The following is a 46462-nucleotide window of genomic DNA, read 5'->3' as shown; positions in this document are numbered from 1 at the left end:
GAGCAAGAGCGGATGTGTTTGACTACATCGAGCGACGCCACAACCCAAGGATGCGGCGAAGGGCGGCCAAGCAGGATCAGAAGGTTGCAGCTCTTTTACAACCGTCCGTGATATCGGGGTAGAACCCAACTCCCACGCAAAGCGCCAGAAATGGCGAAATTCCGAGGATTCAAACGCCACTCTTCGGAACGACGCGACATCCCGCACTCTCAGGCCTCGTTGTTCAGACCTTCCCTAGAGATTCTACATAAATTTTTCTCTTTGCAATAAAGATCCGAATTTTGCATTTACATTTACCTACTATCTCGCTGTTTTTTGCCATTTTTATCACACAGGCTGGTATCGCCAATGCTGATACCGGAGGATTTTCTTCTGCATCTGTATCTGGCGAAACTGCCATTACAGTGACAACACTTGCAGAGCTGCAAACGGCACTCAATGCCAAAAATCACCATATCATCATCCGTGGAAAGATCTACGGCGGCCCCAAATTGACTACCCTGAATTTCTCCAGCACTATTTGGAACAACATAACAATCGAGGGTGCTGCAGGCGGTGGAGCGGCCTTGCAGAATATCCAATTGAAATTTAGCGGCGAGAACTTGCCCGCCGGGATAAACATTCAGAATGTGGTTATCAGAAACATCTCATTCTCTGGCAATATCGGCGACTTGCAAGCCCTGCCTGACCAAGTCAAAGGAACGTCCAACAACACTGGCATCAACTACGTAGGCGTATCATTGCGGCGTATATCCAATGCTTGGATCGACCACTGCGATTTCTATGATATTAGCGATGACCTTTTATCAGTCGGCATGTCATCTAATTACGTCACGCTGTCGTACAATCACTTTTACTTCAGTAACAGCTGGGTCAACATGAATCCGGATCCGGTATGGAACTGGGTCGAAAAAAATTACCATGACCTCGCAAATGAGCGCTTAGCAATCCTTATTGGTCACAACAAGAAAGATTCATATGTATATGGCGGCAATAAGCTGCACGTAACGCTGCACCACAACTGGTTTGGCCCCAATCTTGCCGGGCGCCCCTTACTGCGTGGCTGGGTGCATGCCTATAATAATTACTTTGACAATAGCACATCACCTAACGGTGAGCGAACCGCTGCCGATGGTCGCGGCTATGAAAAGCAGCAGTACAACGCTTTGCAGGTAGGTAGCGGCAGTATTGTTTTTTCCGAATCAAACTATTTCTACAAAACCAACAATAGCAACCAGATTCGACTAGAATCAGACGGTGACATGTACAATTTTTACGAAAAAGAAAACGTTTATGACGCAGTAACGGGCAATTCGGCGATCGGCTCAACCTTCAATAATGCACCAGTCAAATACAGCTACGAGCCTGATGATTCGGCAAGAATCCCCGGAATCGTTCGGTCCTCTGCGGGGCCGCACTAAACACGATTTCTCCAGCATTCACCGCGCACCAGAAAGAGGCGCCTAAAGAATGTTTGAGGGGCCCCATATATTCAAGGCCAGGGAAGGTCTTAACAACTCACCGACCTTTCAATCCTGCTTCTTGTATGTCAATGACTGGCAAAAATGTGAGTAGGGTGCAATTTCTGCAACGCTCTGTCGGTTTTCGCTGCGGCCAGGCAGAGTTACCAGCGGGCCGGCAGCAATTGCCGGCGCACCATCCACAGGTTCGCTAGCTGTGATACAACGTGACCGAAAAACATGTAGGTCGGCCTACATCACGAATGTTTCAAAAATAGCTCGTCCAGCTCTCTTTTCTATGCACGCGATCGATCGACTGCACAGTTCGTCACGGCGGGCATCTGCAGCACGCGGGAGTCCTGCAAAACACTTGTACTACCTTCGGCGCTGCGGTGCTGAATTCGTGCTGGCACCATCGAACTTCTGCAGGGCTCGCCAAGCTTGCATCCCGTTATCGCTGGTCGACACAGCAACGCAGAGACCACGCATGTGGCAGGGCACCGATGTTCGCAGCGCCTCATACAGGTGCATCTCGCTGCGCTCGTTTATCTGGCGCGCCTGTCGCATAACCGGAGAAAGACCTATGCCGTACCATCGCCTTGTTCCCGCCGTCGCGCCACTGCCCCTTGCCCTGCTCGGCCTGTCCACGTTTCACGCCAGCGCGGCGCGACCGCACGGGCAGGATGCACCCGATACCGCGCACAGCATTTCCACCAGCTGGGGGGAGATCCAGCAGCCAGCATTGCCGACCAAGGTATGCGCCACGCTCAAGGCTGCGCTGACCCCGGTGGGTGGTTCAGTGGATATGCTCGACCAGAACCCTGCCCACTCCAAGCGCGATACCGCGCGCCTGCAGGCGGCCATCGACGATTGCCCTGCCGGCAGCGCGGTGCGTCTTGCCCCCGGCGATGCCGGCGAATCCGGCGTGCTCAGTGGGCCGCTGACCATCAAGAGCGGGGTCACGCTATGGATCGACCGCGGCGTCACCTTGTTCGGCTCGCGCAATCCGCAGGACTACGACAACGGCCTGGGCACCTGCGGCACCGCCACCAGCGACAAAGCCAAGTCGTGTCGTCCGCTGATCCATCTCTCCGACACGGCCAACAGCGCCATCGTCGGCGCCGGCAAGATCGACGGCCGTGGCGGCAGCACGCTCACTGCCGGGCCCAATGCCGGCAAGGCCAGCTGGTGGGATCTTGCCTATCTCAACGTCACCAAGGGCTTGAGCCAGCACGTGCCGCGCCTGTTGCAGATCGACGACAGCACCGACGTCACCTTGTACGACATCACCCTGGAGAACTCGCCCAATTTCCATGTCATCAGCGACAACGTGGTGGGCCTGACCGCGTGGGGCATCAAGATTCTGGCGCCCAGCCTGGTCTATTCGCGTCCCGGCTACCGATGCCCGGCAGGCAGCACCCCGGACGTCAATCCGCACGCGACCTGCTTCACGCCGGAGACTGCCAAGAACACCGACGGCTTCGACCCGGGCCAGTCGAAGAATGTGCTGCTGGCTTACTCGTACATCGGCACCGGCGATGACGGTGTGGCGATCAAGGCGCACGCCAACAGCAAGCGCAGTATCGCCTCGGAAAACATGCTGTTCGCCTACAACCAGTTCTACTACACCCATGGCTTTTCGCTGGGCAGCGAAACCGATTCGGGCATGCGCCATATCGCCGTGCGCGGCTTGAGCATTGACGGCTTCAACGCCAACGATGTGCAGCGCGATCCCTACTCGGCCAATGGCCTCCGCATCAAGTCCGACGCCTCCCGCGGCGGCCAGGTCTACGACATCAGCTTCGAGAACATCTGCATGCGCGGGGTTGCGCGGCCACTGGTGTTCGATGCCAACTACGCCAATCCCGCCACCCGCGCCGCGCCGCCGCAGTTCAACGGCATTTCGCTCAGTCACGTGCATTCGCTGGGTTCGACCACCCTGGGTGGCGGCGAACTGAGTTTCTATGGGTATCGCGATGCCGGCACCACCCGGCCAATCACCATCTCGCTGGACAATGTCGTGCTGAAAGGCGGCAAGGTGAGCTTCGCGCAGCCGCATTTCGGCGGGCCCGCGAGCAACCCGGGCGCGACGCACTTCACCTTCAAGGGTGGCCCGGTGAGCTTTTACGATCAGCTGACCGAATCGGTGCCCAACGATGTGCAGCTACAGGGCAAACCCGGCCCGGGCACGCCATTGCAATGCAATGACGCCTTCATTGCCTATCACTCGGTACTGCCGGATTCGCCGATTTGAATCCAACGTGCTGAGCGCTAAGGAAATCACATGCGATGCAACGCTTGCTGCAATCTGCCGGTCGCAGCAAGCCATCGGTCCAAACCCAACAATGCAACGGGTCTGTCCGGCAGCCCGCAGGACACACTAGTGCGCTTGCACGTTGCGGCCATGCGGCCGTATCGCTTGCGCTCAGTCCGCGCCACTGGCAGCACGCCAGCAATGCCAGAGCTGTTGCATCGGCGGTGGGTACGCGGGCTTGCCCGCCAGCTCGCGCTGCAAGCGCAGCCGTGCCAGACGCGACCACACCCGGTGCGGCCGTGCCAAGGCGACTTTGCGCGGCCAGGCCTGCAACAGCTGCGAGCGCCAGGCGGGCGTGGCGATATCGCCCGGCGCTGCGCCGTCGCCGGCCACGCGTTGGCGTGCATCCAGCCATTGCACCGCCACCGCAGTGGCATCGCCAGGCCGCGCCCGTGCGAACAGCACCGCTTCCACCGCAACCACCGCCTCGGCGAACGTGCGCAATGCCCCTAGCGCGTGCTGCAGCGATTGCGGCTGGACGCGTGCGGCCTGCATGGCCGGCAAGGCGTCGGCCAGCTGTGACCACGGCGCACGGACCGGCTCAAGCACGCGCCCCAACGGATGCCGCGAGCGCTGGCTCGACCAGTCACGCAGCTCCTGCTGCCACCACGCCAGCTTGGCATCGGCCGGCAACGGGTCGCCGGCGATATTCATGATGTCTTCCCATTCCTGCAGCAACGCGAACCAGGCAACGGCCAGGCGGCGTTGCGGCTCGGGCACGAACGGTTCGGCAACCGACCATTCCGGCCAGCGGGTTGCCCACTTGTCGAGAAAACTGTCGAGGGCGCTGGATTGGCTCATGGCGGGTCCAGAAAAATACGAAGAAAGATCAGATCTGCGGCCACGTTGCCGGATTCCAAAGCGCCTGCGGCCGCTCGACCAGTACATCGGCCTGCCAGCGCGACGGGTCGTCGTCGTCCAGACGATAGCCCCACAATGCCGCGACCGATGGCATCGCCGCCGCGCGCGCAGCCACGATGTCGCGCTCATCGTCGCCGACATACACGCATTGCGCAGGTGCAACGCCGATGCGTTCTGCGGCGACCACCAGCGGCAACGGATGCGGCTTGCGCTCGGCCAGCGTGTCGCCACCAATCAGCACCGCGCAGCGCTGCTCCCAGCCCACCTGCGGCAGGATCAGGCGCGCCAGATATTCGGGCTTGTTGGTGACGATGCCCCAGACGCAGCCGGCATCCTCCAGCTGCATCAGCATCTGCTCGACACCATCAAACAGCTGCGACTGCGTACCAATCCAGCCCTCGTAGCGCTGCAGGAATTCCGGCACCAGCGCAACGCACGCCACGGCATCGAGCTCGGCAAAGGCCACGCCGAGCATCGCACGCGCACCTTTGGAGACCACCGGACGCAACGAAGCCAACGCAACTGGCGCACGCCCACGCGCATCCAGCATGGCGTTAACCGTCGCGAGCATGTCCGGCGCGCTGTCCAGCAAGGTGCCATCCAGATCGAACAACACCGCACGCGGGAAACCCACAGCATCACCTGTCGTCAATTGCGTATCGCCCGGCACGCCACCGAGATCATCAAGACCCCAACCAACGGCCGTTGCGAATCCCAAATCCCGAATTTCGAACCCCGGCTGCTCACGGTTTCACCGCATACGCCAGGTAATTCACCTCGGTACGCGAAGACAGGCGGGCGCGATTACGCCACGGCTCGTACAGCATGCCGCTGACGTCTTCGAGCTGCAGCCCGGCGTTGCGCAACCATGCCGCAAGCTCGGCCGGCTTGATGAAATCCTTGTAATGATGCGTGCCCTTGGGCAGCAGACGCGCGATGTATTCGGCGCCCACCACCGCCAGCGCGAACGCGGCCGGGGTGCGATTGAGCGTGGACAGGAACAGCTTGCCGCCCGGCTTGAGCAGGCTGGCGCAGGCACGGATGATCGCGGTCGGATCCGGCACGTGTTCGAGCATTTCCATGCAGGTCACCGCATCGAAACTGCCGGCCTGTTCGGCGGCCAGGTCTTCCACCGATTGCACGCGATAGTCGACCTGCACGCCCGATTCCAGGCTGTGCAGACGCGCCACCTTGACCAGTTCCGGCGCCAGATCGATCGCAGTCACCTGCGCGCCCAGGCGCGCCATCGACTCGCTGAGCAAGCCGCCACCGCAGCCGACGTCGAGCACGCGCGCACCGGCAGGTTCCAGCCGCGCGGACACATACTCCAGACGCACAGGATTGAGCGCATGCAGCGGCTTCTGCGGGCCATCGGCATCCCACCAGCGGTTGGCCAGTGCGGCGAATTTATCCAGCTCGCTCTGATGGAAATTGCTGGATTTGGCGTGCGTATTCGAATTCATGCGGGGGGCTCCGTGATGCGGTGACGCGCGCTCAGGCGCGGACGGTGCGGATGCGTTCGCGCCATTGCCGCGCGTTGGCGACCAGGGCGGCGGTATCCATGTCGATGAGCTCGCGCTGCACCAGTTTGGGCTTGCCGGCGATCCACACATCGGTGACCTGATGGCGGCCGGCCGCGTAGATCAACTGCGACAACACATGGTGCAGCGGCTGGGTTTCCAGTGCAGACAGGTCCACGCAGACCAGGTCGGCCTGCTTGCCGACCTCGATCGAACCGATGGTGTCGCCCAAGCCCAAGGCGCGCGCGCCGCCCAGGGTGGCCGCGCGCAAGGTGGTGGCCGCATCCAGCGCGGTCGCATCGTTGGCCACGGCCTTGGCCAGGATCGCGGCGGTCCGGTTCTCGCTGAACATGTCCAGGTCGTTGTTGCTGGCGCAGCCGTCGGTGCCGATGGCCAGATTCACGCCCGCGCGCTGCAGCGCGCATGCCGGGCAAAAACCCGAGGCGAGCTTGAGATTGGATTCGGGGCAATGCACCACGCTGACGCCGCGCTCGGCGCACAGATGGATTTCCGCATCGGTGAGCTGGGTCATGTGCACCGCGATCAGGCGGTCGTTGACCAGGCCCAGGCGATCCAGCCGCGCCAGCGGGCGCTGGCCGTACTGCTTGATCGAATCGGCCACTTCCTGCGCGGTTTCGTGCGTATGCAGATGCACGGGGATGTCGAGCTGGTCGGCCAGCATGCGCACGCGTTCGAAGTTGGCATCGTTGACGGTGTACGGCGCATGCGGGGCGAACGCGGTACTGATCAACGGATCGTCGCGCCATTGGTCGTGCAACTCGCCGGCACGCGCGAAGTATTCGTCGTCCGACGATGCCCATGCAGTCGGGAAATCGATGATCACCGCGCCCACCAGCGCGCGGAAACCGTGCTGCTTGTAGACGGCCGCCTGCACATCGGCGAAGAAGTAGTTTTCGTTGACGCAGGTCGTACCGCCGCGCAGCATTTCGGCAATTGCCAGCGTGGTGCCATCAGCTACGAATTCCGGCCCGATCACCGCCGCTTCCACCGGCCAGATGTGCTGCTGCAACCACACCATCAGCGGCAGGTCGTCGGCGACGCCGCGCAGCAGCGTCATCGGATTATGCGTATGCGCATTGACCAGGCCGGGCATCAACGCAGCATCGGGCCGCGACACGGTTTGCTTGGGCGCAAAACGCGCGCGCGCGTCGGCAATCGGCAGCACGGCAACGATGACGCCGTGACTGACGGCCACCGCGTGGTCTTCCAGCACCACCGCATGCGGTTCGATCGGCACGACATAGCCGGCCTCGATCAGCAGGTCGCAGGGTTCGGGCGGGGCATTGGTCATGAGTGGATCCATTGAAGTTAGTTGCCGAACGGCCAGGAGTCGTCGGAGCGTGACACAGGCACATACCGCGTGCCGTCGTAGCGCAGCAGCTGGCGCTGGCGGTGCGTGCGCTCGATATCCTCTGCATCCTCGACCGTGGTCGAAGTCACCAGGTTGGCAGTGAGTGCGATGCCGGCATGGCCCGCATGGACCGGCGCGTCCATCGACAGGGTGAGCGTGCCGCGCTCGGTCACCACACCCGTCGCGCCCCAGTTGCATGGTTCGCCTTGCACCCGCCGCCACACGGTCAGATCCCGCTGCAGCACCGGGCGCAACCGGCGCTGTTCGCGCACCAGCAAGGTCAATGCGTCGTTGCTGTCGAAATCCGGGCAACTGGGCCCGCGCGCAACGCTGTGCACTACCACGCCAACCGCGCGCACGCCCGGCGCCAGGTCATAGCGTGCGGTGTCCAGGCTCAGACTGTCGGCAGCAAGTTCGAAGCCGGCATCCTCGCCCATGTCCTGCGAGTACAACGCGACGACCTGGGCAGTGCGGGCATCGAGCATGGCAACCCGCAACTCAAGGTTGCGTTCGCCTGCCTCGGTGGTGGCATCGCCGGCGAACGCAATGGCCGCCAGCCGTATCGATGGGTCGTACGGCCACGGCTTGCAGGTCTGTGCCACCGCATGTTCGACCGGCACCGCCCCTGCCGCGCCGGACGCCGCACCAGCTGCAACCGCCGCCACGCTCTGCGCGTCGCAAGCGGTGGCGGTTTGCGCAAGCACCGGGCAGGCGGCCAGCATGCCGCTCAGCCCGGCCAGCAACGCAAAGCGAACGCCCGTCAGGTGGGTACGGACGGCGCACCGGACCTGCGGCGTACGCATGCTAGGCGCCGATTCCGAACACCGGCCGCCCGAGCCTGGGGACTGGGCAGTCGGTTTGTCAGCTGCTCCTAACGCCATCAGGACACTGGCACTGCGTACCGCTCGAGCGGACCGGCGTCCCAGGCGCATCTGGATTACTTGACGCGCGCCGAGTATTCGCCGGAACGGGTGTCGACCTTGATGATTTCGTCCTGGTTGACGAACAGCGGCACGCGCACCACCGCGCCGGTTTCCAGCGTGGCCGGCTTGCCGCCGCCGCCGGAGGTATCGCCGCGCACGCCCGGGTCGGTCTCGGTGATCTTGAGTTCGACGAAGTTCGGCGGCTGCACCCAAATCGGCGTGCCGTTCCACAAGGTCACGATGCAGTCTTCCTCGCCCTTCAGCCACTTGTCGGCGCCGCCCATGCCGGCCTTGTCGGTCTGCACCTGCTCGAAGGTGTCCGGGTCCATGAAGTGCCAGTACTCGCCATCGCTGTAGAGGTAGCGCATGTCGGTATCGACCACGTCGGCCACTTCGACATCGTCGGTCGCCTTCATGGTCATTTCGACCACGCGCCCGGACTTGATGAAGCGGTACTTCATGCGGGTGAAGGCCTGGCCCTTGCCCGGCTTGACGTATTCGGTCTCGGTGATGACCGCCGGCTCGTTGTTGACCAGGATCTTCATGCCGTTCTTGACGTCGTTCATGCCAACAGTGGCCATGGTGCAGCTCCTCGATAAGACCACGACCCGCCACGCGGTGGCAGGTCGGATTAGAATGGGGCGCCCGCCGCAACCGGCGGGCATTTGGTTTTGTGACCGCACATGATAACCGCAGCCCCCCTCGCCTTACAGCCATCCCCGCTCCCCGCCCTGCCGCCTTCGCGCTGGCAACAGCAATGGCGCGACGCCGTGCGCGATCCGCGCGTGCTGCTGCAGCTGCTGGGCCTGGATGCGCAGGCGGCGGCGATCAGCGATGCCGCCGCCGCGCAGTTTCCGCTGCGGGTGCCGCGCGCGTTCGTGGCGCGGATGCGCCATGGCGACCTGCATGACCCGTTGCTGCGCCAGGTGCTGCCGCTGGATGCGGAAATGCAGCCGGCTCCCGGCTTCGGCCTGGATGCGGTCGGCGATGCCGCCGCCAGGACCGCTGCCGGGGTGATCCAGAAATACCGCGGCCGCGCCCTGCTGATCGCCACCGGCAGCTGCGCGGTGCACTGCCGCTACTGCTTCCGCCGCCACTTTCCGTATGCCGAGGAGACCGCTGCGCGCGATGGCTGGCGCGACGCCGTTGCCGCGATCGCCGCCGACCCAAGCATCGAGGAAGTGCTGCTGTCCGGCGGCGACCCGCTCTCGCTGGCCACACCCAAGCTGGCCGAACTCACCGACGCCCTGGCCGCTGTTCCGCACCTCAAACGCCTGCGCATCCACAGCCGCTTGCCGATCGTGCTGCCGGAGCGCGTGGATGCGCCACTGCAGGCCTGGCTGCGCAGCCTGCCGTGGCCGGTGGCGTTCGTCCTGCATGCCAACCATGCCAACGAATTCGACTCCGCGGTAGACGCCGCCGCGCAGGGGCTGCGCGAGACCGGCGCACAATTGCTCAACCAGGCCGTGCTGTTGCGTGGCGTCAACGACAGCGTGGATGCGCTGGCGGCGTTGAGCGAGCGCAGCTTCGCCGCCGGCGTACTGCCCTACTACCTGCATCAGCTCGACCGGGTCGCCGGCGTGGCGCATTTCGAAGTGGACGATGCGCGCGCGCGCGCGCTGCATGCCGAGCTGGCCGCGCGCCTTTCGGGGTATTTGGTGCCGCGATTGGTGCGCGAAATTCCGGGCGATACCGGCAAGCGGCCGTTGTAACCGCCCTTACCTCAGACCAATACAAAGTAGGAGCGCACCCGCGCGCGATGAAACTTTATCGGTAACGCCCAACCGCGCCCAGGTGCGCTCCTACGCTGTTATCGGGCACTGCGCGAAGTCCCCGGCGATGACCGCTGCAACGACCCAGACACGCGCTTCGTAGGAGCGCACCCGGGCGCGATGAAGCTTTACCAGGAAAGCCCGTTGCGCTCAGGCGCGCTCCGACGGCACTCACCCTGCAGCGATCAGCTTGACCATGTCGGCCGGGCTCAACGGCCTGCTGAACCAATAGCCCTGCCCCAGGTCGCAACCGCGCTCGCGCAATAGATTGAACTGCGCTTCCTGCTCGATGCCTTCGGCAACCACGGTGATTCCCAGCGAGTGCGCCATGTTGATGATCGCGGTGGTCAGCGCCAGATCGTCCGGGTCGCGCTGCAGGTCGGCAATGAAACTCTTGTCGATCTTGACCCCGTCCACCGGCACCTGACGCAAATGGCTCAAGCCGGAGAAGCCGGTACCGAAATCGTCCAGCCACACCTTCACGCCGGTGCGATGGAGTTGATCGAGCAGGCTGGCAGCCATCATCTCGTCGCCGATCACGGCGGTCTCGGTCAGCTCCAGATGCAGGCGAGCGGCAGGCAGCCCCGACTCGGCCAGGCACCCGGCCACGGTGTCGATCAGCGCACCGCTGCGCAGTTGCCGCGGCGAAACGTTGACCGACACGAACAGGCCCTCGCCCACCACTGGCCACTGCGCCGCCTCCAGGCAGGCCGCGCGCAGTACCTTGGGGCCGATCACCTCGATCAGGCCGCTCTGCTCGGCAATATCGATAAAGGTGGACGGCGCAATCGTTCCCAGCGCCGGATGCTGCCAGCGCAGCAGCACCTCCACCCCCACCAGCACCCGGTCGCTGGTGCGGTAGATCGGCTGGTAGACCAGACGCAGCTCGTCGCGTTCCCAGGCCCCGCGCAATTCGTGCTCCATGTGCACGCGGCGCTCCACCGCGTGATCGGCGGCGCGGCTATAGAAGCGATGGCAGTTCTTGCCGGCCACCTTGGCCTGGTACATGGCGATGTCGCCATTCTTCAGCAGCGCGGTGGCATCGCGCGCGTCATCGGGGAACAGCGTGATACCGATCGAGGTCCCCAGGAACACTTCGCGGCCCTGCACGTTCAACGGCCGGCTCAGTTCGTGCACCAGCCGGTCGGCCAGTTGCGCCGCCAGCAGGCTGACATCGCCGCTTTGCAGCAGGATCACGAACTCATCCCCGCCGAAGCGCGCCAGAATCGCATCGTCGCCGCCCAGCGCGGCAACTGCGCGGCTGATGCGGCTGGCGAACTGCAGCAAGGCTTCGTCGCCGGCCTCATGGCCAAGCGTGTCGTTGACGCGTTTGAAGTCGTCGATATCGGCGAACAGCAAGGCCAGCTTGCTGTCGGTGCTGCGCGCGGTGTGGAGCAGATGATCCAGACCCTCGCGAAAGCCTAGCCGGTTGGTCAGCCCGGTCAACGCGTCGGTGTAGGCCATATGCCGCACTTCGCGGTCGTGCCGGGCGATGCTTTCGCTCATGCGCCCGAACGCGGAAATCAGCTCGCCGATCTCGTCGTTGCGCGGATGCGGCGGCAGTTGCACCGCGTAGTCGCCCCGTTCGATCTGCTTTGCCGCCGCCGCCAGCAACCGAATCGGCGCCACCAGCGTGCGCTGCACGTAGATGGCCAGCAACACGCCCAGCCCGACCAGCGCGGCCAGCAGGACCAGCAACCAGCCCAGATCGCGCTTGCCGATGGCGTTGAGGTTCTGCACCAGGGTGAGATTGGCGCCGGATTCGATCTTGCGCACCCGCTCGCGCGACATGCCCACGCGCACCCCACCGATGCGCTGGTCGCCGATCTTGATCGGCACCGTCACATCCAGCACCTCCGGCGAGGACTGCAACACCATCGCCTGCGCCGCCAGCGCCTTGGCGGCGAGCGGATCGGTCATGGCCTGCCCGTAACGCTGCAGGGACGGCGTGCCGTCATGCACCAGCCGGCCATGGCGGTCGAACACCAGTACGTAGCTCACCACCTGCTGGCGCGAGGCATTGCGCACCAGCGCCCCCACCGCGCCCAGATCCGAGTAATACAAGGGGTTGGCCAATCCGGAAGCCAGTTCGGTCGCCAGCGTTTCGCCGCGCGTGCGCAGGCTACGATCGAACAGCTCGTGCAGGATTTGCGCACTCAAGCCGCGCACTTCGCGCTGCATCGCGCTTTGTCGCTGCAGCAGCGAAGCCAGAATCGCACCGACCAGCAGCAGCGTCAGCGCCATCACCAAGAGAAAGCGTGCCTGCAAGCCGAAGCGCACCTGAGTCATTCCACGTGATCCCTGACGCGTTGCACGCCCGCGCTCAACTCCTGCAGACGTCGGCGGCTAGTGGGATCCAGCGGACGGAACCCGGTGGTATCGAAAAAGCGCTTCAGCGCCGGGCCCGCCTTGGGGTCGGAGGCAGCCTGCAGCAACACCACCCGCAGACGCTGCTCCACGGCCGGGTCCATTCCTGCGCGCACCATTTCCACCGCGCGCGGCACTGGCGCAGTGCGGTGCACGATGCGGAAGTCGCGCTTGAACACCGGTGGCATGTGGCGTTCGTCGTCCCAATCGACGTTGCTGAGCGCGCCCACGTCGATCAGGTGTTTGTGCACGAACGCGGCCACGTTCAATTTCGACCCCACCATCAGATAGCCGGCCGATCCGCGCGCCGGGGTGTCGTCGGCCGACAGCAGCACATCGCACGCGATGCCGTTGCGCAGCAGTTCGAGCATCGGTAGCAGGTAGCCGCTGGTGGACGAGGCGTTCTGCAATGCCAGGGTGTGGCCGCGCAACTGCGACAGCGAATGGATCGGGCTGTCGCGGCGCACGAAGAACAGCGTGTGGAAGTCGCGCAGCCCGCCACGCTCGGTCATGAGCAAGGGGTGCGCGCTGCCGCGCTGTTCCAGCAGCATCGCCGCACCGGTCGTCTCGCTGACCCAATCGACCCGCCCACGCCGCAGATAGCTGGACATCTGGCGCGCATCGGGCGCCATCAGGATTTCGCCGCGGCGGATCCCGACCTCGCGCATGCGCGGCACCACGTAATCCAGCAGGGGCTTGAGCTGCTCGTAATGGCTGGCGGGATCATCGCTGATCCGTCCAAGCACCAGGACCGAGGAAGGCGCTGCCGCAGCCGTCACGGCCAAGCCCGCCCCGGCAATCAGCCAGCAGGCAATCAGACACCATCGTAGACCGCGCAAAACGGACACTCCCCTAGAGCCGCGGACAGCCTAGCCGAATCTTCGAAGATGTGACAGACGTCAGTTTCCGGCCTGCCTGGCAAGCATGGCCATGCGCTGCGCATCGGACAGGATGCCGCGAATCAGTCGCACCTCCTGCTCGGTCATCTCCGCGCGCAGCAACAACCGGCGCAACTTGCGCATCGCCGACTCCGGCGCACGGCCCTTGTGGAAGTCGATCTCGTCCAGCGTGTCGCCCAGCTGGCCAAACATCCCTTCCAGCTGTGCGTGGCTGGCCGGTCCGTCGCGCAAGCCGGAAGCCGCTGCCGGAGCGGGTTCGGCCTCGCCTACCGCCAGTTGCGCCAGTCGTACTTCATACGCCAGCACCTGCACGGCCGCAGCCAGATTCAGCGAACTGAACTGCGGATCGGAGGGGATATGGACCGCGGCGTGGCACAGCTGCAGCTCATCGTTGGTCAGACCGGTGCGCTCGCGGCCGAACACGAAGGCCACCTCGGCCGGCTCGCCCGCCTTGGCGAGCGCACGCTGCGCGCCCTTATCCGGCAATAGTTCTTCCAACGCGACCCGGCGCGCGCGCGCAGTGCAGCCAATCACCAGCGTGCAGTCGGCCACCGCTTCGCCCAGCGTCGCGAAGATCGGCGCCTGGCTCAGCACGTCTTCGGCGCCGGCCGAGCGCCGGTAGGCATCTTCATCGAGCGCGCGCTCGGGTGCCACCAGCACCAGGCGCGAGACCCCCATGGTCTTCATCGCACGCGCCGCAGCACCGATGTTGCCTGGATGCTGGGTCCCCACAAGAACAAATCGGATGCGCTGGCTGACGGACATGAACGGAGATTGGGAAGCTGTTCGGCCGTAGATGGTAAACTGCGCGGCCGGCTTTCGCGCCGGACCGCTCTTTTACCTTCGCCATTGTCCGATTCTGCCTTCACGGGAGCTTTAACCATGCAGAAACCCGCCGTCACCGTCATGGTCAAAGCCGCCCGCCTCGCTGGCAATGTGCTGTTGCGCGGTATCAACAAGCTCGATGCGCTCAATGTGGTGCAGAAAGGCCGCATGGACTACGCCAGCGAAGTCGATGCCGATGCCGAGAAGGTCATCATCAAGGAACTCAAGCGCGGCTACCCCGAATACGCCGTGTTCGGCGAAGAAGGCGGCGTGCAGGGCGGCAAGAGTGGCCGCTACACCTGGGTCATCGATCCGCTGGACGGCACCAGCAATTATTTGCGCGGTTTCCCGCATTACTGCGTGTCCATCGCACTGGTGGAAAACGGCGAACCGACCGATGCGGTGATCTTCGACCCGTTGCGCAACGAGTTGTTCACCGCCAGCCGCGGCGCCGGCGCGGTGCTCAACGATCGCCGCATCCGCATTGCAGAGCGCAAGGATCTGGAAGGGGCCATGGTCCACACCGGCTTTCCGCCGCGCGAACGCGCGCGCGCCAGTGCACAGCTCAAGTGCGTGGATGCGCTGCTGGTGCAGGCCGAAGACGTGCGACGCACCGGCTCGGCGGCGCTGGACCTGGCGTATGTCGCCTGCGGCCGCGCCGATGCCTATTTCGAAGCGGGGGTCAAAGCCTGGGACATCGCCGCTGGTGTGTTGCTGGTGCGCGAGGCCGGTGGCCGCGTCTGCGACTACAAGGGCGCCACCCCGCCGCGCATGGACAACATGGGCCCTGAGACGCAGCAGATCGTGGCCGGCAACATCAAGATCAGCGATGCATTGCAAAAGGTCATCGTCAACACCGGCTACGCCCGCGAGTTCGACGCCAAGTTCTGATCGCCCCCACCCCGGGTTCTAATCGACGCCTGCACAACGTAGGAGCGCGCCCGAGCGCGAGGAGCGTTCCTTGCAAAGCCTCTCGCGACCGGGATCGCTCCCACACGGCGCAATAAACGCACAAGGCCGGGATCGCTCCCGGCCTTGTGCTTTCAATTCGATACCAGGCCAATCCGCGCCGCAAATGTAGGAGCGCGCCAGAGCGCGAGGAGCGTTCCCTGCAAGACCCCTCGCGACCGGGGTCGCTCCTACATACGGCGCAGTAACGCACAAGGCCGGGATCGCTCCCGGCCTTGTGCGTTGGGTGCCGCTGTGACAGCACTAAGCAGCGCCTAGCGCCGATGCAGCACCTCAGGCGATCGCTGCGTGGTAGCGGCGCTCGACTTCTTCCCAATTGACGGCGTTGTAGAACGCGCCAATGTATTCCGGGCGACGGTTCTGGTACTTCAGGTAGTACGCATGTTCCCACACGTCCAGACCCAGGATCGGAGTGTTGCCTTCGAACAGCGGGCTGTCCTGGTTGGCGGTACTTTCCACCACCAGCTTTTTGTCTGGGGTCACGCTCAACCACGCCCAACCGGAGCCGAAGCGGCTGACGGCGGCCTTGGTGAAGGCTTCCTTGAACTTCTCGAAGCCGCCGAGATCCTTGTCGATCGCCTTGGCGACCTCGCCCTTGGGCTCGCCGCCACCGTTGGGCGACAGCACGGTCCAGAACAGGGAGTGGTTGGCGTGGCCGCCGCCGTTGTTGCGCACCGGGCCCTGCAGGTTTTCCGGCAGGCTCTTCAGCTTGGAGACCAGTTCTTCGATCGGCAGATCGGCGTACTCGGTCCCTTCCAGCGCCGCATTGACGTTGTTGATATAGGTCTGGTGATGCTTGGTGTGATGGATTTCCATCGTCTGCGCATCGATGTTCGGTTCCAGCGCGTCGTAGGCGTAGGGCAACTGCGGAAGGGTGTAAGCCATGCGTATCTCCTGGACTTGCCGCCCGGCGAAGACCGGGCGTTGCGGGGTAGATGGTAAGGACGGCGGCAGCGCTTACCAAGGGTGGTGGCAGGGAAACTTCATCCCATCGCATGCCGCACGACGTTCGTCGCACACCTTGCACCATGTCCCGGTTACTTGGGCGTGAACCGTCCCGGTGCCGGCCACGTTCAAAGTCGACACAGTCGCGCACCGGCATACTTGCTCTGCCGTACCCACCGTCGGACCGTCTTCATGCGCAAGCCCGCTTTGCTCATTGTCGCCATCGCGCTGCTCGTTGCCGGCCTGTGGGGCATGCGCGCGATGCAGGCGCCCAAGCCGCAGTTCGCGCCGCAACTCAATGCACCGATCGCTGCGTCCGCACCGACGCGCGAGGTGCCGCGTCTGCCCGCCTTTCTGCCGACCGAGGCAATGGCCACCATCGTGCTGATCCAGCGCGGCGGCCCGTTTCCACATCCGCAGGATGGCGGCGTGTTCGGCAACCGCGAGCATCGCCTGCCCGAGCGCCCGCGCGGCTATTATCGCGAATACACTGTCGATACCCCCGGCAGCCCGGATCGCGGCGCGCGGCGCATCGTCACCGGCGGCACCCCGCCCGAGGCGTGGTATTACAGCGACGATCATTACCAGAGCTTCAAAGCCTTCGATGGCCCGACCCCGGACCAGGCACCATGAGCGCTGGCGACTTCGCGCTGGATCTGTCCGATCCGCAGCAATCGGGTGTGTATCAGGCCGAGACCGACGATCTGGACACCATGGCCGCGCTCGCGCGCGATGCCGGCTTACGCATCTTGCGCGTGGATCTGACCACCTGCAGCGACAAACGCATGCTACTGATGCGCCTGGCCACGCAACTGGATTTCCCGGCCAGCTTCGGCCGCAACTGGGACGCGCTCAGCGATGCCCTGCGCGACCTGGCGTGGCTGCCTTCGCCAGATGGCTATGCACTGCTCATCGACGGCGCCCAGGCGCTGGCCAGCACGGCACCCAACGACCGCGACACCTTGCTGGACATCCTCGATGAAGTCGCCAACGCCTGGGCATCACGCGGGTTGACCTTTGCGGCGTTCGTTGCGCCCGCAAGCGCCTGCGACTGAGAGCAGCCAGCAGAACGCCTGCGCAGCCGGCCCGAGCGGACACGCCTGGCACCGGCGCCACGCCCATTGCAGAAGCCCTGGCTTCATGCATGCCGCCGCAGACCTGATGCGCGCTTGCGATGTTTGGTAGGTACCGTGCGGCGCTGGCGGTCAGCGATGGTATTTCTGGCGAACACGGATCGCTGCATACCCGCATCCATCTGCGCCTGGGCGCGATCGCACACCACCATCGCCCTGCCCAGCGCCAGAGCGCCACGCGTTAGCGTGCCGGCCAAAGATCAACTATCCAGCTCGCTCCAGCGCGCGTACGCCGCATCCAGTTGCTTTTGCGCATCGCCCAATGCTGTGGTGTGGGCCGCCATCGCTGCACTGTCGCGCTGATAGAAGGCCGGCTCGTTCATTGCCTCAGTGAGCGTGGCGACTTGCTGCTCCAGCGTCTCGATCAGGGCTGGGAGCTGCTCCAGCTCGCGTGCATCCTTGTAGCTGAGCTTGCGCTTGGCAGCAGCGTCCGCCGGCACTGCAGCCACGGGCGCGGTCGCCACCGCGGTAGCCGACGCCTTGGCCACCGCCATCGCATTGCCCATCGGCGTACGGCGCTGGCGCAGCGAATCGCTGTAACCGCCGATGTAATCGCCAATCAGGCCGTCGCCCTCCATCACCAGCGTGGAGGTCACCACGTTGTCGAGGAAGTCGCGGTCATGGCTGACCAGCAGCAAGGTGCCGGTGTATTCGCCCAGCAATTCCTCCAGCAGCTCCAACGTTTCCACGTCCAGGTCGTTGGTCGGTTCGTCCATCACCAGCAGGTTGGACGGCTGCGCGAACAGACGTGCCAGCAACAGGCGATTGCGCTCGCCGCCGGACAGGCGCGTGATCGGCGCGCGGGCGCGCTCGGGCGTGAACAGGAAATCCTGCAGATAGGCATGCACGTGCTTGCGCTTTCCGTTGATTTCCAGGAAATCGCGGCCCTCGGCCACGTTTTCGATCGCGCTCCAGTCTTCGCGCAGGGTGGAACGGTATTGGTCGAAATACGCAATCTGCAGATTGGTGCCGATGCGGATTTCGCCCTGCTGCGGCTGCAGATCGCCCAGCAACAGCTTGAGCAAGGTGGTCTTGCCGCTGCCATTGGGGCCAATCAGGCCGATGCGGTCGCCACGCTGGATGATGGTGGAAAAATCCTTGACCATCGTGCGCGCACCGAACGCGAAGCCAACCTCCTTGGCCTCGATCACCTTCTTGCCGGACGCCTCGCCTTGCGAGACCTCCATGCGCACATTGCCGGTGAGCTCGCGGCGCTGCACACGCTCGTTGCGCATCGATTCCAGACGCCGCACGCGGCCCTCGTCGCGGGTGCGCCGGGCCTTGATGCCCTGACGGATCCAGATCTCTTCCTGTGCCAGCAACTTGTCGAAGCGCGCATTCTCCTGCGCCTGAGCATTGAGCCGTTCCTCGCGGCGTCGCTCGTAGTTGGCCCAGTCGCCTGGCCAGCTGGTGACCTGGCCGCGATCGATTTCAACGATGCGGGTGGCCAACGCGCGCAGGAAGCGCCGGTCGTGGGTAACGAACAGCACGCTGCCGCTCCAGCCCTTCAAGAAGGTTTCCAGCCAGTCGATGGCTTCGATATCCAGATGGTTGGTCGGTTCGTCCAGCAGCAGCACATCCGGCGAGGACACCAGCGAACGCGCCAACAACACGCGGCGCTTCATGCCACCGGACAGCCGCGCGAACTCCGCATCGCCATCCAGTTCCAGCTTGGTCAGCGTCTCGGCGACGCGTTGATCCAGCGCCCACCCGTCGGCCGCATCGATCTTGGCCTGCACCTTGCCGAACGCATCGGCGTCGAACACATCGGCATGGCTGAGCTGATGGAATTCGGCCAGCCAATGGCCCAACTCGCCCAGACCATCGGCCACCACGTCGAACACGCTGCCGCCGGTCCCCTGCGGCACCTCCTGCTCCAGCCGCGCGATACGCACACCCTGTTGCACGCGCACTTCGCCATCGTCGGGCTTGAGCTCGCCGGCGATCAATTTCATCAAGGTCGATTTGCCGGCGCCATTGCGGCCGATCAAGGCGATACGCTCGCCCGGCTCGATTGCGAGGTCGGTTTTTTCCAGCAACAAGGGGCCGCCGACGCTGTAGTCGACGCTTTGCAGAGTGATTAAAGGCATGGGCCAATTGTACGGGAATCGGGAATGGTGAATCGGGAATGGAAACGCCCTTGCCGCTGCGATTCCCGATTCCCGATTCCCCACTCCCGATTCCCGCTAAAATGCGCCATGAACGAATTCTCCGCGCTGCCGCTGTCGCCGGCCCTGGCCCCCGGCATCGACGCCCTTGGCTACACCGTTTTGACTCCCATCCAGGCGCAGAGCCTGCCGCCGATCCTGCAGGGGCTCGATGTCATCGCGCAGGCGCCGACCGGCAGCGGCAAGACCGCCGCGTTCGGACTGGGCCTGCTGCAAAAGCTAGACCCCGCGCTCACCCGCGCACAGGCGCTGGTGCTCTGCCCCACCCGCGAATTGGCCGACCAGGTCGGCAAGCAGCTGCGCAAGCTCGCCACCGGTATCCCCAACATGAAGCTGGTGGTGCTCACCGGCGGCATGCCGCTCGGGCCGCAGCTGGCCTCGCTGGAAGCGCACGACCCGCAAGTGGTGGTCGGTACGCCCGGGCGCATCCAGGAGCTGGCCCGCAAACGCGCCCTGCACCTGGGCGGCGTGCGCACGCTGGTGCTGGACGAGGCCGACCTCATGCTCGACATGGGCTTCGAAGAACCCATCCGCGAGATCGCCAGCCGTTGCGACAAACATCGTCAGAGCCTGCTGTTTTCGGCCACGTTTCCGGACAGCATCCGCACGCTCGCACGCGAGCTGTTGAAAGAGCCCGTCGAGATCACCGTGGAAGGCGCCGATAGCGCACCGGAGATCGATCAGCAGTTCTTCGAGGTCGACCCGACCTATCGGCAAAAGGCCGTCGCCGGCCTGCTGCTGCGCTTCAATCCCGAATCCAGCGTGGTGTTCTGCAATACCCGCAAGGAAGTGGACGAGGTGGCGGGTTCGCTGCAGGAATTCGGCTTCTCTGCACTTGCCTTGCATGGCGACATGGAACAGCGCGACCGTGACGAAGTGCTGGTGCGCTTCGTCAACCGCAGCTGCAACGTCCTGGTGGCCAGCGACGTGGCCGCACGCGGGCTGGACGTGGAAGACCTTTCCGCCGTGGTCAACTACGAGCTGCCCACCGATACCGAAACCTATCGCCACCGCATTGGCCGTACCGCACGCGCCGGCAAGCACGGGCTGGCGCTGAGCCTGGTTGCCCCGCGCGAAACCGCCCGCGCGCAGGCATTGGAAACCGAACAAGGCCAGCCGTTGAAATGGTCGCGTGCACCGCTGGCCACTGCGCGTCCGGCGCAACTGCCGCAGGCGGCAATGACCACCTTGCGCATCGACGGCGGCAAGACCGACAAGCTGCGCGCCGGCGACATCCTGGGCGCCCTGACCGGCGAAGCCGGGCTCTCGGGCGCGGCAATCGGCAAGATCGCCATCTACCCTACCCGCTCCTACGTGGCCATTGCCCGCGCGCAGGTCGCCAAGGCGTTGGCACACTTGCACGCAGGCAAGATCAAGGGACGCCGGTTTCGGGTCAGCAAGCTCTGAACGCAGCGCGGCCGGCGTCGTGCCGGCCGCCGATGTTCAGCAGGAGCAATCCTGGATGCAGGCGCTGCCACGCACCCAGGGTCGCTTCCAGAGCTTGGACTCAGTAAGAAAGCGTCGCCAACAGCGGTACATCGTTCGCCCATTTCTGGCGACCCTGCAGTCCCTGCAACTCCACCAGCACGGCTGCGCCAACGACTTCAAGTTCGAGTTGGGCAGCAAGTCCCAAGGCCGCACGCAGCGTGCCGCCGGTGGCCAGCACGTCGTCGACAATCAGCACGCGCGCGCCCCGCGGCAGCGCATCCTCATGCATTTCAATGCGATCGGTGCCGTATTCCAGCGCATATTCCTGGATCAGCGTGCGCCCCGGCAGCTTGCCCGGCTTGCGCACCGGTACGAAGCCGGTCCGCAGTTCGCGCGCCAGCGCCGCCCCCAGAATGAAACCGCGCGACTCGATCCCCAGCACCGCATCCAGCGGCGTGGTCCGCCACGGCTGCGCCATTTCGTCCAGCGCAGAAGCGAAATCCGGGCCATCGGACAGCAACGGAGTAATGTCCTTGAAGACGATGCCCGGCTTGGGGAAATCGACGATGTCGCGAATGCGCTCCGGCCAATGGTTGGGTCCGGAAGTATTGGTGCCGGCGCAGCGGCTGCAGTCAGTCATGAGGGCGGTGGCATGGTGGCCGGTGGGGTTGCGCCTATTCTAGGCTGCGTACGCCATCCACGCCGGATTTACGGCATACCTGCATCTGAGCGCGTCAGGAACTGCACGACAGCATCGAACACCCAGCGCGATCGCGTGCCCATTCCGGCCGCCGCGCCGCAAATGCATCGCGCCCGGGCTGATCGTCGTATGGGTGGCGCATGACCTCCAGCAACTCCTGCACCCCGGACGGGTCGCCCTGTTCGGCACGGTCGATCGCCTGCTGCGCCAGATAATTGCGCAACACATAGCGCGGGTTGGCCAGGCGCATGCGCGCGCGTCGCGCGTCCGGCGGCAGTGGATCCTGCTGCAGGCGCGCGGCGTAGCGCTGCAGCCATTGCTGCAGCTGCGGCGCATCCGCAACGCGTTTGTCTTCGTCGTAAAAGGCCTCGCGCAGCTGCGCGGGGTCCGGATGGTCGGGCGACAGGTCGATCAGGCCACGGAAGGTCAGCGTCATGTCCATCTCGGATTCGCGCATCAGTGCGCGCAGCGCGTCGATCAACTGCAGATCCTCGTCGCGACACTCTGCCAACCCCAGCTTGGCAGCGGTATCGTGCCGGTCGCACGCCAGGTAGGTATCGCGAAAACGGTCCAGCCCGTGTTGCAGCGGGGCCTGGTCGGGAAACAGCGGCGCCAGCGCCTGGGCAAGCCGGCCCAGGTTCCAGTAGGCCACTTGCGGCTGGGTGCCGAAGCGATAGCGCCGCCCCTGCGCGTCGGTGGTATTGGGCGTCCAGTCCGGGTCGTAGTCGTCGACCCAGCCATACGGGCCATAGTCGATGGTCAAACCGAGGATGGACATGTTGTCGGTATTCATCACCCCATGCACGAACCCGACCCGCATCCAGTGCGCCACCATCACTGCGGTGCGCTCGCAGACCTGCGCAAACCAGCCGGCGTAGAGCGCCTCGCCGGCACCGGCCAACGCCGGGAAATCGCGGACGATGGTGAAATCCACCCACTGCCGCAGCAAGGCGATATCGCCGCGTGCGCTGGGCAATTCGAAGTTGCCGAAGCGGATGAACGAGGGCGCCACCCGGCATACGATCGCGCCCGGCTCGCGTTGCGGGTGGCCGTCGTAGAACATGTCGCGCACCACCGCATCGCCGGTGCCGACCAGGCTCAAGGCACGCGTGGTCGGCACGCCCAGATGATGCATGGCCTCGCTGCACAGGAATTCGCGGATCGACGAGCGCAACACGGCGCGCCCATCGGCGCCGCGCGAATACGGCGTCGGGCCGGCGCCCTTGAGTTGCAATTCGTAGCGACCGCCGTCGGTTCCGATCGCCTCACCTAGCGAGATCGCCCGCCCGTCGCCAAGCTGCCCGGCCCAGTGCCCGAATTGGTGCCCACCGTAGTTGACCGCCCAAGGCTGCATTCCCGGGTACAGCGCATTGCCGCCGAACACCTGGGCGAACTGCGCACTGGCGATCTCGGCCGCATCCAGGCCCAGCACCTGCGCCATCTCCGCCGAATGCGCGATCAGGGACGGAGCAGCGACCGGCGTCGGCAGGACTGCTGACCAAGCAGCGCTCACCTCGCGCCGGCGCGAACCCTCTTTCGGGTCGCCAGGCAGCTGTTGACGCAGACGATTATCGAAGCGCAGGTGTGTCATGCCGGCAAGCCTAGGCCACCGGCAGTGAACCTGGCATGGGCGATACCGCATCCGGCGCTGCCCGCGCACCGTATCTTCATTCGATTGGCGTGTGCCGAGCGGGCTCGTCCTGCACATGCTTGCGACGTGCGATAGCCGCTAATAGCCGCCGGCTGCAGATCGGATGCGAACCAGATAGCGGCGAACGTTGCCGGCTCGCCACAGTCTCGTCTGCACTTGCCAGCCTGTTGCGTCCGTACCTGATACCCCTTCCCGCCCACCTAACGATATTGCCCATGCCCTCGCGCGCTTCCCGCTGGTTCCGTCCTGCCATCCTGTTGCTCGGTTCGTTGACCATGACGGCCTGCAGCAGCGTCTTCTTTGGGGGCATCAATGCTGCATCCGGCCGATCGGGCATCGTCGAGCATCGCGACCAGGTGTTCGATCCCGCACACGGCCTGGCGCTGGATGTCTACCAGCCGCGCGGTGCAGTCGACGCGCCAATGGTGGTGTTCTTCTACGGCGGCACCTGGAAGCGCGGTTCACGCGCCAACTATCGCTGGGTGGGCCGCGCACTTGCGCGCCAGGGCGTGGTGGCGATGGTGGCCGATTACCGCAAATATCCGCAGGTCGGGTTGCATGGGTTCATGTCCGACGCGGCGGGCGCCACCGCTTGGAGCTACCGCCATGCGCACGAGTACGGCGGCAACCCGAACCGGCTCGCGGTAATGGGCCATTCGGCAGGCGCGCATATGGCCGCGTTGCTTGGCACCGATGCCCGCTGGCTGCAGGCGCAGGGCCTCAAACCCCACCAGCTGTGCAGCGTGGTGGGCCTGGCCGGGCCATACGACTTCATGCCGATGACCGATCCCGAATTGGTCGAAATCTTCGGCGATGCGCCGGCAGCGCAACGGCAATCGCAACCGGTGCGCTACGTCGGTGGCGACGAACCGCCCATGTTGCTGCTGCATGGCGATGCCGACCGCGTGGTCGAACTACAAAACAGCATCTCGCTGCAGCAGGCGCTCAAGCGCGAAGGCGGCAGCGCCGAACTGAAGGTCTACCCGGGCATGGGCCATCTCGGCATCCTGCTGGCGCTGCGCAAATCTCCCGAGCGCTCGCAGGTGCTGAGCGATACGCTGCAGTTTGTGCGCCAGTGCCGGGCGCCTTGAGCCGCAATCCGCCCTGACGTGATTGAGTGCCTGCCGCGAACGACTGGCTACCCGGCGATGCGGACGTCGGTATCGCTGGGTAGCCAGTCGGATCCGGGATGAGCGAATGCATCGCGATGAGAGCCGGTATGTCGTAGCGGCAGGCGGCGGGCGAAACACAGTCCCGCCCACCTTCGCTCGCATCCCGCTCCCTGCTCCCCGATACCATCACTTGACCGGCTTGCTTCCCATCAGTTCGAACGGGCCGCCCTTCTTCAGCGCAGCCTGATACGCCGGACGCGCCTGGATCCGTTCCAGAAACGCGTGCAGACGCGGGTATTTCTCCAGACCGCCGCCGCGTGCAGCAGCGGCCTGTACCGGGAAGCTCATCTGGATGTCGGCGGCGGTAAAGCGTTCGCCAGCGAACCAGTTGCCGGCCTGCAACGACTGCTCCATCCAGTTCAGATGCAAGGTGAGCTGCGGCCCGACGAAGCCCGACATCGCCTTGTCCACGATCGCACGCGCGATGGGCTTGGCGAAGAACGGCATCGGCGCGCTGCGGATGCGACCGAAGATCAGCGTCATCAGCAACGGTGGCATCGCCGAGCCTTCGGCGTAATGCATCCAATAGCGGAACTGCAGGCGCTCGGGCGAATCCAGCGGCCGCGGCGACGGCGACAGTGCGCACTCGGTGTCGTAGCGCTCGGTCAGGTATTCCAGGATCGCCCCCGACTCGGCCACCACCAGATCGCCATCGACGAGCACCGGCGACTTGCCCAGCGGATGGATCGCGCGCAGCGCCGGTGGCGCCAGCATGGTCTTGGGGTCGCGCTCATGGCGCACAATTTGATAAGGCAGCGCCAGTTCTTCCAGCAGCCACAGCACGCGCTGGGAACGGGAATTATTGAGATGGTGAACAGTGATCATGAGATGGCTGCGCGCGGAAAGCGCACATCCTACCGATCCAGGCGTCGTCGCTGTGCGCAAGCAGCGCCAGGTAAACGCTCCAGCGAGGCTAACCGCCTGTCTTGCAGGCAATAAAAAACGCCAGTCGCTTGCGCAACCGGCGTTTTTGGCAACCCTACGGTTGCAGACGGACTTAGACCGCCTGCACCTGGTCAGCCTGCATGCCCTTCTGGCCCTGCACGGCGACGAAGGTGACCTTCTGGCCTTCCTGCAGCGACTTGAAGCCGGTGCCCTGGATGGCACGGAAGTGCACGAACAGGTCCGGGCCGCTTTCCGGGGTGATGAAGCCGAAGCCCTTGGCATCGTTGAACCACTTCACGGTACCGCTCTGACGTGATGCGTCTGACATTTTACTAACTCCTGAACTATTGATGGATAAATCGCAGCGTCCGAAAAGCCGGAGCTGAGACTGAGTTGCAGGCGTTGGTAAAGCGGAACGATGAAGCGAGATCTGTAACGATCCGGCTGCACCAGGCCACGATTCACGGTGACCCTTGCAAACACAGTGCGTGCACAGTACTCGTGTTTTCTGCAAAAAGCGACACCCTGCGTCAAATCTTTTACAGTCGGGTCCAATCCGACGGTCTGTCGGGACTGCCCCCATCCCAATTGGCCGGATGACAACGCCTGGCGCCCCCACAACTGCGCAGATCATGGGGGGCGTCACCGACACCTGCCCGGCCGTAGTCCGCGATGTCCTGGCCCGCGCCTCAGCGCCTGTCGCCCCGCCGTGACCCTTGCGGCCAACGCCCTCTGAGCCAGGCCCTCCCCGCCCATGGTCCTACTACCAACCGGGTGTCAGCCGGCCCAGACACGGCCGACGACGCACTCCCGCCAGACGCGGCGACAACCGGCGCATGAACCGGGCGCGTATCATGAGCGCCCTTTGCAACCGGCATCCAGATGGCCCTCACCGCCACCGTCCGCAGGGCGGAACTTCAGATCAGCGACATGGACCGCGGCTATTACGCCAACCATTCGCTGACCCTGGCCCAGCACCCTTCCGAGACCGACGAGCGCCTGATGGTGCGGCTGCTGGCGTTCGCGCTGTTTGCCGACGACCGTCTGGAATTCGGCCGTGGCCTGAGTAACGACGACGAGCCGGACCTATGGCGCCGCGACTACACCGGCGATCCGGATCTGTGGATCGACCTCGGCCAGCCTGACGAAAGCCGCGTGCGCAAGGCCTGCAATCGCTCGCGCGAGGCGGTAGTGATCGGCTACGGCGGCCAGGCCACCGAAACCTGGTGGAAGAAACACGCCAACGCCATGGGCCGGTACCGCAATCTGCGCGTGATTGAGCTCGACTCGCAGGCCACCGAAGCGCTTGGCGCACTGATCCAGCGCGGCATGCGTTTCGCCGTGATCATTCAGGACGGCGAAGTGCAGATGCTGGCCGACCACGGCAGCGTCACCCTGACCCCGATGGTGCGGCAAGCCCCGGCCGAATGAGCATGCGTTGCGACGTGCTGGTCATCGGCGCCGGCGCTGCCGGACTGATGAGCGCCCTTACTGCCGGCCAGCGCGGCCGCAAGGTGCTGGTGATCGATCATGCCAACAAGGTCGGCAAGAAGATCCTGATGTCCGGTGGCGGGCGTTGCAATTTCACCAACACCGGCACCACCCCTGGCAACTTCATTTCGGCCAATCGGCATTTCTGCAAATCCGCACTGGCGCGCTACAGCCCGGCGGATTTTGTAGAGATGGTCCAACGTCATGCCATCGCCTATCACGAGAAAGAGCTGGGCCAGTTGTTCTGCGACATCTCCTCCAAGCAGATCGTGCGCATGCTGCTGGACGAATGCGATGCGGCCGGCGCGCAGATCCGCACCCAGTGCGATGTGCTGTCGGTCCAGCGCGGCAGCGAGGGCTTCGAGGTCCAGACCAGCCAGGGAGGCGTGCAGGCGCAGTCGTTGATCGTGGCAACCGGGGGGCTGTCGATCCCCAGCATGGGGGCCAGCGGCTTCGGCTATACCTTGGCCAAGCAGTTTGGCCATGCGCTAGTGCCCACCCGCGCCGGGCTGGTGCCACTCACGCTGAGCGGCACGCATCAGGAGCGTCTGCAAGCGTTGTCCGGGCTGGCGTTGCCGGTCCAGGCGCAGTGCAATGGGGTCAGCTTTCGCAATTTCATGCTGCTCACCCATCGCGGGGTCAGCGGCCCGGCGATCCTGCAGATTTCCTCGTATTGGCAGCCGGGCGACGACTTGCGGCTGGATCTGCTGCCCGGTCGCGATGCAGCGACATGGCTGCGCGAACAAAAGCAGCAACGCGGCGCCACCGAGCTGCGCAACGTGCTGGCCGACGTGCTGGCCGACGTGCTGCCGAAACGGTTTGCACAACGCTTGTGCGAGATATGGCTGCCAGACAAGCCGGTGCGGCAGCTGGATCCGCCGCAGCTGAAAGCCGCCGCCGACCTGCTCGGCAGCTTTCCGCTGATCGCCAGCGGCACCGAAGGCTACCGGACGGCTGAAGTCACCCTGGGCGGGGTCGATACCCACCAAGTCTCCAGTGCGACCATGGAGTCGCGTCTAGTGGCGGGCCTGTACTTCGTCGGTGAGGTGCTGGATGTCACAGGCTGGCTGGGCGGTTACAACTTCCAGTGGGCGTGGGCGTCCGGCCATGCAGCGGGGAGCGTGGCGTAACGCCGATGGCGAGGAGTTGCTGGTCGCCCACCGATCACGTCAGGCGCCTTGAACGCGCGGTCGCGGCATGGGCAGCACGCGGTGAAAACGGTCGATGCTCCCGCAAGGCACTTCCACCGTAAATATTGCTCTACGTCTCACACTTGATGCGGCATGCTCCACACACATGGACGTGCCAAACCCCTTCGTGTATTAAAGCCCGTCTCTAGGGAGCCGCGCATGCAAAAAGGCAAAGATCTCACCCTCCGCCTGATGATCGTCGACGACAGCGTGGAGAGTGCAGAGACCATCGTCACCGCGCTGCGCAATGGCGGCATTGCGGTGCGTCCATCGCGACCGCAAAGCCAGGAGGAACTGGCCAGCATGCTGTCGGGCCAGATCGATCTGGCCATCCTGGGTCAGGCGCAGCAGATCCCCATGAGCGCCTTGCAGACCCAGATTGCAGGCAGCGGCAAGGACATCCCGATCCTCTTGCTGGCCGAGCGGATCGAAGAGAACGCTCTGGTCGAGGCCGCTTCGCACGGGGTGCGCGCCATCGCATTGCGCCACCGCCCCGCACACTTGCTTGCATTGGTGCGCTCGGAATGGGACGACCTGCAGGCCCGCCGTGGACTGCGCCGCATCGAAGCACAGATGCGCGAGACCGAGCGCCGCTGCGACGCACTCATCGCGTCCTCGCGCGACCCGATCGCCTACGTGCATGAAGGCATGCATATCCGCGCCAACGATGCCTATCTGGAAATGTTCGGCTTCGAGTCGTTCGACGATGTCGAAGGCATCTCGCTGCTGGACATGATCGCCGCGCAGTACGTCGACGATTTCAAACAGCTGCTCAAGGCGATGTCCAAGGGCGAGCCGCCGCCGGCGCAGTACAAGCTCGATGCACGCCGCGTGGAAGGCGACACCTTCCCGGCCACGATGGAGTTCGCCACCGCCACCTATGAAGGCGAGCCATGCATCCAGGTGGTGTTCCGGCGCCGCGAGGAGTTCGACCCGGAACTGGCGCGCGAGGTCGAAGACTTGCGCCAGCGCGACCAGGTCACCGGCCTGCTCAATCGCCCCACCTTCATGGTGGCGCTGGAACAGGCCGTGGCACAGGCCGGCCGCAGCGAGGGCCAATCCGGCTTCCTGTTGATCGAGCCGGATCACTACGCACGCATCCTGCCGGAGTTCGGGCTGGATTCGGCCGATGCGCTGATTGCTGCGCTCGCCGCGCACGTGGCGAGCGTACTGGACGACAGCGTGTTGGCCGCGCGCTTCGGCGAACACAGTTTCGCCCTGCTGTTGAACGGAAATTACGCGCGCACGCATGCGCTGGCGGAAACCGTGCGCAATGCGTTCGCGCAGCATGTGTTCAGCGTGGGGACGCGCTCGGCCACGGTGACGGTCAGCATCGGCGGCGTGCAGATCGGCGAGAAGATCGCCAGCATCGGCCAGGTACTCAATCGCGGCACCGAGGCGGTGCGCACCACTGCCGAGCTCGGTGGCAACGCGGTCAGCATCTACGATCCGGCTGCGGCGGATCGGGCCGAGGAAGAACGCATCGAACGCTGGGTCGAGCAGTTGCGCGAAGCGCTGGTCGGCGACGGTTTCCTGCTGCATTACCAGCCGGTGCTCAACCTGCAAGGCGAGCCGCTGGAGTTGTATCAGGCCTTCCTGCGCCTGGAACGCAATGGCGAAATGATGTCGCCGAACGCGTTCATGGCCATTGCCGAAGAGCACGACCTGGTCACCGAAATCGATCGCTGGGTGGTGGCGCGGGCAATCCGGCAACTGGGCGAACGCCAGCGTGCCGGGCACAAGACCCACCTGCTGGTGCGCATCGGGCCGAACTCGTTCTCGGACCCGCAGATGATCGACACCATCCGCGAGCAATTGGCGGTCTACGGCGTTCCCGGTGAACGGCTGTGGCTGCAGACGCCGGAGTCGAAGGTGTTTACGCACCTGCGCAACGCGCAGCAGTTCCTGGCGGCGGTGTCGGCGATGGATTGCAAGGTCGGGCTGGAGCAATTCGGCTCGGGCCTGGACTCCTTCCAGTTGCTGGCGCATTTCCACCCGGCCTTCCTCAAACTGGATCGTGGCATCACCGGCGACATCGCCTCGGCGCGGGACAGCCAGGAAAAGATTCGCGAAATCACCTCGCGCGCGCAACCGGCCGGCATTCTGACAATGGCCGAATTCGTCGCCGATGCGCAGTCGATGAGCAGCTTCTTCAGTGCCGGAGTGGACTACGTCCAGGGCGATTTCGTCGCACCGACCGGGCCGTTGATGAATTATGAGTTCGGCTGAAAGCCTGCAGCGCCCGCTCGTTCGCACCATCGCTGGGCAACAAAAAACCCGCATTGCGCGGGTTTTTTGTTGCCTGCCAGGCAGCCATACACTCGGCAACTTACCTGGCGCTAACGCTGGCCGTGCGCAGCGCAGCGATGCGTTCTGTGAGCGGCGGATGGCTCAGGAACAGGCGGCGCAAGCCCTCGCCCACCCCGCCGGAGATGCCGAACGCCTGCACTTGCGAGGGCAAGGTGTTCTGGCCATGGTTGAGCGACAGCCGCTCCAGTGCGGCGATCATCTTGCTGCGGCCGGCCAGCTGCGCGCCACCGGCATCGGCGCGGAATTCGCGGCGTCGCGAGAACCACATCGCAATCATGGTCGCGAACAGGCCAAATACCATCTCCAACGCAAACACGATGATGTAGTACGCAAAGCCACGACCGCCTTCGCGGTTGCCCGACAAGGCGCTGTCAATGATGCCGCCGACCACGCGGGCGAGCACGATCACGAAGGTATTGAGTACGCCCTGCAGCAGCGCCATGGTGACCATGTCGCCATTGGCAACGTGGGCGATCTCGTGGCCAAGCACCGCCTCGGCTTCATCCTGGTCCATGTTCTGCAGCAGGCCGTTGGACACCGCCACAAGGGCGTTGTTGCGGTTGGCGCCGGTGGCGAACGCGTTGATTTCCGGGCCCTCGTAGACCGCCACTTCCGGCATGCCGATGCCGGCAGCCTGGGCCTGACGGCGCACGGTCTCCAGCAACCAGCGTTCGGTCGGCGTGCGCGGCTCGGTGATGACCTGCGCACCGGTGCTGCGCTTGGCCATGAACTTGGACAGCAGCAAGGAAATGAACGAGCCGCCGAAACCGAAGATGGCGGCCATCACCAACAGGCTACTCATCTGCGCGGGATTGACGCCAAGCAACGACATGACGATGCCGGCGAGCATCAGCACCGCAAGATTGGTCAGCAGGAACAGGAAAATGCGGTTGAACATGGCGCGATGGCTCCACGGATGCGGGGTGAACTGTTGCGGATCTGCGGGTGTTGCGGCTTGAAATCAAGCAAGCACCTGACCGACGATTCAGCTGCCCATGCCTTCGCCCCCTTATCTCGGCCGCTTCGCGCCCTCGCCCACCGGCCCCCTGCACTTCGGCTCCCTGCTGGCTGCATTCGGCAGCTGGCTGCTGGCCCGGCATGCCGGTGGGCAGTGGTGCGTGCGCATCGAAGACATCGATCCGCCGCGTGCCGAGTCCGGTGCCTGCGAACGTCAGCTGCGCACGCTGGCCGCATTCGGGCTGCACTCGGACCTGCCGGTAATTCGGCAGTCCGAGCGCGATGCGGCCTACACCGCGGCAATCACCCGGCTGCTGCAGACCGGCCAGGCATTCGAATGCAGCTGCAGCCGTGCCGATCTGGCCGGCATGGGCGGCATCCACCACGCCTGCGTTGCGCCGCTGGGCGAGCGCCGTGCGGTGCGCCTGCGGGTGCCGCCGCAACCACCGGTCGGCTTCGACGACGCCTTACAAGGCCCGGTACTGCAGGATGTCTACGCCGAGGTGGGCGATGTGGTGTTGCGCCGCGCCGATGGGTATTGGGCGTACCAACTGGCGGTGGTGGTGGACGATGCCGCGCAGGGCATCACCGACGTGGTGCGCGGCGCCGACCTGCTCGACTCCACCCCGCGCCAGATGGTGCTGCAGCGCGCACTGGGCCTGCCGCAGCCGCGCTACTTGCACCTGCCGCTGATGCTGGATCGTGACGGCCGCAAGCTATCCAAGTCACACGATGCACCCGCGCTGGACGAGGCCGATCCACTGCCGGCCCTGCACGCCGCGTGGGCGGCCCTCGGCCAACAGTCCGACGCGCTGCCGCGGCATGCGGCCGTGGAAACCGTGCTGCAGCACGCCGTGCAGCATTTTTCGCCACGGCTGCTTCCGCGCCAACGCGAGCTGGACCTCGATGAGCGCGCATCCGGCCTCCAGCGTGACTAGAATTGCGGCCCAGCACCGGCATCCGGGCGCAGCACCCCGCGCCCCAATCGCCCTCAGCCTCACTTGTTGATTGGAGTCGTCATGACATCTCGCGTCGCATTGGTCACCGGCGGCACCGGCGGTATCGGTACTGCCATCTGCAAGCGCCTGGCCGACCAGGGCCACCGGGTCGCCAGCAACTTCCGCAACGAAGAAAAGGCACGTCACTGGCAGCAGCGCATGCAGGCGCAGGGGTATGCATTCGCCCTGTTTCGCGGCGATGTCGCCTCCTCCGAGCATGCGCGCGCGCTGGTGGAAGACGTCGAATCCTCGCTGGGGCCGATCGAAGTATTGGTCAACAACGCCGGCATCACCCGCGACACCACCTTCCACCGCATGAGTGCCGAGCAGTGGCACGAGGTCATCAACACCAACCTCAATTCGGTCTTCAACGTGACCCGCCCGGTGATCGAGGGCATGCGTAAACGCGGCTGGGGTCGGGTGATCCAGATCAGCTCGATCAACGGGCTCAAGGGCCAGTATGGCCAGGCCAACTACGCCGCCGCCAAGGCTGGCATGCACGGCTTCACCATTTCGCTGGCACGGGAAAACGCGGCATTCGGGGTCACCGTCAACACGGTCTCGCCCGGTTATGTGGCCACCGACATGGTGATGGCGGTCCCGGAGGAAGTGCGCGCCAAGATCGTGGCCGATATCCCCACCGGACGCCTAGGCCGTCCGGAAGAGATCGCCTACGCGGTGGCCTTTCTGGTTGCGGAAGAGGCTGCCTGGATCACCGGATCGAATCTGGACATCAACGGCGGCCACCACATGGGCTGGTAATGTTTGCTGCAACTTTGCGGTGCAGCATGGATTTTCCTCAAAAACCATGCTGCGCAACATTTTTAAGGTGTCCGCTTAAGCAAATAAGGCGTTTTGGCTGTTGCAAGCGCTGCTGCGGTGCGCCATCCTGCGCGCACTATCAGTGTGGGTGAACGTTCCATGGCCGGACTTCGCATCATCAAGAAGTATCCCAATCGCCGTCTCTACGACACGGAAATCTCCAGCTACATCACCATCGAAGATGTGCGCCAGTTGATCATCGATGGCGAAGAATTCGAAGTACGCGACGCCAAGAGCGGCGAGGACCTCAGCCGCGCAGTGCTGCTGCAAATCATCGCCGACCGCGAGCAGGACGGCGAGCCGATGCTCTCCACCCAGTTGCTAAGCCAGATCATCCGGTTTTACGGCGATTCGCTGCAGGGCTTCATGGGTAATTACCTGGAGCGCAGCATGCAGGTATTCCTGGATCAGCAGCAGCAGTTCCGTCAGCAGATGGGTAACCTGCTCGGGCAGACCCCGTGGGCGATGATGAACCAATTGACTGAGCGCAACCTGGAGTTGTGGCAGGAGTTCCAGCGCAACTTCGGCGCCGGCTTCGGTCGTCCAGGTGGTCCTGGCGCGCCGCCGAACCCACCCGGCGCGGGCGGCCTGGGCAGCGGCCCGATGGGAACCGGCACGCATGGCTCGGCCGGTGGCAATCACGGCACGACCGGCAAAGCCCGCAACCGCGGCTGAGAGCGCCCACATCATTGCGCAGCCGCAAGGCAGATGCGGCCGGTGCCGGAATCCTCATGTGCTACTCGTACACTCCGGTTCCGCTGCGCGGGCAATGCCAGCTGACGGCTGGTCGCTCTGTGGTGTCGACCCTTCCAAACATCGAACGCTGCGCCAGGAGCATCACGCTCCCAGGCGCAGCCACTCAGTGGCTGGCCTGCGTTGTGCAGGCCGAGCAGATGCGCTCCACGTGGTAGCCGCGAACACGCAGACGCTCCACTACCCCGTCATTGCCTAGTAAATGCAGCGCACCGACCACCACCAGCGTGGTCCCGCTGCCTTTGCCGAGCCGCTGTTCCAGCCGCGGCACCCAGCGCGCATTGCGCTCGACGTTGATGTCCTGATACAGCGCCGGATACTGGCGGCGCATGTCGTCGGCCATCTGCGTGGACAGCGTATGCACATCGCCATTGCGCCAGGCTGCATGCAGCTGGCGTAGCTGGTCGGAGGCATCGGCCTCGTCCAGCGATTCTTCCAGCAACTGATGCTGCTCGGTCGGCGACATGCCATCGAGCAAGGCGATTTGCTCGGCGGCGCGTTCCAGGCCGTCGGCCGGTTTGCCGCGCGCCTGCGCCTGTTCCATCAGGTAATGGTCCAGCCCCGCGTTCGGGTCCATGCCTTGCCGGGTCATCTCCGCCAGGCTGATCGTCAGCGCCACGAACCAGGGCTCGAGCGGCTGCAGGCTCGCCAGCGACATGCCGTACTTGCGCGCGTAGGCGCTCAGCGCCTGCCAAGTCTTCGCATCCAGCGTGTCTTGCAGCGTACGCCCGTCGGTGCGCCGCGCCGCCTGCAACATGCGACCGGCCAGCTCGGGCGATTGCGCATCGTCAGGCGGCAACTCGAACAGCAGGCGGTCGGCCCTGGCGAAGGCCTGCATCACATCCGGCGATAGCGGATAGTCGCTGGGCTTGAGCACATGAAACGAGCCCAGCAGATACAGCGTGCCACCCTTGCCATCGACCTTCCACAGCAGCGGCACCGGCGGGCCCGCCGGCGCGTCGCCGGCACCGCGCGCCCACACCGGCACGAGCGCCCCGCTCCACAAGGCCAGGCCGAGCAGCGCGCCGCCGCACCAGGCGGCAACCCGTTGGCGTTTCGACGTCGTCCGTCGCCCGGTCAAGAGGCTTCTCCGCGCGTGTGAATGTCGCGCATGTCAGTGCGGCACCTTGTAGGCCTTCTCGCCTGCCGACACCGCCAGATCGATGCGGTTTTCCGGTGGCGGCAGTGGACAGGTGGCGAACGGAGTGAACGCGCATGGCGGGTTGTAGGCGCGGTTGAAATCGACCATCACATGTCCCGAGGCATCGGGCACGTCCAGATCGAGAAAACGTCCGGCCGGATAGCTGCCGTGGCCGCTGGTACGGTCGGCGAATACCACGAACATCGCCCTGCCTGGCTCGCCGATGGTTTCCAAGCGGAAGGTCTTGCCGTCGCGTTCGAACTCGATCGCGCCCGCGTTCGGCTGCTCGCTGCTGATCCCGACGATGTCGACGATCGGGATGGTCTTGCCCACAGCGTTGGGCACGTAGCGGGCGTTGATGCGCCAGGACGCATCCAAGGGCCAATAGTCCAGGCCAGCGAAGTGCGTGCGCGAACTCGCGTCGGCATGCTTGACCCGTAGCGCATACCGGTCGCCGCGATGGATCAGGCTCAACACGCCCTTGCCGTCGTCGAAATGGATCAGGGTGGGCTGCGGATCGCGGTCGGACTGGAAGCGGATCCGGCTGGTCAGCGGCTTGCCATCGAGGGTCAGCGCCGCACCACGCTCGGGCACGAACCAGACCGCGTTGTTCTCGGTGGACACCATGCCCATCTTCGGCGGGCCTACCGCGAGTTTGATACCGCTGTCGGCGCTGCTGCCGATGTAATGCGCCTTCAGCGACAGCCAGTGCAAGCCGACCAGGCTGGTCCAGCCATCGGGCGCGCGCAGTTCTTTCAGCCGCGCTTCGCGCCAGGCGGCGGTGTCGGCAAGAAATGTCTTGTCGAGTGCGACCGGCGCAGCCGGCGGTGGTGCATCGCGCCCGCACCCGACCAATATTGCCGCCACCAACATGCCGAGCAGCCAGCCCTTCCCCCTGTGCACTGCCATCAACGCCCCCTCAAAAACCAACGATCGATATCGCTCAGCGTAAACCGCGCCCAGGTCGGTCGGCCATGGTTGCATTGGCCCGAGCGTTCGGTGGCTTCCATATCGCGCAGCAACGCGTTCATTTCGGGCACGGTGAGGCGGCGGTTGGCGCGCACCGCGCCGTGGCACGCCATGGTGGAGAGCAGATCGTCGCGTGCGCTGGCGATGCGGCGGCTTTGACCATGCTCGCGCAGATCGCCCAGCACATCGCGCAGCAGCGCCTCCGGTTCGGCATTGGCCAGCAGCGCGGGAATGCTGCGCACGTGCAGCGACTGCGGGCCGGCGCGGGTGATCTCGAAGCCCAGCGTGGCCAACGTCTCCGCTTCGCGCTCGGCGGTGTCGGCTTCGCGCTCGCCTACTGCCAGCGTCATCGGCACCAGCAGCGGTTGCGCGTGCAGGCCGATGCTGTCATGCGCATGTTTGAGCCGCTCATAGCCGATGCGCTCGTGCGCCGCGTGCATGTCGACCACGATCAAGCCTTCGGCGTTCTCGGCCAGGATGTAGATGCCGTGCAACTGCGCGATGGCATAACCGAGCGGCGGCACACCGCTGTCTTGCGCAGTTGCCGGCAATCCGGTGCCGGCCATGTTCGGCATGCCTGCCGATTGCTGCGCGCTGCTCGGCGGTGGTGCATACAGCGCGCTGTAGGCGGCGCGCGCCTCGTCCACACGCAGCCCCAGCGGCGTTTGCGAAGGCGTCCAGCTGGCGTAGCTGTAAGCGCCACCGCTGCCAATGGATGCACCGCCATTACCAGGAACGCCGCCACTGGCGATGCCGCCCATTCCGCCAGACGTGGCGGCCGTGTAGCCGCTGCCGTCGCCGCCGATGCTGTTCGGCGTCGCGCCGGCGCGGGTGTGCGCCAAGGCATCCTGCAAGGTGCGATAGACGAAATCGTGGATCAGCCGCGCTTCGCGGAAGCGCACCTCGTGTTTGGCCGGATGCACATTGACGTCCACACGTGCCGGGTCCAGCTCCAGAAACAGCACATACGCCGGCTGGCGGCCATGGAACAGCACATCGCCGTAGGCCATTTTCACCGCATGCGCCACGCTGCGGTCTCTGACCGAACGGCCGTTGACGTAGAGGTATTGCTGATCGGTGCTGGCACGCGAGTAATGCGGTTGCGCAACCCAGCCGTGCAGGCGCAGACCGGCGCCGCTGTGGTCCACGCGTAGGGCCTGGCGCGCAAAATCGTCGCCGAGCGTTTCGCCCAGCCGCGCATCCGAATACAGATCGCCCGGCTTGTAACGCCGCGACGGCTTGCCGTTGTGCGAGACGCGCAATTCGACATCCGGCCGCGCCAGCGCCAGCGAACGCAACCACTCTTCGATGTGGCCGAGTTCGGTGCGTTCGGCACGCAGGAATTTGCGCCGTGCCGGCACATTGAAGAACAGTTCGCGCACTTCGACCGTGGTGCCTGGCGCATGCGCGCGCGGCACCACCTCGCCCAGGCGGCCGCCGTCGATTTCCAGTGCGGAGCCGTGTTCTGCGTCGTGGCGGCGCGAGGTCAGGGTAAAGCGACTGACCGAGGCGATCGACGGCAAGGCTTCGCCGCGAAAGCCTAGCGTGGCGACAGTCTCCAGGTCGTCCAGCGAAACGATCTTGCTCGTGGCATGCCGCGAGACTGCCAGCGGCAGTTCGTCCGGGGTGATGCCGCCACCGTTGTCGCGGATACGGATCAGCCGGACGCCGCCCTCTTCGAGCTCGATATCCACGCGCGTGGCACCGGCATCGAGTGCATTTTCGACCAGTTCCTTGACAACCGATGCGGGCCGCTCGACAACTTCGCCGGCAGCGATCTGGTTGATCAAAATCTCGGGCAACTGGCGGATCGCCATCAGCGCACGCTCCAGTACGGCACGCGCGAAACGCGGTAGATCGGCGGTGTGACAGACAAGACGGACATCGGCACGGCAATCCGGCGGCGCGCAGACGCCGTTATCTAAGGAATCAGTGCGGAATGATAGCCGAGCGGGTCAGCGGCTGCCGCCGGCCACGGTGCCGACTGCATCGGCTTCGGCCTGCGCACGCGCGGCGAACAAGGTGCCTGGCGGCGGTTGGCGGGTAAAGAAGGTATCGATGCCGTCCAGCACGGCGCTGGCAATCCTGCGCTGGTAAGCCGGATCGATCAGGCGACGTTCTTCATCCGGATTGGAGATAAAGGCAGTTTCGACCAGCATCGCCGGCATGTCGGAGGTCCGCAGCACCGCGAAGTTGGCGCGTTCCAATTGCGGCTTGTGATTGTTGCCGATGCGCTTGAGCCCACCCAATACATGGCCAGCGGCATCTTCGGAGGCCTTCATGTGGCCGCTCTGCGCCAGGTCCAACAACACGTTGGCCAGGGTGCTTTCGGTTTGCTGCAGACGCACGCCGCCAACCAGATCGGCGGCGTTTTCCTTGTCGGCCAGCCAGCGCGCCCGTTGCGACGAGGCTCCCTTGGTCGACAGTACGTACACGGAGGAGCCCGTGGCGCTGCGGTTTTCGGCGGCGTCGGCATGGATGGAAATGAAGATGTCGGCCTTGGCAGCGCGGGCTTTCTGCGCACGCATCGGCAATGGAATGAACACGTCGGTATCGCGCGTCAGATAGGCCTTCATGCCTGGCGTGGCGTTGACCTGGCGTGCCAGTTCACGACCCACCGCCAGGGTGACGTCTTTCTCGCGCTTACCGGTGGGCCCCATGGCGCCCGGGTCCTGGCCGCCGTGGCCTGGGTCGATCGCCACGACCAATGGCCGCATGCCCGGTGCCATCTTGATCCGCGAGGCTTCGCTGGGCAGTACCGGACGCGGCGGCAGGTCGTCGTCGCCTGCGGCAGCCACCACGCCCGAAGCACTATTGGGGGCAATTGCTCCGGCATTACCGGACGTTGCACCCATCGGTGCGCTGCCGCCATTCAAGATCGCAGCTGCAGCTGCGCTACTGCCCGCCACCACTGCGCCAGACGGTACGGCAGCGGCGGCCCCGGCGGCACGGTTCGGCGTGTTGCCGGCAACGCCAGTTGGCGCTGGCGCACCGGTGGTCGCGGAGGTGGCAGGCCGAGGTGTCGGCACACCGGTGGCGATGGTGGTCGGTACCGGGGCCTGAGTGACAGTGGGCATCGCCGATGCCGGCACAGACGGGGCAGGCGGCGGCGTCGACGGCTGGGGCGGCGGCACCGACGAGGCACGTTGCGCAGATGCGGCCAAGGCTGCAGTCGCGCGTGCCGCTTCGGCCTGTGCATTGAGCGGGCGCGGCGCCGGGGCTGCCGTCGGTGTAGCCGCAGCAACTGCGGAGGCCGCCGCCGGCGTCGGATCGCCGGGCCATTCGATCACCAATGTCGACGCGCTGCCCAGCGTCTGCATCTGCGGTTTCAGCGGGGTCACCGGCGTTGCCAGTTCGAACACCACACGGAACGTGCCAGGCACCGGCTGACCGGTGCGCACCGAGGTCACCAATCCGGCAGCAGCCGGCAGCTTGAGACCGCGCACGCCCGAGGATTCTGGAAAATCCACGACCAGGCGCGTCGGGTTCGCCAGCGACAGCGTTTTGAAGCCGCCGCTGCCGGCCAGTTGAATTTCCGCACGGGTCCCGGTGGCTCCGGTACTGACGCCGACCCCCTTGATTTCGCCGCCCCAGGCAGCAACAACCGCCAGGCTCAAGCTGGCGGTCAGGGCGGAAAGACAGAAGTTGCGGATCCCCGGTGTCATGGCGCTGGATTCAAGCATCCAACTGCGTGAATTGCAAGGCAATTTCCCTTAATAATCCATAACCTGGCGTTCATTCTTCTCGTGAGGCGGCAAAAAGGACCTGCAACTGGGGTTGCCGTGACAGTCTGTCCATCCAGGCATGCCCGATCGCACTTCGGCCCAGCAACCGAACGCTGCGGCCTTCGCCGGCCACGGCCAGTTCAACGTCCAGATCGACCGGCGGCAGCACGCCAGCACCGCGCTCCGGCCATTCGACCAGCCACAAGCTAGCACTGCCCTCGTCGAGCCCGAGAAAGTCCAGCTCTCCTGCATGGCCAATGCGGTAGAGGTCCAGATGCCAGGCTTCATCGCCAGTACTCAGCGGATAGCGTTCGACCAACGTGTAGGTGGGGCTGCGAATCGGCCCGGCGACACCGAGTGCGCGCAGCAGCGCGCGCGAGAGCGTGGACTTGCCCGCGCCCAGGTCGCCATGCAACTGCACCACCGCGCTGACCGGTCGCGCTGCGGCCAGCGCTTGGCCCAGGGTCTCGGTGGCCTGCACGTCGTGCAGTTGTCCGTTGAGGTCGATCATGCGATGGCTCCAGCATTGGCAAGGCGGCGCAGCTCGGGAAGCAGGTCGGTGGGCAACAGGCCGCGCTCGCCTGCGTGCGCGGCCGCATCGCCGGCACATGCGTGCAGCAAGGCGCCAAGACTGGCGGCATCGAATGGCGAGAAGCCCTGCGCCAGCAATGCCGCGATGACGCCGGTCAACAGATCGCCCATGCCGCCGACCGCCATGCCGGGATTGCCTGCGTCGATGATGCGCGGCAAGTTACTTGGCGACGCGACCACGGTGCCGGCGCCCTTGAGTACGACCACTGCGTCGTAGCGTGTTGCAAGTGCAGCAGCAGCGGCCGGACGATCGCGCTGAATCTGTCGGGTCGACAGGCCCAGCAGACGCCCGGCCTCGCCCGGGTGCGGCGTCAAGACGCGCGGACCATGCACTGGAACGTCGTTGGCGGCCAGCAGATTCAGCCCATCGGCATCGAGCACCACCGCCGTAGCGGCGCCCAGCGCTGCGCGCCACAATGCCTGCGCCCAGTCGTCCTGCCCTAACCCGGGCCCGAGCGCAACCGCATCCGCCGCCTCGGCCAGAGTGGCGATGTCGTCATCGGCCTGCACGGCACGCGCCATCGCTTCGGGGCAGCGCGCCAGCAGCGGCGTGACATGCTCGGCGCGCGTTGCGACCTGCACCAACCCGGCGCCGCTGCGCAACGCCGCTTCGGCGGTCAGCATGATCGCGCCGCCGCTGCCGAGATTGCCGCCCACGCACAGCACCCGCCCGGATTGGCCCTTGTGCGTGTTGCGGCGACGCGGGCGCAATTGCGCCGCCAGGGCATCGCTGTTCCAACTGTGTGCGACTGGCGTGAGCCCGTCGAATGCTGAAACCGGCACCTCCAGCGAAGCCACTTCACGCTCGCCGGCATGTTCCAGCGCATCACCGGTGTAGAGTCCCAGATGCGGCACGATGAACTGCAAGGTCCGCGCTGCGCGTACCGCCGCACCGAAAGCCCCCCCATGGTCGGCATCGATGCCGCTGGGCACATCCAGTGCAAACACCGGCACGCCCGCCGCGTTGATGGCGTCGATCAAGGCGGCGGTCGCATCGTCCGGTGCGCGATTCAGGCCGATGCCGAACAGCGCATCGACGATTACATCCGCCTGTCCCAGCGGATACGGAAACAATTCGATTGCACCACCGACGGCGAGGTAGTCGGTACAGGCGCGCTGCGCCAGGTCCGAGCCCGGGCCGTGTTCGGGCAGGTGCACCACGCGGACCTGACGCCCTGCGCGGTGTGCCAGGCGCGCCAGCACATAGCCGTCGCCCCCATTGTTGCCGGTGCCGCATACCACCACGAGGCGGCGCGCCTGCGGCCAGCGTTCCAGCAACCACTGCCAGGCCGCCTGCCCGGCGCGTTGCATCAGGGTGTAGCCGTCGCCGCCAAGCAGCGTGGTGGCCTGCGCATCGAGCGTGCGCGCGGCGGCAGTGTCGTAAAGAGCGAGCGGTGCGTACATGCCGGGAATTCTATACTTGTCGCCATGTCTGCCGTTCTTGCCCGCCCCGACCCTGCCGATGCCGCTGCGCGCATTCGCGTGCTTGCGCGCGAAGCCGGCTTTCAACGCTGCGGCATTACCGGCATTGAGCTGGGCGAGGACGAGGTGCATCTGCGCAGCTGGCTGGAAGAAGGCCTGTACGGCACCATGCACTGGATGGCCCAGCACGGCGACAAACGCTCGCGCCCGCAAGAATTAGTGCCCGGCACCCTGCGCGTGTTGTCGGTCGGCATGGATTACGGCCGCAAGGACGACACCGAGGCCTGGAGCACCTTGCGCGACGGCAGCCGCGCCTATGTAGCGCGCTATGCGCTGGGGCGCGATTACCACAAGCTGATGCGCAACCGGCTGCAGAAGCTGGCCGAGCGCATCCAGGGCGAAATTGGCGCATTCGGTTTCCGCGTGTTCGTCGACTCGGCGCCGGTGCTGGAGCGCGCGTTAGCACGCAATGCCGGCCTGGGCTGGATCGGCAAGCACACCTGCCTGATCGATCGCAACGGCGGCTCGTGGTTCTTTCTCGGCGAGATCTACCTCGACCTGCCACTGCCGATCGACACGCCCGCCACCGCGCATTGCGGCACCTGCACGCGCTGCATCGATATCTGCCCGACCCAAGCCATCATCGCGCCCTACCGGCTGGATGCGCGCCGCTGCATCGCATACCTCACCATCGAACACGACGGCGCAATTCCCGAAGACATGCTCAAGCCGATCGGCAACCGCATCTTCGGCTGCGACGACTGCCAACTGATCTGTCCCTGGAACAAGTTCGCCAAGCGCACCGACGAAGCCGATTTCCGCGCCCGCAACGACCTGGACGTGGCCACGCTGCCGCAACTGTTCGCCTGGAATGAGGACGAGTTCCTGCGCCGCACCGAGGGCAGCCCGATCCGCCGCAGCGGATACGAGCGTTGGCTGCGCAACATTGCCGTGGGCCTGGGTAATGCGCCTGGTACGCCAGAAGTGCTGGCCGCACTGGAAGCACGTCGCTACGACGACTCGGCACTGGTGCGCGAACACGTTGGCTGGGCGCTGGCGCAACACGGTCTTTGACCGGCACAGGCCACGTGTGAGCGCGTTGCGCATGCGGCAGCTGCAACCTGCACGTGCACGCGTTGGCCAACGCTGCGGCTCTGTTGCCATCGGCGTTCGCCGGCCCATCACCCATCACAGTCGTCGCTACGGGATAATGCAGCGATGGCCGACCGCAACGAACAGATCCTCACTCCCAGCCAGCTCAATTCGCTGGCGCGCGACCTGCTGGAAGGCGGTTTCCCGCTGGTGTGGGTGGAAGCCGAACTGAGCAGCGTCACCCGGCCGGCGTCGGGACATCTGTATTTCACGCTCAAGGACGCGCGCGCGCAGATCCGCTGCGCGATGTTCAAGCCCAAGAGCACCTGGCTGAAATTCCAGCCGCGCGAAGGCCTGCGCGTGCTCGCGCGCGGGCGCCTGACCCTGTACGAAGCGCGCGGCGACTATCAGCTGGTGCTCGACCATATGGAAGAAGCCGGCGAAGGCGCCTTGCGTCGCGCCTTCGACGAACTGCGCGCGCGCCTTGCCGCCGAAGGCCTGTTCGATGCCGAGCGCAAGCAGGCACTGCCTGCGCATGTGCAGCGGCTGGCGGTGATCACCTCGCCCAGCGGCGCGGCGGTGCGCGATGTGCTCAGCGTGCTGGCGCGGCGTTTTCCGCTGCTCGAAGTGGACCTGCTGCCTTCGCTGGTGCAAGGCGACAGCGCTGCGGCACAGATCACCTCACTGCTGCAACGCGCCGATGCCTCCCGGCGCTACGACGTTATCCTGATCACCCGCGGTGGCGGCTCGCTGGAAGATCTGTGGGCCTTCAACGACGAACGCCTGGCGCGCGCGATCGCCGCCGCGCAGACCCCGGTGGTATCTGCAGTCGGCCACGAGACCGACTTCAGCCTCAGCGATTTCGTCGCCGACGTCCGCGCACCCACGCCCTCGGTCGCGGCCGAATTGCTGGTGCCCGATCAACGCGAGCTGGTCGCGCGCGTGCGGCGTGCGCAGGCACGCATGACCCAACTGCAGCAACACGCCTTGGGCAATGCCATGCAACGCGCAGACCGGCTGGCCCTGCGGCTGCGTGCGCAGAGCCCGCAGGCGCGCTTGCAACTGCTCCATCGCCGCCAGGAAGACGCCGGTCGCCAGCTGCGTGCGCACATGATGCACGTGCTCGAACGCTTGCAGGCGCGCGTACAGCGTGGGCAGGCACAGCTGCAATCGCACAACCCGCAACGCCATCTGGCCGGCTTGCAGCAACGCCTGCGGGCGCTGCATCCGCAGGCGGCGATGCAACGTCGCCTGCAGCATGATCAGCTGCAACTCCGTAGCATTGCACGCTCGCTGGAAGCGGTCAGCCCGCTGGCCACAGTCGCACGCGGCTACGCCATCGTGACCCGTCCTGCCAATGGCAGCGTGGTGCGCAGCGCTGCCGAGGTGGTCACGGGCGAACGCCTGCGCGCGCAGCTGGCCGATGGCAGTATCGAGGTGCGAGTGGAGTCTGGCGAAAGCTGACCGCAAGCCATGCGCGACACCGTGGTTCCTGCAGCAATGCCGGCGCTCCAGCGCTGACATGAACTCTTCGAAGGTGCCCATTCCACGGGGCGCCGGAGAGTGCCTTCGAAGCACGCCACGGGGTCGGGCGAATCCGGGATTTCGCTGAAGCAGGGCCGCCAGTCGCGCTTCAGCGTCGAGCACCTTCGCATGGTGGAAGGTGGTCAGTGGCGATCATTGCTTGTCGCTCTAGAACACGTTACGCAACGCTTTGCGGGTTGCAAGCGGCATTAGGAGCGGCTCGCCGTCTCCGCGATCGGCGTCTGCGCTGCATGCTGCCAGCCCTGCATCAGCAGATTGGCCAGCACCACCGGATCGTGGTCGAAGTGATGCCCACCGGGGCGCGCCAGCACCTGCACGCCGCGTGCGCGCAGCTCCGGACACAGCGTGTCCTTTTCTTCGTCGCCGTAGATGCATTGCAGGCGGTGCGCGTCCAGCGCCTGGATGGCCGGCTCCACATCGCGCTCGGCGTCGTTATGCCAGCCCAGCCAGCCACCCACGCGCACCTTGAAGTCAGCCTCGTGTCCCAGGCCGAGCAGGCTGACGAACTGCACCGAGGCGCGTTGCTGCGGCGACAGTTCTGGATAGGCGAACGGCAACACATCGGCACCGAACGAATACCCCACCAGGGCGACGTGCTGGATATGCCAGCGCTGGCGATAGCTGGCAATCACCCGATCCAGATCCGCACCAACCTGCTGCGGCGTGCGGCTGCCCCAGAAGTAGCGCAGGCTATTCCAGCCCACCACCGACACGCCCTGTTGCTGCAGCTGCGCGGCAATGCCTTTATCCAGTTCGCGCCAGCCGCCATCGCCGGATAGCATCACCACCAGACGGTCGCTGCCGGGCGCGTGCATCTCCACCAGCGGCAAATCGCCCAGGCCTTGCGACTGCGCAGCCAGGAAGTGCCCGCGTGTGGCCGCTGCGATCTGCATCGGGCTGGATGCGTCGGCCAGATCGTCCAGGAAGCCCTGACTGGCATTGGGCAGATCGCGCGAGCACGCCAGGCCAGGATCCTTGGTGCCGGCGTCGGCAACCACCGCACCGCCCAGCACGTCGGGCGCGGCCGAGGCCACTGCCTGGCGCGCCAGCACCGCGCCATCGCCCTGCCCCACCAACACCGGCGGCAGGAACGCATCGACATGTTCGGCGCGCAACAATTTCTTGCCCAGTCGCTCGGCATCGTCGGCCAGCGAACTGCAGGCGGCTTGGTGCGAGCGCACACGTTCGCGATAGTTGGCGGTGTCGACCACTGCCACCAGCGCGCCATCGTTGCTCAGCATGTCGGCCAGCTTCTGGCTGTCTTGAGGATGATCGCCGTCGGGCAGCAGGATCACCATCGCCTTGGGCGTGCCCTCCGGGCGGATAACTTCGACCGAGCCGTAATGCCCAGCCGTATTACTGTCCTGCAGATGCCGCGCCACGGCATAGCCGCTGCCGCCGATCAGCAAGATCGCAATCACCCAACGAAACATTTTGATCCCCATGCCCATGACGGCAGTCCCTGGTTAGCGGTTGCGATTTGACCACAGCAGACACGACCGATTTCACCGCGATTAGACACGGCGTTCGTTGCTGTTAAGTCATCTGAACCCTACCTTGCACAAAACGCATGATCGGGGCAGCGCGTGCCCTGCGGGCGCCCGCGGCACGGCTGACGGCCGGGAATTGCCGCCTCGGAAACTTCCGCACTCAGCGGTCGTCCTGGGAACGTTGCTGGATGGACATGGGGGATCCAGGCGCAGTCCGCGCGCACTCGATCACCAAGGGCACTTGCGCGACTGCAGCGCAGTTCTGGCAATCCTCCCGCGTCGTGCAAGAGAGATGCCTAGCTCGTCCAGCCGCGCCCCGCCCGGCCGACTTTGTCGGAGCGAACACGCCCCCGCCGAGACCTCCCCAGGTCGCAGGGCCGATCCGAAAGCGTTCGCGGCGACAGCGACGGCAAGCCGAAGGCAGCAGTCGCGCAGGACGCGATCGACGCGCCCATCCGCTGCCGGTCGTCGCTAGGGAAGCTCTGAACAACGCACCACAGATACGCGACACTACCCGCCTCATCATGTAGAGGATCATCTATGCAGCTGACGTTCGGTGACGCTGAGGGCCTGGGCAAGCGCAAGCAGACCCGGCGCGAGAT

39 protein-coding genes, 1 other RNA gene and 1 pseudogene are annotated in these 46462 nt (G+C 65.0%); 18 read left to right on the top strand and 23 right to left on the bottom strand.

Annotated elements, in window-relative coordinates; genetic code table 11:
* The 3 genes and pseudogenes from F7R02_RS15560 to F7R02_RS15545 all read left to right on the top strand — a co-directional run.
* Nucleotides 1-122: pseudogene (locus F7R02_RS15560) on the top strand (IS3 family transposase); the annotation flags it as partial.
* A gap of 159 nt (nucleotides 123-281) precedes the next feature.
* Nucleotides 282-1421 carry a pectate lyase family protein gene (locus F7R02_RS15555; protein WP_078588919.1) on the top strand — a complete coding sequence of 380 codons (1140 nt, stop codon included), beginning with the start codon at nucleotides 282-284 and terminating at the stop codon, nucleotides 1419-1421.
* 622 nt (nucleotides 1422-2043) lie between these two features.
* The gene (locus tag F7R02_RS15545; protein WP_078588917.1) at nucleotides 2044-3714 is read left to right on the top strand and encodes a glycoside hydrolase family 28 protein; all 1671 of its coding nucleotides are present in this window, start codon (nucleotides 2044-2046) and stop codon (nucleotides 3712-3714) included.
* Nucleotides 3715-3885: 171 nt separating this feature from the next.
* Here F7R02_RS15545 and F7R02_RS15540 read toward each other — a convergent pair whose 3' ends face one another.
* The 6 genes from F7R02_RS15540 to efp all read right to left on the bottom strand — a co-directional run bounded on the left by F7R02_RS15540 (nucleotide 3886) and on the right by efp (nucleotide 9031).
* Nucleotides 3886-4575: an isoprenoid biosynthesis enzyme family protein gene (locus F7R02_RS15540; RefSeq protein ID WP_003486073.1), complete on the bottom strand. Its 690-nt coding sequence runs from the start codon at nucleotides 4573-4575 to the stop codon at nucleotides 3886-3888.
* A 28-nt stretch (nucleotides 4576-4603) separates the two neighbouring features.
* Nucleotides 4604-5305 carry a phosphoglycolate phosphatase gene (locus F7R02_RS15535; RefSeq protein WP_425478513.1) on the bottom strand — a complete coding sequence of 234 codons (702 nt, stop codon included), beginning with the start codon at nucleotides 5303-5305 and terminating at the stop codon, nucleotides 4604-4606.
* 73 nt (nucleotides 5306-5378) lie between these two features.
* The gene (gene ubiG / locus F7R02_RS15530; RefSeq protein ID WP_003486071.1) at nucleotides 5379-6098 is read right to left on the bottom strand and encodes a bifunctional 2-polyprenyl-6-hydroxyphenol methylase/3-demethylubiquinol 3-O-methyltransferase UbiG; all 720 of its coding nucleotides are present in this window, start codon (nucleotides 6096-6098) and stop codon (nucleotides 5379-5381) included.
* A 31-nt stretch (nucleotides 6099-6129) separates the two neighbouring features.
* A complete protein-coding gene (locus tag F7R02_RS15525; protein ID WP_016850388.1) occupies nucleotides 6130-7467 on the bottom strand; it encodes a TRZ/ATZ family hydrolase in 1338 nt (445 codons plus the stop codon).
* A 17-nt stretch (nucleotides 7468-7484) separates the two neighbouring features.
* A complete protein-coding gene (locus F7R02_RS15520) occupies nucleotides 7485-8330 on the bottom strand; it encodes a PA3715 family protein (RefSeq protein ID WP_078588913.1) in 846 nt (281 codons plus the stop codon).
* 134 nt (nucleotides 8331-8464) lie between these two features.
* Nucleotides 8465-9031 carry an elongation factor P gene (gene efp, locus F7R02_RS15515; protein ID WP_003486066.1) on the bottom strand — a complete coding sequence of 189 codons (567 nt, stop codon included), beginning with the start codon at nucleotides 9029-9031 and terminating at the stop codon, nucleotides 8465-8467.
* A 102-nt stretch (nucleotides 9032-9133) separates the two neighbouring features.
* On the opposite strand from efp, the gene epmB reads away from it, so the two are divergent.
* A complete protein-coding gene (epmB, locus tag F7R02_RS15510) occupies nucleotides 9134-10162 on the top strand; it encodes an EF-P beta-lysylation protein EpmB (protein WP_029829080.1) in 1029 nt (342 codons plus the stop codon).
* A 231-nt stretch (nucleotides 10163-10393) separates the two neighbouring features.
* On the opposite strand, the gene F7R02_RS15505 is transcribed toward epmB, so the two are convergent.
* The 3 genes from F7R02_RS15505 to F7R02_RS15495 are packed head-to-tail and all read right to left on the bottom strand — an operon-like array spanning nucleotide 10394 to nucleotide 14253.
* Nucleotides 10394-12511, bottom strand: a complete 2118-nt coding sequence (locus F7R02_RS15505; RefSeq protein ID WP_005913073.1) for a putative bifunctional diguanylate cyclase/phosphodiesterase — start codon at nucleotides 12509-12511, stop codon at nucleotides 10394-10396.
* The gene (locus F7R02_RS15500; protein WP_039582286.1) at nucleotides 12508-13437 is read right to left on the bottom strand and encodes a phosphate/phosphite/phosphonate ABC transporter substrate-binding protein; all 930 of its coding nucleotides are present in this window, start codon (nucleotides 13435-13437) and stop codon (nucleotides 12508-12510) included. The genes F7R02_RS15505 and F7R02_RS15500 overlap by 4 nt, the downstream gene beginning before the upstream one ends.
* Nucleotides 13438-13488: 51 nt before the next feature.
* Nucleotides 13489-14253, bottom strand: coding sequence for an RNA methyltransferase (locus F7R02_RS15495; RefSeq protein ID WP_033483473.1), 765 nt, complete (start codon nucleotides 14251-14253; stop codon nucleotides 13489-13491).
* A gap of 117 nt (nucleotides 14254-14370) precedes the next feature.
* Between F7R02_RS15495 and F7R02_RS15490 the strand changes: the two genes are divergently transcribed.
* Nucleotides 14371-15204: an inositol monophosphatase family protein gene (locus tag F7R02_RS15490; protein ID WP_005913068.1), complete on the top strand. Its 834-nt coding sequence runs from the start codon at nucleotides 14371-14373 to the stop codon at nucleotides 15202-15204.
* Nucleotides 15205-15555: 351 nt separating this feature from the next.
* On the opposite strand, the gene F7R02_RS15485 is transcribed toward F7R02_RS15490, so the two are convergent.
* Nucleotides 15556-16167 (bottom strand): superoxide dismutase, encoded by a 612-nt coding sequence (locus F7R02_RS15485; protein WP_003486056.1) that lies wholly within the window; start codon nucleotides 16165-16167, stop codon nucleotides 15556-15558.
* A 252-nt stretch (nucleotides 16168-16419) separates the two neighbouring features.
* Here F7R02_RS15485 and F7R02_RS15480 point away from each other — a divergent pair, with 252 nt between their 5' ends.
* On the top strand, nucleotides 16420-16860 hold the full coding sequence (locus tag F7R02_RS15480) for a guanyl-specific ribonuclease (protein WP_005923192.1): 441 nt from the start codon (nucleotides 16420-16422) through the stop codon (nucleotides 16858-16860).
* Entirely contained in the window at nucleotides 16857-17282 is a 426-nt protein-coding gene (locus F7R02_RS15475; RefSeq protein ID WP_003486050.1) for a barstar family protein, read from the top strand. The genes F7R02_RS15480 and F7R02_RS15475 overlap by 4 nt, the downstream gene beginning before the upstream one ends.
* 278 nt (nucleotides 17283-17560) lie before the next feature.
* Here the strand turns inward: F7R02_RS15475 and F7R02_RS15465 are convergent, their stop codons facing one another.
* Nucleotides 17561-19450: an ATP-binding cassette domain-containing protein gene (locus tag F7R02_RS15465; protein WP_078588911.1), complete on the bottom strand. Its 1890-nt coding sequence runs from the start codon at nucleotides 19448-19450 to the stop codon at nucleotides 17561-17563.
* A 108-nt stretch (nucleotides 19451-19558) separates the two neighbouring features.
* On the opposite strand from F7R02_RS15465, the gene dbpA reads away from it, so the two are divergent.
* A complete protein-coding gene (dbpA, locus tag F7R02_RS15460) occupies nucleotides 19559-20935 on the top strand; it encodes an ATP-dependent RNA helicase DbpA (protein WP_078588909.1) in 1377 nt (458 codons plus the stop codon).
* Between the two features lie 100 nt (nucleotides 20936-21035).
* Here dbpA and F7R02_RS15455 read toward each other — a convergent pair whose 3' ends face one another.
* Both F7R02_RS15455 and F7R02_RS15450 read right to left on the bottom strand, forming a co-directional pair.
* On the bottom strand, nucleotides 21036-21596 hold the full coding sequence (locus tag F7R02_RS15455; protein ID WP_078588907.1) for an adenine phosphoribosyltransferase: 561 nt from the start codon (nucleotides 21594-21596) through the stop codon (nucleotides 21036-21038).
* A 94-nt stretch (nucleotides 21597-21690) separates the two neighbouring features.
* Nucleotides 21691-23247: a protein adenylyltransferase SelO gene (locus F7R02_RS15450; protein ID WP_078588905.1), complete on the bottom strand. Its 1557-nt coding sequence runs from the start codon at nucleotides 23245-23247 to the stop codon at nucleotides 21691-21693.
* A gap of 275 nt (nucleotides 23248-23522) precedes the next feature.
* On the opposite strand from F7R02_RS15450, the gene F7R02_RS15445 reads away from it, so the two are divergent.
* Nucleotides 23523-24398, top strand: coding sequence for an alpha/beta hydrolase (locus F7R02_RS15445; RefSeq protein WP_078588903.1), 876 nt, complete (start codon nucleotides 23523-23525; stop codon nucleotides 24396-24398).
* Between the two features lie 207 nt (nucleotides 24399-24605).
* Here F7R02_RS15445 and F7R02_RS15440 read toward each other — a convergent pair whose 3' ends face one another.
* On the bottom strand, nucleotides 24606-25304 hold the full coding sequence (locus F7R02_RS15440) for a glutathione S-transferase family protein (RefSeq protein ID WP_078537444.1): 699 nt from the start codon (nucleotides 25302-25304) through the stop codon (nucleotides 24606-24608).
* A 172-nt stretch (nucleotides 25305-25476) separates the two neighbouring features.
* Nucleotides 25477-25692: a cold-shock protein gene (locus tag F7R02_RS15435; RefSeq protein ID WP_005923176.1), complete on the bottom strand. Its 216-nt coding sequence runs from the start codon at nucleotides 25690-25692 to the stop codon at nucleotides 25477-25479.
* Between the two features lie 554 nt (nucleotides 25693-26246).
* Between F7R02_RS15435 and F7R02_RS15430 the strand changes: the two genes are divergently transcribed.
* The 3 genes from F7R02_RS15430 (at nucleotide 26247) to F7R02_RS15420 (ending at nucleotide 30274) form a co-directional block, all read left to right on the top strand.
* Nucleotides 26247-26795: a YaeQ family protein gene (locus tag F7R02_RS15430; protein WP_078588901.1), complete on the top strand. Its 549-nt coding sequence runs from the start codon at nucleotides 26247-26249 to the stop codon at nucleotides 26793-26795.
* Nucleotides 26792-27985, top strand: a complete 1194-nt coding sequence (locus tag F7R02_RS15425) for a BaiN/RdsA family NAD(P)/FAD-dependent oxidoreductase (RefSeq protein WP_078588899.1) — start codon at nucleotides 26792-26794, stop codon at nucleotides 27983-27985. Before F7R02_RS15430 ends, F7R02_RS15425 begins: the two co-directional genes overlap by 4 nt.
* 219 nt (nucleotides 27986-28204) lie before the next feature.
* On the top strand, nucleotides 28205-30274 hold the full coding sequence (locus tag F7R02_RS15420) for a GGDEF/EAL domain-containing response regulator (RefSeq protein ID WP_005913050.1): 2070 nt from the start codon (nucleotides 28205-28207) through the stop codon (nucleotides 30272-30274).
* Between the two features lie 100 nt (nucleotides 30275-30374).
* On the opposite strand, the gene htpX is transcribed toward F7R02_RS15420, so the two are convergent.
* Nucleotides 30375-31253 (bottom strand): protease HtpX, encoded by an 879-nt coding sequence (gene htpX / locus F7R02_RS15415; RefSeq protein WP_078588897.1) that lies wholly within the window; start codon nucleotides 31251-31253, stop codon nucleotides 30375-30377.
* A gap of 97 nt (nucleotides 31254-31350) precedes the next feature.
* On the opposite strand from htpX, the gene gluQRS reads away from it, so the two are divergent.
* From gluQRS to F7R02_RS15395, 4 genes are all read left to right on the top strand, one after another.
* Nucleotides 31351-32250, top strand: a complete 900-nt coding sequence (gene gluQRS / locus F7R02_RS15410) for a tRNA glutamyl-Q(34) synthetase GluQRS (protein ID WP_078588895.1) — start codon at nucleotides 31351-31353, stop codon at nucleotides 32248-32250.
* 81 nt (nucleotides 32251-32331) lie between these two features.
* Nucleotides 32332-33072: a beta-ketoacyl-ACP reductase gene (locus F7R02_RS15405; protein WP_003486018.1), complete on the top strand. Its 741-nt coding sequence runs from the start codon at nucleotides 32332-32334 to the stop codon at nucleotides 33070-33072.
* A gap of 159 nt (nucleotides 33073-33231) precedes the next feature.
* Nucleotides 33232-33807: a polyhydroxyalkanoate synthesis repressor PhaR gene (gene phaR, locus F7R02_RS15400; protein ID WP_003486016.1), complete on the top strand. Its 576-nt coding sequence runs from the start codon at nucleotides 33232-33234 to the stop codon at nucleotides 33805-33807.
* A gap of 56 nt (nucleotides 33808-33863) precedes the next feature.
* A non-coding RNA gene (locus F7R02_RS15395) (sX9 sRNA) lies at nucleotides 33864-33938 on the top strand.
* 53 nt (nucleotides 33939-33991) lie between these two features.
* Here F7R02_RS15395 and F7R02_RS15390 read toward each other — a convergent pair.
* From F7R02_RS15390 to F7R02_RS15365, 6 genes are all read right to left on the bottom strand, one after another.
* A complete protein-coding gene (locus F7R02_RS15390) occupies nucleotides 33992-34966 on the bottom strand; it encodes a TraB/GumN family protein (RefSeq protein ID WP_033483460.1) in 975 nt (324 codons plus the stop codon).
* A 33-nt stretch (nucleotides 34967-34999) separates the two neighbouring features.
* The gene (locus F7R02_RS15385) at nucleotides 35000-35935 is read right to left on the bottom strand and encodes a DUF1684 domain-containing protein (protein WP_005913042.1); all 936 of its coding nucleotides are present in this window, start codon (nucleotides 35933-35935) and stop codon (nucleotides 35000-35002) included.
* The gene (gene mutL / locus F7R02_RS15380; RefSeq protein ID WP_078588893.1) at nucleotides 35935-37812 is read right to left on the bottom strand and encodes a DNA mismatch repair endonuclease MutL; all 1878 of its coding nucleotides are present in this window, start codon (nucleotides 37810-37812) and stop codon (nucleotides 35935-35937) included. The genes F7R02_RS15385 and mutL overlap by 1 nt, the downstream gene beginning before the upstream one ends.
* Nucleotides 37813-37950: 138 nt before the next feature.
* Nucleotides 37951-39660: an N-acetylmuramoyl-L-alanine amidase gene (locus tag F7R02_RS15375; RefSeq protein ID WP_139370861.1), complete on the bottom strand. Its 1710-nt coding sequence runs from the start codon at nucleotides 39658-39660 to the stop codon at nucleotides 37951-37953.
* 70 nt (nucleotides 39661-39730) lie between these two features.
* Nucleotides 39731-40231, bottom strand: a complete 501-nt coding sequence (gene tsaE / locus F7R02_RS15370) for a tRNA (adenosine(37)-N6)-threonylcarbamoyltransferase complex ATPase subunit type 1 TsaE (protein ID WP_078588888.1) — start codon at nucleotides 40229-40231, stop codon at nucleotides 39731-39733.
* Nucleotides 40228-41715, bottom strand: a complete 1488-nt coding sequence (locus F7R02_RS15365) for an NAD(P)H-hydrate dehydratase (RefSeq protein WP_078588886.1) — start codon at nucleotides 41713-41715, stop codon at nucleotides 40228-40230. The genes tsaE and F7R02_RS15365 overlap by 4 nt, the downstream gene beginning before the upstream one ends.
* Before the next feature lie 24 nt (nucleotides 41716-41739).
* Here F7R02_RS15365 and queG point away from each other — a divergent pair, with 24 nt between their 5' ends.
* On the top strand, nucleotides 41740-42807 hold the full coding sequence (gene queG, locus F7R02_RS15360) for a tRNA epoxyqueuosine(34) reductase QueG (RefSeq protein ID WP_078588884.1): 1068 nt from the start codon (nucleotides 41740-41742) through the stop codon (nucleotides 42805-42807).
* Nucleotides 42808-42951: 144 nt separating this feature from the next.
* On the top strand, nucleotides 42952-44289 hold the full coding sequence (gene xseA, locus F7R02_RS15355; RefSeq protein WP_078588882.1) for an exodeoxyribonuclease VII large subunit: 1338 nt from the start codon (nucleotides 42952-42954) through the stop codon (nucleotides 44287-44289).
* A 269-nt stretch (nucleotides 44290-44558) separates the two neighbouring features.
* Here the strand turns inward: xseA and F7R02_RS15350 are convergent, their stop codons facing one another.
* Nucleotides 44559-45821: a virulence factor gene (locus F7R02_RS15350; RefSeq protein ID WP_005923152.1), complete on the bottom strand. Its 1263-nt coding sequence runs from the start codon at nucleotides 45819-45821 to the stop codon at nucleotides 44559-44561.
* Between the last annotated feature and the right edge of the window lie 641 nt (nucleotides 45822-46462).

Source organism: Xanthomonas cissicola, assembly GCF_008801575.1.
In the GTDB taxonomy this organism is placed as follows: Bacteria; Pseudomonadota; Gammaproteobacteria; order Xanthomonadales; family Xanthomonadaceae; genus Xanthomonas; species Xanthomonas cissicola.
Note: the sequence above shows the minus strand (reverse complement) of the source record. Positions and strands in the feature narration are given on the sequence as shown.

Bases quoted from the DNA above. Each gene is read 5' to 3' on its own strand.
- F7R02_RS15545 (WP_078588917.1), top strand. From the start codon at position 2,044: ATGCCGTACCATCGCCTTGTTCCCGCCGTCGCGCCACTGCCCCTTGCC.
- F7R02_RS15540 (WP_003486073.1), bottom strand. From the start codon at position 4,575: ATGAGCCAATCCAGCGCCCTCGACAGTTTTCTCGACAAGTGGGCAACC.
- ubiG (WP_003486071.1), bottom strand. From the start codon at position 6,098: ATGAATTCGAATACGCACGCCAAATCCAGCAATTTCCATCAGAGCGAG.
- F7R02_RS15525 (WP_016850388.1), bottom strand. From the start codon at position 7,467: ATGACCAATGCCCCGCCCGAACCCTGCGACCTGCTGATCGAGGCCGGC.
- F7R02_RS15520 (WP_078588913.1), bottom strand. From the start codon at position 8,330: ATGCGTACGCCGCAGGTCCGGTGCGCCGTCCGTACCCACCTGACGGGC.
- efp (WP_003486066.1), bottom strand. From the start codon at position 9,031: ATGGCCACTGTTGGCATGAACGACGTCAAGAACGGCATGAAGATCCTG.
- epmB (WP_029829080.1), top strand. From the start codon at position 9,134: ATGATAACCGCAGCCCCCCTCGCCTTACAGCCATCCCCGCTCCCCGCC.
- F7R02_RS15505 (WP_005913073.1), bottom strand. From the start codon at position 12,511: ATGACTCAGGTGCGCTTCGGCTTGCAGGCACGCTTTCTCTTGGTGATG.
- F7R02_RS15495 (WP_033483473.1), bottom strand. From the start codon at position 14,253: ATGTCCGTCAGCCAGCGCATCCGATTTGTTCTTGTGGGGACCCAGCAT.
- F7R02_RS15490 (WP_005913068.1), top strand. From the start codon at position 14,371: ATGCAGAAACCCGCCGTCACCGTCATGGTCAAAGCCGCCCGCCTCGCT.
- F7R02_RS15485 (WP_003486056.1), bottom strand. From the start codon at position 16,167: ATGGCTTACACCCTTCCGCAGTTGCCCTACGCCTACGACGCGCTGGAA.
- F7R02_RS15480 (WP_005923192.1), top strand. From the start codon at position 16,420: ATGCGCAAGCCCGCTTTGCTCATTGTCGCCATCGCGCTGCTCGTTGCC.
- F7R02_RS15475 (WP_003486050.1), top strand. From the start codon at position 16,857: ATGAGCGCTGGCGACTTCGCGCTGGATCTGTCCGATCCGCAGCAATCG.
- F7R02_RS15465 (WP_078588911.1), bottom strand. From the start codon at position 19,450: ATGCCTTTAATCACTCTGCAAAGCGTCGACTACAGCGTCGGCGGCCCC.
- dbpA (WP_078588909.1), top strand. From the start codon at position 19,559: ATGAACGAATTCTCCGCGCTGCCGCTGTCGCCGGCCCTGGCCCCCGGC.
- F7R02_RS15455 (WP_078588907.1), bottom strand. From the start codon at position 21,596: ATGACTGACTGCAGCCGCTGCGCCGGCACCAATACTTCCGGACCCAAC.
- F7R02_RS15450 (WP_078588905.1), bottom strand. From the start codon at position 23,247: ATGACACACCTGCGCTTCGATAATCGTCTGCGTCAACAGCTGCCTGGC.
- F7R02_RS15445 (WP_078588903.1), top strand. From the start codon at position 23,523: ATGCCCTCGCGCGCTTCCCGCTGGTTCCGTCCTGCCATCCTGTTGCTC.
- F7R02_RS15440 (WP_078537444.1), bottom strand. From the start codon at position 25,304: ATGATCACTGTTCACCATCTCAATAATTCCCGTTCCCAGCGCGTGCTG.
- F7R02_RS15435 (WP_005923176.1), bottom strand. From the start codon at position 25,692: ATGTCAGACGCATCACGTCAGAGCGGTACCGTGAAGTGGTTCAACGAT.
- F7R02_RS15430 (WP_078588901.1), top strand. From the start codon at position 26,247: ATGGCCCTCACCGCCACCGTCCGCAGGGCGGAACTTCAGATCAGCGAC.
- F7R02_RS15425 (WP_078588899.1), top strand. From the start codon at position 26,792: ATGAGCATGCGTTGCGACGTGCTGGTCATCGGCGCCGGCGCTGCCGGA.
- F7R02_RS15420 (WP_005913050.1), top strand. From the start codon at position 28,205: ATGCAAAAAGGCAAAGATCTCACCCTCCGCCTGATGATCGTCGACGAC.
- htpX (WP_078588897.1), bottom strand. From the start codon at position 31,253: ATGTTCAACCGCATTTTCCTGTTCCTGCTGACCAATCTTGCGGTGCTG.
- gluQRS (WP_078588895.1), top strand. From the start codon at position 31,351: ATGCCTTCGCCCCCTTATCTCGGCCGCTTCGCGCCCTCGCCCACCGGC.
- F7R02_RS15405 (WP_003486018.1), top strand. From the start codon at position 32,332: ATGACATCTCGCGTCGCATTGGTCACCGGCGGCACCGGCGGTATCGGT.
- phaR (WP_003486016.1), top strand. From the start codon at position 33,232: ATGGCCGGACTTCGCATCATCAAGAAGTATCCCAATCGCCGTCTCTAC.
- F7R02_RS15385 (WP_005913042.1), bottom strand. From the start codon at position 35,935: ATGGCAGTGCACAGGGGGAAGGGCTGGCTGCTCGGCATGTTGGTGGCG.
- mutL (WP_078588893.1), bottom strand. From the start codon at position 37,812: ATGGCGATCCGCCAGTTGCCCGAGATTTTGATCAACCAGATCGCTGCC.
- F7R02_RS15375 (WP_139370861.1), bottom strand. From the start codon at position 39,660: ATGACACCGGGGATCCGCAACTTCTGTCTTTCCGCCCTGACCGCCAGC.
- tsaE (WP_078588888.1), bottom strand. From the start codon at position 40,231: ATGATCGACCTCAACGGACAACTGCACGACGTGCAGGCCACCGAGACC.
- F7R02_RS15365 (WP_078588886.1), bottom strand. From the start codon at position 41,715: ATGTACGCACCGCTCGCTCTTTACGACACTGCCGCCGCGCGCACGCTC.
- queG (WP_078588884.1), top strand. From the start codon at position 41,740: ATGTCTGCCGTTCTTGCCCGCCCCGACCCTGCCGATGCCGCTGCGCGC.
- xseA (WP_078588882.1), top strand. From the start codon at position 42,952: ATGGCCGACCGCAACGAACAGATCCTCACTCCCAGCCAGCTCAATTCG.
- F7R02_RS15350 (WP_005923152.1), bottom strand. From the start codon at position 45,821: ATGGGCATGGGGATCAAAATGTTTCGTTGGGTGATTGCGATCTTGCTG.